The sequence below is a fragment of the Nitratidesulfovibrio sp. 1201_IL3209 genome (assembly GCF_036763125.1).
Classification (GTDB): Bacteria; Desulfobacterota; Desulfovibrionia; order Desulfovibrionales; family Desulfovibrionaceae; genus Cupidesulfovibrio.
In genome coordinates, this window is record NZ_JBAIYT010000008.1 from 55769 (window position 1) to 111691 (window position 55923).

The following is a 55923-nucleotide window of genomic DNA, read 5'->3' on the forward strand; positions in this document are numbered from 1 at the left end:
GGGGGGCGGTGCGCTTTTGCGTGCGTGCGACGGGCAAGCCGTCGGCAAGCCACCGATGGGTGCCGGTACGGTCAGGGGGATGGGGGGCCAGCCGGAATGGCTGTTCGCTGTGTGCGTTTCTGGTGAAACATGTTGAAATAAAATGATATATTATGAACGTAGGTCCGGTGCGACCGTCACCGCCGATGGCATGTGCCTTTCACGCGCGCGGAGGGGGCAGGTCCGGAAGGTGACATCTGGTGTGCGCAAGCGTGTCACAATGCTGAAATAGTTGGACATGATTACGAACACCCGCGCGGGTGAGGGGTGCGCCAACGGAAAAGGGGAGGGAACACCCGGCGGTGTCCCCTCCCCTCTCGGGAGCGGTACGTTGCGGCGCGGCTATTCGAAGCGGCTCACGCCGGTGATGACCACCATGTCCGCCGGGGCGTCGGTGTGGATGCCCTGGGGCTTGGTCTTCAGCTTCTGGATCTTGTCCACGGTGTCCATGCCCTCGATGACCTGGCCGAACACGCAGTAGCCCCAGCCTTCGGCGCTTTCTTCGGTGTGGTCCAGGTCGGGGTTGTCCACGGTGTTGATGAAGAACTGGGCCGCGGCGCTGTGCGGGTCGGCCGTGCGGGCCATGGCGATGGCGCCGCGCAGGTTCTTGAGGCCGTTGTTGGCCTCGTTGCGCACCGGGGTGTTGGTTGGCTTTTCTTCCATGCGCACGGAAAGGCCGCCGCCCTGGATCATGAAGTCCTTGATGACCCGGTGGAAGATGGTGTTCTTGTAGAAGCCCGAATCCACGTAGCCCAGGAAGTTGGCCACGGTGGCCGGGGCCTTTTCGGCGTCGAGTTCGATGAGGATATCGCCGGAAGAGGTCTCCAGCAGAATGACGGGATTGCTCATGGGTGTCTCCTGACGGGAAATGTTCCCCCTCTTTGCCGGGAAGCCGCGCGAAACGCAAGGGCCGGGCGGGCCGGGGGAGCGTGGGGTATGCCGCGGGGTCGCGCGCCCGTGGCTTTGTCCCTTGCCTGTGTTGTTCCGCATGGCTACACCATGCTATGGTTCCGGCAGCATCCGGCGTACCGCGTCCGCGCGCCTTCCGGACAGCCCGCGCCCCACAACGCAGCACCCAAAGGAGTCCCCCATGAAGCCCGACGTATCGAACTCCTCCGTATCGAACTCCTCCGGCAAGGATATCGCCGACCGCGACTGGTTCATCCCCGAGGACGGGCGCACTCAGCTGACCCAGCTGTTCGCCAAGCTGCCGAATCCCGTGGTGCTCGACGTGTTCTCCGACGGCGACGCGAAGAACGCCTTCAACGACTACACCCGCCGCTTCGCCGAAGACCTTTCGCTGATCATCGACAAGATTTCCATGCGCCACCACGCGCTGGATTCCGAAGAGGCCAGGCGGCTGGACGTCACCCTGTCGCCCACCATGTTCGTGGGCACCGGCGAAGCGGACCCGGCGCTGGACTACCGCATCCGCTTCACCGGCGCGCCGCTGGGCGAGGAAGGCCGGGCGCTGGTGGAATCCATCTTTCTGGTTTCGCTGCGCCAGTCGGGCCTGACGGAAACCTCGCTGCGCATCCTGTCCGAACTGAAGGAGCCGCGCAGGCCGCGGGTGTTCACCTCGCCGGGGTGCCCGTACTGCCCCGGCCAGTTCATGCACGCGGCCAAGTGCGCCATCGAGCGGCCCGGCCTGGTGGAGGCGGAGTGCGTCAATTCCGACGAGTTCCCCGACCTGTCCCGGAAGTACGGCGTCGGCTCGGTGCCGCACACCCAGTACGACGACACGCACAAGGCCATCGGGCTGTTGCCCGAGGAACGCTTCGTCCTGGAAATGGTCACCCTGAAGAGCGCGGAAGAACTGATGCGCGAGCACGGCATGGAACCCGGCCACGAGCATGGCGCGCTGGGCATCGACCCCGATGGGCTGGACGTGGTGGAGGCCGACCTGGTGGTGCTGGGCGCCGGTCCGGCGGGCCTTTCCGCCGCCATCTACGCCGAGCGCAGCGGCATGAAGACCGTGGTGCTGGACAAGGCCGTGGTGGGCGGGCAGGTGACCGTCACCCCGGTGGTGGAGAACTACCCCGGCTTCACCGACATCGCCGGGCTGAAGCTGGTGGAGGTGCTTTCCGCCCACGCCCGCCAGTACGCCACCGTGCGCGAGAACGAGGCCGTGCACGAAATCAAGATCGGCAAGCTCATCGAGGTGTACACCAGCCGGGCCGTGTACCTGTGCAAGGCGCTGGTGTTCGCCACCGGGGCGCAGTGGCGCAAGCTGGACGCGCCGGGCGAGGGCCGCTTCTACGGCCGGGGGGTGTCGTACTGCGCCTCGTGCGACGGGTTCATGTACCGGGGCAAGCGGGTGGCCATGATCGGCGGGGGCAATTCCGCCCTCACCGACGCCCTGCACCTGAAGAACCTGGGCGCGGACGTGACCATCATCCACCGCCGCGACGGGTTCCGGGCCGAGAAGGCCCTGCAGGATTCGCTGGAACGCGAGTCCATTCCGGTGATCTGGGATACCGTGGTGGAGGAGATTCTGGGCGACACCGTGGCCCCTGTGGATGAGGGGGACGGGGGAGAGGAAGGAAAGGGCGGGAAGGGTGCGGCCCCCGGCACGGCCCCGGCCCAGGGGGACACCGGCGTGGTGCGGGGCATCCGCGCGCGCAACGTGAAGACCGGCGAGGTGAGCGAGATTCCGTTTGACGGGGTGTTCGTGGCCATCGGGCACATCCCCAATTCCGAACAGGCGGCGGAGCTTGGCGTGGTGCTGGAAAAGGACGGCTCCATCAAGGTGGACCGCCACATGCGCACCAACATCCCGCGCATCTACGCGGCGGGCGACGTGACCGGCGGGGTGCGCCAGATCGTCACCGCCGTGGGCAGCGGGGCCACGGCCGCGCTGGCCGCGTTCGAGGATACCCAGAATCCGTATTGGAGGAAGAAGGGGGAGTAGGAGGGGGATAGGGAGAGGTTGGGTAGTGCCGGGATGGATACGGCTTCTACGGAGACAGTCCCGCGTGATTGATACCCCCCGATTTCGTTATGCCTCCGGCGGGCAAGGGGCCGCTAAGCGGCGGCCCCTTGCATCCCCGCGCTCCGGGGGGCGCTGCCCCCCTGGTCCCCCCAAGTTCGTCCTGCACCGCATTCCTCGCCAGGCAGCTTCCCTCGGCCAAAGCGCCTTCGGGCGATCTGCCCGGCGGAATGCGATGTGCACAAATCTCCCGCAGCCTCCACCCCACTTGGGCGCTCTTACCTCCACCCCCGTTGCGACGCATGTGCCGCCGTCAAAGCCCGGCGGCACACGCTTCTACGCGCATCACGTTTCCTTTGAACTTTACATGGGTGCTCTTACCCGGCCTCGGCGGCGATCTTCGGCTGCGGACGCGTATCGCCGCATACTGGTTGCCCTCGCCTCAATGAAACGAACACCGTTCTCGATGGTGGCAGGTTCCCTGCACCAATTAGTTTCAGTACCAACAGCGCGTCATGCTACGCGCAGCCAGACGGACTGGCTCCTTGGGCGCGCACGCCACACCCACGGCGGCGCTGAAGCCTCATGGTGAAACCGATAGTGGTGCCGAGGCCGTTCAACGGAGATGTGATGTGCGAAGAAGTGTGTGCCGCCGGGCTTTGACGGCGGCACATGCGTCGCAACAGGGGTTGGGGTAAGGGCACCCTAAGTGTGATGGTGTCGGCGGGAGATTGGCGCACATCGCATTCCCGCCGCCAGATCACCCGAAGGCGCTTGCGCCGGAGGGAAGCTGGCGGCGTAGGAATGCGGTGCAGGATACGTCGGGGGTCCAGGGGAGGCGAAGCCCCCCTGGAGCGCGGGGATGCAAGGGGCCATCGCTCAATGGCCCCTTGCCCGCCGGAGGCGTAACGAAACCGGGCGTGATCAACGGGGCGGGACCGTCTTCGCAGAAGCCGCGCCCATCAGGGCACAACGCCTCCCCTCCATTCCTCTCCCCTCCCGCCTAATACGGCAGCACCACCTTCCCGTACTGCTCGTGCAGCACTTCGGCCATGGCCAGATAACACGCGCTGGCGCCGCACACGATCCCTTCCCACCCGGCGATGGTGCCGATCAACTCGCTGCCGGTGAAGTCGCGGATGGCCAGCAGGGCGAAAAGCACGGTCAGCGACAGGAAGATGAACTTCAGCGTGGTCTTGCCCTTCAGCGTGCCCAGGAACATGAAGAAGGTGAACAGCCCCCACATGGCGAGGTAACAGCCCATGTAGGCGTGCGGGGTGGGTTCGGCCCAGCCCAGTTTGGGCATGACGATCAGCCCCACCAGCGTCAGCCAGAAGAATCCGTACGACGTGAACGCCGTGGTGCCGAAGGTGTTGCCCTTGCGGAACTCCATGATGCCCGCGATGACCTGCGCGATGCCGCCGTAGAAGATGCCCATGGCAAGGATCATCGAGCTGATGGGAAAGAAGCCCGCGTTGTGGATGTTGAGCAGGATGGTGGTCATCCCGAAGCCCATGAGCCCGAGCGGGGCCGGGTTGGCCAGTTTGGTCTCCATTGTCTTCCTCGTTGCTGCGGCTGGGGGTGGCTGCATCTGGCGGGACCGGCGGACGCGCCGCGTGCCGGGTTCCGGGGATGCGGAACGGCGTGCGGGCGCGGGCCATGACGGCACGCCGACGCGATGGATGCCCGCCTGCCCCGATGGATACCGGATAGGTACCGGATGGATACGGGATGGGCGCGGCGGTGCGGGCGGCGAACCTGTACCGGTGGAACGGCGATGCGATGTGGCGTGGCGCGGCCGGGGATGGCGGGTTGGCGGTCCGCCCCCTGAGGGGCCGCGTGGTCCGGCTGCCGGGCCGGACCCTGCGAGGGGCTATGGCGCGCTTATGCCCGGATGCGGACAAGCGCGCAAGATGCGCGGGAGTGTGCGCTGTCACGGGTCGGGGTGAGGGTTCTCTTCCCGGCGTTTCGCGGGCGGCGAGTGCTCCGGGCGAGCGGGCAACGGTACGACGCCGGTCTTCCCCGCGTCGGCTACGCGTCCTCCGCACTGTGCGGCCGGGCCATGCGCAGGGGGTCCACGGCCGCGTCGAAGGCCGCGCCGTCCAGCAGGCCCAGTTCCAGGCAGGCTTCGCGCAGGGTGATGCCCCGCACGTGGGCCAGGTGCGCCGCCTGCGCCGCCCGGTCGTAACCCACCACCGGCGTCAGGGCCGTGACCAGCATCAGCGAGCGGCCCACGTGCGCGGCGATGGACTCCCGGTCGGGCTGCATGCCCGCCACGGCGTGGTCCGCGAACGAGCGGCACCCGTCGGCCAGCAGGCGCATGGACGTGAGCACGTCGTGGATGATCAGCGGCTTGAACACGTTCAGTTCGAAGTTGCCCTGCGACCCGGCCATGCCCACGGCCGCGTCCAGCCCCATGACCTGCACGGCCACCATGGTCAGGGCCTCGCACTGGGTGGGGTTGACCTTGCCGGGCATGATGGACGAGCCGGGCTCGTTCTCGGGCAGGCGCAACTCACCGATGCCGCAGCGCGGGCCGGAGGCCAGCCAGCGCACGTCATTGGCGATCTTCAGCAGGGCCGTGGCCAGCGCGCGCAGCGCGCCGCTGGTCAGCACCAGCCCGTCGTGGGCGGCCAGCGCGGCGAAGGGGTTGGGCGCGGGCGTTAGCGGCAGGCCGGTCATGTCGGCCAGCAGGGCGATGGCGCGCGGCGCGAAGGCGGGGTGCGCGTTCAGACCGGTGCCTACGGCGGTGCCGCCAAGGGCCAGGCGGCACAGGTGGGGCATGGCCGCGTCCAGCCCTTCCAGGCAGGCGTCCAGTTGCGCCGCCCAGCCGGACATCTCGTCGCCCAGGGTCAGGGGTACGGCGTCCTGCAAATGGGTGCGGCCGATCTTCACGATGTCCGCGCACGCGGCGGCCTTGGCCCGCAGCGCGTCGCGCAGGTGGCGCACGGCGGGCAGCAGGTCGTCGCGCAGGGCCAGCGCGGCGGCCAGGTGCATGGCCGCCGGAAAGGCGTCGTTGGACGACTGGCAGCGGTTCACATGGTCATTCGGATGAATTCGGAAGGGGGGATGGCCCTCGGGCGCGGGCTGTTCCCTGCCGGTCCCGGTGCCGGTGTCCGCCGCTTCCGCCAGCAGTTGCGTGGCCCGGTTGGCCAACACCTCGTTGACGTTCATGTTGGTCTGGGTGCCGCTGCCGGTCTGCCAGACCGAAAGCGGAAAATGGTCGTCGTGCAGGCCCGCCAACACCTCGTCGGCGGCGCGGGCGATGGCCTCGGCCATATGTGGCAGGCCCGGCTGGTCCGGCTGGTCCGACTGATGGGGCGGGGGCGACGGCAGCAGGCCCAGGTCGCGGTTGACCAGCGCGGCGGCCTTCTTGATGCGCGCCAGCGCGTGGACCACGGCCAGGGGCATGCGGTCCGCCCCGATGCGGAAATTGTCCAGCGAACGCTGGGTCTGCGCGCCCCACAGGCGGTCCTGCTCCACTTCCACAAGGCCCATGCTGTCCCGCTCCAGGCGGTGGCCGGGGCGGGGCGCGGACTGGGGGGCAGGGCTTGGCTGGCCGGTGGCTGGCAGATCGGGCGGGTTCGGCTGGTCTGGCGTGCGGGGCATGGCGGCCTCCTGGGCATGCGGGGGCGGACACGGGACGGCGGCAGGTGCGGCACCCCGTATCCTCCACCCTAGCGCCGCCCGCGCGCCCCTGTCCAGCGGCTGTGGCGATGCAGCGGCTGTGGCGATGCTGCGGGCGTGTCCCGGCTCTCCACGCATCCCGCCGCATGCGCATTGCGGTTCGCCGTCCGGGGCGGGTTCCCGCACCCGTGTGTGCGCCGCACCCGCCGGAGTGCGTATTTTCCCCCATCCGCGCGGTTTCCCCTTGCGGAAACGGCCGCATTTGCTTCAATACATACAGTTGCACCGTACCGCAGCCGGGGCGCGCTGGCGTGCCCGGACGCGCGCCGGAGGCCCGCAGGGCGTCGCGGTACGGCTGCCCGGCCCGGCCCGGCCCCGCGCGGACGCCGGGCCTGCCGTCAGCGGTGCCGGACCTGCCCACAACATGGGCGGCATCGGCAATACCGGCCGCCGGTGGTCCCGCGCCACCCTGGCCACGCGGAGATTCCGGAACGAGGCATCCATGCGCACGGTTTCCGTCACCCTGGTCACCTACACCTACGACGACCACGAACTGGTCCGGGGCCTGCTGTCGTCCGTCACCGGGTGGACGGCCATGCCCTCCGCCATCGTGGTCATCGACGACGGCTCGGCGGAACCGTTCACGCCCGACCTGCCGGAAGAGGTGGCCGAACGCCTGCCCCCCATCGAGGTGGTGCGCGTGCCGGAAAACCGGGGCAACACCCACGCCCGCGCGCTGGGGGCGGCCCGCGCCGCCACCCGGTTCATCCTTTCGGTGGATGCGGACATCCGCTTTCCCGCGCACTGGCTGGCGGTGTGCCTGCCCGCCGCGGCCCGGCCCGGCGTGGGCATGGCGGGCACGGCCATCCGCCCCCGCACCGGCGACGACCTGCTCTCGCGCTACCTGGAGCTGACCTACACCCTCAACCGGGGGGCGTCCGGTTCCGTGCCGTTCCTGCCCGGTGGGGCGTGGCTGGCCCGGCGCGACGCCTTCGAGGCCGTGGGCGGCTTTTCCGGCTACGAGGAACGCTACGGCCAGGACGCCTACCTCTCGCGCCGCCTGCGCGAGAACGGCTACCTGCTGTGGGCCGTGGACGGGGTGGAGGCTTTCGAGGTGCGGCGCATCGGTCGGTTGCAGATGGTGCGCCGGGGCTGGCGCTGGCAGGGCCACCACATGAAGGCCGCCCTGGACGAGGGCCGCCCGCTGGACGAGGTGTTGAACGTGGTGCTGTATTCCATGCGCGAACGCATGCTGCGCTCGCGCGCGGCAGACCCGCGCCTGCTCTATTTCGACCTGCTTTACGCCCTGCACGCCCTGCTGGACACCGTGGCTCACGCGTCCGCGCGAACGGAGGGGCAAGCGGGGCAAAAGGGGCAAGCGGCGGGGCAGACGGGCGGCGACGGCGCGCGCGCGACCCTGCGCCACGCGGCGGCGGCCTTCCTGGCGCCCTGGCCGCAACTGTGCACGGCCCTGTGCGCCGACCTGGCAGAACTGGGGCATGCCCCCCTGCCCACGGACCTTGCCGCCGCACCCTCCTTCGACCTTGCCGCCGCGCTGTCCTTTGCCGTGGGCACCGACGAGTTGACGGCGGTGTGCGGCGGCCTGGGCGAAGTGCTGGGCTGATCTGTTCCGCCCCCGCGCGGGCCGCGACCGCCGGACCCGAACTGTCTGGTCCGGACAGCCCGGGCCGGGCCACGCGACGGTCGACGGTCGGCCCACAGCTCCGCTTCCCGCCGGGTCTCCCGGTCTCGTAATCCCGCAATTCCGCAATGCCGCAACCGGAGACATCCATGGGATTCCCGTTCAAGCTGCCGTTCTTTTCCCGCAAGAAGAAGCCCGCCGGGGGCGATTTGCTCATCGCCCCCCCGGAATCGCTGGACGGCGCGTCCGCGTCCGCGAAATCCCCCACGGCGAAGTCCGCGTCCAAGGCTGACCCGGCTGCCGTGGCGCACGCAGGCCCCTCCGGTGACGGCGGTGGTTCCGCGCCCGGCAGGAAGAAGGGCTTGTCCAAACGTATCCCGCGCCTCGTGCTGTTCGCTATGGTCGGGCTGGCGGCGCTGGTGGCCGTCGGTGTCGGCGGCTGGCGGTGGTACAAGACCAGCCGCCCGGAACATGCCGTGGAACAGCTGGTGGAGGCCTTCCGCAACGGCGATGCGGCGGCCTTCGAGCGCCGCGTGGACGTGGACAGGGTGGTGGATCAGTTGCTGGCGGTGCAGTTGCGGGCTTCCGGCGTGCAGGGGGCGTCCGCCCCGGACGCGCGCGAAACGGCGCAGTTGCGCGACATGCTGCGTCAGTCCCTGCTGGCCCTGCCCGTGGGCGCGGCGGGCGAACACAAGCGCGAAGACCTGCTGCCGCCCGACTTCCGCGAGCAGGTGGGGGCGTTTGTCCCGGCCGTGGCGGAACGCGCGGACGGCAAGGCCATGGTGGTGGTGCCCGTGAAGAACGAGGCGTTGGAAACCACCTTCGAGATGCGGGTGCAACTGACCGACGGCAAGGGCGGCTGGAAGGTGTCCGGCCTGGTGGACCCGGACGGCCAACTGGCCGCGCACGCCGCCGCGCTGGAACGCATCCGCGCCCGCGAGCGCGCCGCCGCCGCCGAGGAAAACGCCCGCATCGCCGAACGGCTGGCCGGGCTGGTGCGTCTGGACCGCACCCTGGTGGGCATCGACACCCTGTCCGGCGGCGGCAACTTCAAGACGCTGGTGGTGCAGGTGGCCGGGGCCAACCAGAGCGACCAGACCGTGGGCCGGGTGGTGATGGACTGCGTGGTGCAGGACGAGGCCGGGCGGGTGCTGCGCACCCTGAAGCTGGTGCGCAACATGCAGTTGCGGCCGGGCGAGGCGTTTGCCGAATCGTGGGTCATCGACCTGGACGAGGCGGAACCGAAGGATGTCCCCCTGCTGAACGCGGAACGGCTGACCGGCCGGTCCACGGTGCGCTCGGTGGTGCTTGCCACGGGCGAGTCCATCGTCGTCAAGGGGGAATAAGGGGGAACAAGGGAACGGCCTGCCGGCCGGTCCTGACCAATGGTGCTCATGGGGCGGAGGCGCACAGCCTGCCGCCCCGTTTCGTCATGCGCGGGTCATTTCCTGCCCTCGTCCACGTGCTCGACGTAGCCGACGCCCTCCATGCCGGGCGCGTCGCGCCAGGGCAGGTCTTCGGCCCGTGCGGGCGGGGTCCAGCCGGGGTAGATGGCGGGCAGCCTGTCCCGTATGATGGTGAACAGGTAGTCCCGCGCGGCGGTACCAAAATAGTTGATGTATTTTGAAGAGTCGTTGGACGGCCAGTAGGTGACCCGCAGAAGCCGGACATCGAGCGGCCCTGTGGGTTGCGGGTTGAGCACCAGCAGGAAGGAGCCCAAGTCCACGTCTTGCCTGTAAAGCAGGATGCGGCACCCGAAGAGCCAATCGCGCGTTCCGTTGCCGTCCCAGTCCAGTGAGGCCATGAGGGGGATGGTCAGGCTAACTTGTGGGTTGTGACCCAATGGCTTGTCCTCCACGAGCAAGACGTCGGGCTCTTCGGCCTCGTAACGAATGCCCAGGGCGGCAAAGGTGGGCTTGCCCGTCGCCACGGGCAAAAATGCGGACGGAAAGGCCGCGAGGTCGGCGCGTTCGTACAGTTCTCGGGCAAAGGACAGTGGCGCGTACTCCCCGGCAGGAATTGCGTCGGCCATGGGGTAACGGCCTTCCGCATCCACGATGCCGAGACGTTGCAGCCATTGCAGGTTGTCCCGCACGAACCCCCTGAAAATATCCGGCTCCGGAGCCACCACGGGCACCCGCTGTATGGCGGCCAACGGTTCGGCATGTGCCGTGGACCAGGCGGCGGGGCAGGCCAGCCACAGGGTGAAAGCCAGCAGCATGGGCAGCAAGTGGTGGGGACGGGGGGGCCGTGCGGCCCCCCGGAAGATGCTGTGCTGGAAGATTGCGGGGTGCGTCATTTCCTGCCCTCGTCCACGTGCTCGACGTAGCCGACGCCCTCCATGCCGGGCGCGTCGCGCCAGGGCAGGTCTTCGGCCCGTGCGGGCGGGGTCCAGCCGGGGTAGATGGCGGGCAGCCTGTCCCGCATGATGGTGAACAGGTAGTCCCGCGCGGCGGTGCCGAAGTAGGTAGTCACCTTGCGGATGTCGTCTGGCTGCCGGTAGGAGACGCGCACCAACCGGACATCGAGCGGCCCGGTGGGTTGGGGGTTGAGCACCAGAAGGAAGGATCCCAGGCTCAGGTATGGCTTGTAGAGCAGGATGCGGCACCCGAAGAGCCAGTCCCGGACGCCGTTGCCGTCCCAGTCCAGCGACGCCATGAGGGGAATGGTCAGGCTAACTTGCGGGTTGTGACCCAACGGCTTGTCCTCCACGAGCAAGACATCGGGCTCTTCGGCCTCATAGGGAATGTCCAGGGCGGCAAAGGTGGGCTTGCCCGTCGCCATGGGCAGAAATGCGGACGGGAAGGCCGTGAGGTCGGCTCGTTCGTACAGTTCGCGGGCAAAGGACAGTGGCGCGTACTCCCCGGCAGGAATTGCGTCGGCCATGGGGTAACGGCCTTGTGCATCGACGATGCCCGGGCGTTGCAGCCATTGCAGATTGTCCTGCACGAACCCTTTGAAAATATGCGGTTCCGGCGCCACCACTGGAATCCGCTGCATGGCGGGCAGCCGTTCGGCATGCGCCGGGCGCCATGCCCCAAGGCAGGCCAGCCACAGGGCGAAAGCCAGCAGCATGGGCGGCACGCGGTGGGAACGGGGGGGCCGTGCGGCCCCCCGGAAGATGTTGTGCTGGAAGATTGCGGGGTGCGTCATTGGCGCAGCCTGTCCAGGCCCTGTTGCATGAGGTCGGCCTCCTTGTTGCGGCGGGGGTGGTACTTGTAGTCCGGTTTGGAACTGAAGTTGCGCAGTTCCTTGATGGCCCCGTCCCAGTCGCCCGTTGTGGAATATCCCCAGAAGTTTTTGAACTTGCCCGTGCTGCCATGCTGATAGAGTACGGAGGTGACGACAGCCTGCATTTCCTTGGGCAGTTCTTCGAACCGGTGAATGGTCTTGCCCTGGGCGTCTACGTTGCCTGGCGCACGGTTGTACTGCTGCCGCGCCTGTCCGTTGAAATGGATGAACATCTTTTCGTTGAGGTGACGGGCCTGCTCGGGGGTGAGCTTAACCGCATCACCTGTTTTTTTGAGATTATCCATTTCCTGTTTCGCTTCCGTGGCGTTCTTTCCAAGCAGCGGGCTCAAGCGATTGATAACTTCCTCATCCACTCCGATTCCGCGTAACCCTTTCGCGTTCCACTGTCCCATGTCGATACCCGCCCCGATGGTGGCGCTGCTCTTGTCCATGGGTTTGCCGTCCTTCTCGGGGATGTAGGCGTGCAGAACGTTGCCCTCCAGCTTGTGCAGGGTGTCCGCCGTGATCCGGTTGATGTCCTCCGGCTTGTCGGGCGCGGCCAGGGCGCCCCGGATTTTACCGGGCGCTGCCGCGCCAGGTGACGCCGTCTTGCCGCCGTCCGTGGGCGCGGGAACCGGTGCGGCAGGCCGGGGTTGTTCCGGCGCCTCGGGCACGGTGAGCGGGCCGGGGCCCGCCCCTTCCAGAAAGGTGCGCGCGGCGCGTTGCAGGGGGCCTTCCTGCGCGCTGCCCGCGCCGGGTCGGGTGGTCCGACCGCCCGGTTGTTCCGCAGCCCCCGCACCACCGGAGGTTCCGCCACCCGCCCCCGCAGGCGCAGTGCCGGACGTATCGCCCGCCGTGCCGTTGGCGGACATCAATTCGACGGGGTTCTCGTCGCGCTTCTGTCCAGGCTTCCAGCGCACGACTGCAAGCTCGCGCCCTTCCTTCTTATCCGGGTCGAGGGGTTCCGTTCCGCCCGTCCGGTCCGGTGCGTCGGGCCAGCCGGGGATGTCAGACCTGCGCCCCGCGATGCCGTCGTACCTGTCGTCGAGCGGTTCCGGGGTCGCGGGGCGGGCGTTGCGGCCTTCCAGCGTCGGCCCCAGCGGCTTGCCGTACACGGACATGCCGAGCCGCCTGGCGTCCAGTTCCAGCCCGCTGTCGCCTTGCTGCCGGGGAAAGCGCCAGAAATCGTCGAAGCGGTCGGGCCGGGCCTCCTCGAACATGTCGCGCAGAAAGCCCTGCCGCAGCGCGTCGGATTCGTTGTCCGGCAGCCTGCTGCCCTTGTGTTCGAAGCCCCGGATAGAACGCAGCCCGCCATCGAACAGGCGATACCACTCCTGCATGGTGGCCGCGCCCATGGCCTGGCGCGACGTGTCCCGAACCTGCCGGTACAGTCCGCGCCGCTTGTCGTCGTAGGATTCGCCGCCGCCCTGCAACCAGTTGTTCCACATATGCATTCCTCTCTAGTGGGTGTCAACGCGGCACGTCCGCTCCGGCCGGGAGACGGCGGGGTACGCCCGGCCAATCCGGGCGGCGGCGCGCGCCTGTGCACCGGCAGGCATAGTGCACGGTTTTTCCGTGGTGCGGCCCGCAAGGGGGCGGGAAGGGGGTGGGAAGGCCGTCCGAAGGGTGCGTGGCCATGACGTGCGCCTGACGTGCGTCCGCCCCAGGTCCGTCCGAATACAGTCCCCACCCTGCTCGGAAACGCGAAAGCCCCCACCACGGAATGCGGCGGGGGCTTGGGCTGACGGCATGCCCCATAAAGGGGTCAAGGGGGCGCGGCCCCCTTGACCCAGCCGTTGGGCGAGCGCGCAGATCGACCCGAAGGGCGCGAAGCGTGGCCGTTGGCGAGCTTGCGAGCCGTACGGCCATCGTACGCAACGCGCGAGTCCTACGGATGGGGACAGCAGAGTTGCGGGGCGCGGGGCAGCGCCCCGCTCCGCCCCGCTCCTTCCCGAAATCGTACCGGCGGCTATTCCTCGCCGCCGCCGTCCTCGTCCAGATCGCGGGTGTACTTGCAGGTCTTTTCCGGACAGGCGATGTGGCGGCCCCGGGCGCGGGTGTTCTTGATCACCAGCAGGGGCGAATTGCAGTCCGGGCAGGGGCCGGGCACGGGCCAGTCCCACAGGGCGTAGTCGCACTTGGGGTAAGTGCTGCACGAATAGAATATCTTGCCGCGCTTGGAGCTTTTTTCCACCAGCACGCCGTCGCAGCCTTCGCGCGGGCAGGGTACGCCGGTGGAGAACGGCGCGGTATAGGTGCAGTCCGGGTACTTGGTGCAGGCGATGAACCGGCTGCCGGTGCGCGCCTTCTTCAGCACCAGGTCGCTGCCGCATTGCGGACAGGTGCCCACCTTTTCCGGTTCCTCACGCAGTTTCTGCTCGACCTGGATGTTGCCCTTCTCGTCGCGGGTGAAGTTCTTGGTGTTGCGGCAGGCCGGGTAGCCGGAGCAGGCCAGGAAGGTGCCCGCCTTGCCGAACTTGATGACCATGGGCTTGCCGCACAGTTCGCAGTCGATGCCGCTGGGCAGGCCGCCCTTGACGGTGTCCATGGCCTGGGCGGCGCGTTCCAGCACCGGGTTGAACCCGCCGGTGAAGTCTTCCAGCAGCTTCACCCAGTCCAGGTCGCCTTCGGCCACCTTGTCCAGCGAACCTTCCATCTGCGCGGTGAAGTCCACGTCCATCAGGGTGGTGAAATGGCCGGTCAGCAGGTCGCAGACCACGGCCCCAAGGTCGGTGGGGGCGAAGTGCTTTTCTTCCAGCCGGGCGTAGTCGCGGTCGAGCAGGGTGGAGATGATGGCCGCGTAGGTGGACGGGCGGCCGATGCCGCGCTCTTCCAGTTCGCGCACCAGCGAGGCTTCGGTGTAGCGCGCCGGGGGCTGGGTGAACTTCTGTTCCTTTTCCACGGACAGGGCTTGCAGTTCCTCGCCCACGGAAAGTTTGGGCAGGTCGCCCTCGGCCGCTTCCTCGCCTTCCGCCGCCGCGTCCTTCTGGGGCGATGCGGCCAGAAAGCCGGGGAACAGCAGCCGTTCGCCCTTGGCGCGCCATTCGACGGGGCCGCAGGCGATGGTCACCGTGGTGTCGTGGAAGCGCGCCGCCGCCATCTGCGAGGCCACGAAGCGCTGCCACACCAGCCGGTACAGCTGGTACTGGTCCGGCGGCAGCAGGTGGCGCACGGAATCGGGCGTCACGCCCACGTCCACGGGCCGGATGGCTTCGTGCGCGTCCTGCGCGCCGCCCTTGGTCTTGAACTGGCGGGCCTTGGCGGGCAGGTGGTCGCCCCCCCAGGTGGCGGCGATGAACTCGCGCGCCGCGTCGCGCGCCTCGTCCGCGATGCGCACGGAGTCGGTACGCATGTAGGTGATCAGGGCCACGGTGCCCGCCTCGCCCAGTTCCACGCCTTCGTACAGGCGCTGGGCGATGTTCATGGTGCGCTTGGCCGAATACCCCAGCCGCTGGCTGGCGGACTGTTGCAGGGTGGAGGTGATGAACGGCGGCTGCGGCTGGCGCTGGCGTTCCTTTTCGTCGATGCCGGTGACCACGAAGGGCTGGCCCTGCATGGCCGCTTCCACGGCGGCGGCGTCTTCCGCGTTGCCGATGGCGGGCTTCTTGCCGTGCAGCTTGTGCAGGTCGGCCCGGAACGGGGGCGGGGTGGCCCCGGCCAGGCGGGCGCGGAACAGCCAGTATTCCTCGGGGTTGAAGGCGCGGCGTTCGTTCTCGCGGTCCACGATCAGGCGCAGGGCCACGGACTGCACGCGCCCGGCGGAGATGCCGCGCTTCACCTTTTTCCACAGCAGGGGGGAGAGCTTGTAGCCCACCAGCCGGTCGAGCACGCGGCGGGCCTGCTGGGCGTCGAACAGGTTGCGGTTCAGTTCGCGCGGGTTTTCCAGCGCTTCCTTCACCGCGCGGGCGGTGATCTCGTTGAACTGGATGCGCCGGATGTTGGTGTTCTTGTCGCGGATCAGTTCCGCCACGTGCCAGGCGATGGCCTCTCCCTCGCGGTCGGGGTCGGGCGCCAGGTACACGTTGTCGGCCTTGGCGGCGGCTTCCTTGAGGGCGGAGACCACCTTCTGCTTGCCGTCGATGACCTGGTAGCGGGGGGCAAAGCCGTTGGCCTCGTCGACGCCCAGTTCGCTGGTGGGCAGGTCGCGCACGTGGCCCACGCTGGCATGCACGGCGTAGTTGCCGCCAAGAAATTTCTTGATGGTCTTCACCTTGGCGGGAGATTCGACGATAATCAGGTCCTTGCCCATGACTGTTCCTTTCCGGGAAAATACGCTATTGGGGGCGCGTTTCCGGCAGGGAGCCGGATGCCCCGCCGGAAGGAGGCCGCGTTCGGCCCCGTCAGGTAGGGGAAAATACGGCAATCGACGATTCCGTCAAGCCGCGCGGGTCCGGCCCGCGGCGGCGGACGGCGGGTCCACGGGGTGGAACCACATGCAATCGTTGGTCAATGGTGATGCAATGAACGGAACCGCAATGAACGGGGTCGCGGGCGCGGCCGCGCCGCGCCGCACGCGCGGGGCGGCCCGGCTGCTGGTCCTCGTGCTGTGCGCGTTGCTGCTGGGCCTGGCCGGATGCGCCAAGGCCCCCTACACCGGGCGCAGCCAGTTGATCATGTATTCCGAGGCGGACGAGGCCAAGATGGGTCTTGCCGCCATGCAGCAGGTGCTGAAGAAGGAAAAGGAGGTCACCGGCACGCCCGAATCCGCCCGCGTGGAGCGGGTGGGCCGACGCATCGCCGCCGTGGCCGAGCGCCCCCAGTACCGCTGGGAATTCCACACCATAGAGAAGGACGTGGTGAACGCCTTCTGCCTGCCCGGCGGCAAGGTGGCCGTGTACACCGGCCTGCTGGAGGTCGCCGACACCGACGCCGAGCTGGCCGCCGTCGTGGGGCACGAGGTGGCCCACGCCCTGGCCCGGCACAGCAACGAGAAGATGAGCCGGGCGCGTATGGTGCAGGTGGGCCAGTTGGCCACCATGGTGGGCGTGGCGGCGGCCAGCGGTTCGTCGCAGGCGGCCCAGGCCGTGGGCGACAGCTACGCCGGGGCCATGAACATGGCCGTCATGCTGCCCAACAGCCGCGAGATGGAATACGAGGCCGACCACATCGGGCTGCTGCTCATGGCCAAGGCCGGGTACGACCCGCACGCGGCCATCACGTTCTGGCAGAAGATGCTCAAGCAGGCGGGCGGCGGCCGCAAGTCGGACTTCACGTCCACCCACCCCACCGAGGCCAAGCGCATCGACGCGCTGAAGGCCATGCTGCCCGAGGCCATGCGCTACTACCGTCCGCGCGACGACGGGGGCGGCGCGAGCCCGGCCGGAAAGTAGCTCTCCGCTGGCGCCCGCCGTCCCGCAGCCCCCAGTCCGCATAGTCCGTCCAGTCTGTCCAGTCTTTCCAGTCCGGCCCGCCCGTCGGCCGCTTGACGCTGCCCCCGCAGCCGCCCGCCGCCGAACCCGTCGCGCGCCCGCAAGCTGCCGTCATGCAACGCAGAGTGCACACGCTGGCATTCCCCTTGCTTTGCCCCTCTCGCCGCCACTCCGTGTTCACGGCGGCGAGGAGGATTGCGCATGGCCTACGGAAAAAGCATGTCCATGGACGCCCTGCAAACGCTGGTCGAGGGGCGGCCCACCGAAGGAGCCCGGCGCGCCGGCGCCGCCCCCAGGGCGGGCCAGCGGTCCGCCGCCGATCCGCGTTTCGCCGCGCTGCTTGCCAAGGGCGGCGCGGGGGCGGGGGCATCGCCCCTTGCGGGCATCCTCACCGGCGGCGCGGGCGGCGGGGCCGGTTCCTCGCCGCAACTGGCCGCGTTGCCCGGCCTGACGGCAGCCGGCGGCAACGCCGAAAGCGCCCTGGCCGCCGACGAGCGCGCCTCGCGCGCGGCCATGGACATCGTCAATTCCCGGGCGCTGGCCACCCTGGCCAAGGTCATGGAAGGGGGCGCGGGCGGGCTCGATTCGCTGCGCGGGGCCATGACTTCGCGCAACCTGATGACCCTTTCCGGCAACCTGGACATGGCGGCTTCGGGCATGGGAGGCGGCACGGGGGGCGGAGCGCCCACGGTGGCCGTCGCCGGCGGACCGGGACGCGGCGGCGGGCAGCCGGGCGCGGGCAAGGCCGCGCGGCGGGAGCGGCCAGACAAATCCGGCCGCCGTGACGCGGCAGGCGCATCCGGTGACGACTTGGGCGGCCTTTCCGCGCAGTTCGAGTCGGGCGAGGAGGGCATCGCCGCCATCGGCTACGACCGGCACGGCGGCACCTCGTACGGCAAGTACCAGATTTCGTCGCGGGCCGGGACCATGGACCGCTTCCTCGACTTCGCGCGGCAGGCCGCGCCGGACATCGCCTCGCGCCTGGAGGCGGCCGGACCCGCCAACACCGGCGGCAAGACCGGCGAAATGCCCCGGGTGTGGCGCGAAATCGCCCAGGAAGACCCGGCCCGGTTCGAGGCGTTGCAGGAACGGTTCATCCATGAAAGCCACTACGCGCCCGCCCTGCAGGCCGTGAGCCGCGCCGCCGGACTGGACAAGGGGGATCTGTCGCCCGCGCTGCGCGAGGTGTTGTGGAGCACCGCCGTGCAGCACGGCCCGGCCGGGGCCACCCGCATCTTCGCCCGCGCGCTGGACAACATCGCCGGGCAGCAGCCCGATGGTCAGAGTGACGGGCAGCCCACTGGTCAAACTGACGGGCAGGCCGGGGCCGTCGTGCAGGCGGGCACCGCCAAGGCGGGCCGCAACTTCGAGAAGCAGCTCATCCGTGAGGTGTACGCGGTGCGCTCCGGCCAGTTCGGCTCCTCGTCCGAGCGGGTGCAGGCCGCCGTGCAGAACCGCCTGGACCGCGAGATGAAGCTGGCCCTGGCCATGACCGACGGCAAGAACCGCGCGTAGGCGCGCCCCCCGCATCTCCCCCGCTGCGCGCCGCGCGCGGCGTTGCGGCCCCGCGCCGCCGACATGCCGGTGTCCGCCAGCGGGCGTCGGTCTTTTGGCGCGCCCGGCAACGGCGTTTCCGCATCCCTGCCCACACCATGTCCCCGGCGCGTCCGCATCAGGAACACACCGGGATTTCTGCATTTTCCACATCTCTACGCCCTGTGGACGGGGTTCCGCCATGTTTTCCGCCGCTCCGGCCTCGCCGGGCGGTTGACACCGGGGAGCGTGCCGCATACTCTGCACATATGAACACGTGTTCATATGTGCAGACTGAACCCACGGCCGGGCGGCGCACGAACGCGCCCCGCCGTTCCCCCACGGAGACCCGCCCATGACCGCCTTCCGCATCGAGGAAATGGACTGCGCCAGCGAGGTGAACATCCTGCGGCGCGCGCTGACCCCGCTAGTGGGCAGCCCCGACCGGCTGGAATTCGACGTGCTCTCCCGGCGCATGCGCGTGGATCTGGCCGGTCTGGACCTGCATGCCGACGACGTGGTGGCCGCCGTGGCCCGTACCGGCATGCGCGCCGCGCCCGAGGCCGCCGGACACGGCGGCGCGATGCTGCGTCCGGCCCCGCCGGCCGGTCAGGCCCACAGTCACGCACATGACCACGCACATGACCATGACCACCCGCACTGCCAGGACGGTTGCCAGGCGGAGGGGCAGGCGGATGCCCATGACCACGCACCCGGCATCGCCCCCCGGCCCGCCCAGATTCCGGCCCTGGCCGGATGCTCGTGCTGCGGCGGCGCGTGCGCCGTGCCCGCGCCCGGCGGCGCATCGGGCGGCTTCGCGTCCCTGCTGCCGCGCGGGCTGGCCGATCTGTGGCGTCGCCAGTCCTCGCTGCTGCTCTGCGCGTTGAGCGGCGTGGCCCTTGTGGCGGGCATCGGCGTGGAATGGGCGCATACCGGGTCGCTGCTGGACGTGTTTTCCGAAGCGGGCGTGCCCCACCCGGCCACCCTGGCCCTGTGGCTGGCGGCGGCGGTGGCGGGCGCCTGGCGGGTGCTGCCCCGCGCGGTGCACGCGGTGCGCACCCTGCGGCCGGACATGAACCTGCTGATGGTCACGGCGGTCATCGGCGCGGCGGCCATCGGCCAGTTTTTCGAGGGGGCCTCGGTGGCCTTCCTGTTCGCGGTGGCCAACCAGCTGGAATCGTGGAGCGTGGACCGGGCGCGGTCGGCCATTGCCGCGCTGCTGGACATTTCGCCCTCGCGGGCCTTGCTGTTGTCGCGTCCGGGTGACATGGGGGGCGACATCGGGGGCGACGGGGGGGGCGGTTTGCCCGGCGCCCCCGTGGAGACCGCCGTGGAAAACGTGCCCGTGGGCTCGCGCATCCTGGTGCGCGCGGGCGACCGCGTGCCCCTGGACGGCACGGTGGCGGCGGGCGCGTCGGACATCGACCAGTCGCCCATCACCGGAGAATCCATGCCCGTGCCCAAGCGGCCCGGCGAGCCGGTGTACGCGGGCACCATCAACGGCGGCGGCGTGCTGGAGGTGCTGACCACCCGCGCCGCGTCGGACACCACCCTCGCGCGCATCCTGCACATGGTCGAGGCGGCCCAGTCGCGCCGCGCCCGCGCCGTGCAGTGGGTGGACCGCTTCGCCGCCGTGTACACCCCGGCCATGCTGGCCGTGGCCGCGCTGGTGGCCGTGGCGCCCCCGCTGTTCTTCGGCGGGGCGTGGTCTGCCTGGGTGTACGAGGCGCTGGTGGTGCTGGTCATCGCCTGCCCGTGCGCGCTGGTCATCTCCACGCCGGTGTCCATCGTGGCCGGGCTGACCAGCGCGGCCCGCAACGGCGTGCTGGTCAAGGGCGGCTCGTTCCTGGAACTGCCCGCCAGCCTCACGGCCATCGCCTTCGACAAGACCGGCACCTTGACCCACGGCCGCCCGCGCGTGGCCCGCGTGCTGCCCGTGGCCGGGCATCCGCAGGTGCGGGACGAGGCGTCCGCATTGCGCATCGCCGCCGCGCTGGAAGGCCCCAGCAGCCACCCCCTTGCCCGGGCCATCGTGCAGCACGCGCACGAAACGCTCGGGGCAGGGCCGGACGCAGCCGCCACGGCCGGTGACCACCGCACCCTGCCCGGCCTGGGAGCCGAAGGCGTGGTGGACGGCGCGCGCTGGCGCATCGGCAACCGCCGTTTCTTCGCGCAGGACGGCCCGTCCGGAGCCGCCGGGGGGGCGGAACTGCCTGCTGGAACGGGCGGCGCAGACGCCGGGTCCTCGGTGCTGCTGTGGAACGACGCGGGCCTTGCCGCGGTCATGGAACTGGAGGACGACCTGCGCCCCGACGCCCGCGCCGTGCTGGACGACCTGCGCGCCGCCGGGCTGCGCCGGGTGGTCATGCTGACCGGCGACAACGCGGCCAGCGCCGCCCGCGTGGCCGCCGCCTGCGGGGTGACCGCCGCCGATGATGTCAAGGCCGACCTGCTGCCCGCCGACAAGACCGCCGCCGTGGCCGCGCTGGTGGAAGCGGGCGAGCGGGTGGCCATGGTGGGCGACGGCGTCAACGACGCGCCCGCGCTGGCCACCGCGCACCTGGGCATCGCCATGGGCGGCATCGGCAGCGACGCGGCCATCGAGACCGCCGACATCACCCTGATGTCCGACGACCTGGGCAAGCTGCCCTGGCTGGTGCGCCATTCGCGCCGCACCCTGGGCGTCATCCGCCAGAACATCGGCTTCGCCCTGGGCCTCAAGGCGCTGTTTCTGGGCCTGGCGGTGTTCCAGGTGGCCAGCCTGTGGATGGCCATCGTGGCCGACATCGGCGGCTCGTTCCTGGTGATCATGAACGGCCTGCGCCTGCTGCGTCCCAAGGCGTAGCAGGGAGCCGTCCGGCGATGCCGGGCGGGAACGCATGAAAGACGCGGGGCGGCCATCCGCCCCGCGTTGCGTTTGCGTTGCGGGGGGATGACGGGGAAGGGCGGCTCAGGCCGCCACGTCGGCAAAGGCGGCATTCCGCCCGGTCAGCGGTTGCTTCCCCTGACGGCCATGCCTATGTGGTGCGGTACGTCCGTATGGTTCTTTTCAGGAGCAGTGCATGAAGCCTTTCCGTCTTGTCCTTCCGGCCGCGCTCATGGTGCTGGCCCTGCTTGCCCCGCTGGTGATATCCACCGCCGCCCACGCCTTTTTCGGCTTTGGCGGCAAGTACGAAACCGTGCAGCCCCAGGGCGAGACGGTCCGCATCAAGGCCGCCGACATCTCCGATACGGCCAGGTTCTACACCTTCAAGGACGGCGGCGCCGAAATCCGCTTCTTCGTGGTGAAGGGCCCCGACGGCGCGGCCCGCGCCGCCCTGGACGCCTGCGACGTGTGCTGGCGCGAGGGCAAGGGCTACCGCCAGCAGGGGCCGAACATGATCTGCGAGAATTGCGGCATGGCCTTCAACACCGCGCGCATCAACGAGGTGCGCGGCGGCTGCAACCCGCATCCGCTGGAACGCACCATGGACGCCAGTGGCGACTTGCTGCTGCGCGTGGCCGAATTGAAGGCCGGGGCCAGGTATTTCGCCACCGCGAAGTAGGCCCAAATGGTCCTTTCGCCCGTTGGCGTCCGACCCGGAGGGCGCGAAGCGTGGCCGTTGGGCGAGCTTGCGAGCCCTACGGACATCGTGCGCAACGAGGTCAAACTTCGCCCGCCACTCGGTCGAATACGGCATGAGTACGCGTTGCGGTCCTCATCCGTAAAAGTTCGCTTCGCTCACTTAACGGCTGAGGCACTTCCTCATGGCGGGACTCGTTTTCCTTGCCAACGAACGAAAATCCTCATTTGGGGATAGTCCGAATGCAGGAGCGAGCAACCCCGCCCGCGAGCACGCCATGAACATCCTGACCATTCCGCTGCGCTGCGCCCGCAAGAAGTGGCTGCGCACCCTCTCGCTGTTCTGCATCTTCACCCTGGGGGTGGCCTCCATCGTGGCCCTGCGCGAGGTGTCCGCCGTGGTGGGCGAAAGCCTGGAGCGCAAGCTGACCAGCTTCGGGGCCAACATCATGGTCTCCCCGGCGCGCGAGACGCTCACCGTCAGCTACGGAGGCCTGCCCCTGGGCGACCTGCTGCTGGACGAGGGGCACCTGGTTCATGCCGAGACGGTCCGGCGTATCCGGTCCATCGAATTCAACGCCAACATCGCCGCCGTGGCCCCCAAGCTGGTGACCATGGCCCGCATCGGCTCGCCCGTGGGTGCGGCCGCGCCCGTGGCCCCGCTGCCGGTGGCCGTGGTGGGCGTGGACTGGCCCGAGGAACTTTCGCTGAAGGGCTACTGGGCCATTGACGGCACCACCCCCAAGACGCCGGAAGGAGCGCTGGCGGGCTACGCGGTGGCGGCGCGGCTGGGCCTTGCGCCCGGCAGCGTGGTGGACGTCAACGGCCACGCGGTGACCGTCACCGGGGTCATCGGGTCCACCGGCAGCGACGACGACAACGTGCTGCTGGCGGACATCGGCTTCGTGCAGCGGGTGTTCAACCTGCCGGACAAGGCCAGCTTCATGGAAGTGGCGGCCCTGTGCGCGGGCTGCCCCATCGACGACATCGTGGCCCAGCTGCGCGGCGCGCTGCCGGGGCAGGACATCAAGGCCCTGCGCCACGTGGTGGAGCAGCGCATGTATTCCGTGCACTTCGCCCAGCACCTGGCCCTGGTGGTCAGCCTGGTCATCCTGCTCACGGCCTGCGCCATGGTGGTCATGTCCATGCTCTCCGCCGTCAACGAGCGGCGGCGCGAGATCGGCATCCTGCGTTCGGTGGGTTTTTCGCGCTTCGGGGTGTTCACCGTGTTCGCGTCCGAGGCGCTGCTGGTGGGCGTGGCCGCCGGGCTGACGGGGCACCTGGCCGGGCACGGCCTGGCCCTGAAGGTGCTGGAACTCCTGCACATGGCCGACGTGGCCGTTCCTGCGTTCAGCCCCGCCGCGCTGGCCCTGACCACCTGCGGCATCGCCGCCGTGTCCGTGCTGGCGGCGGCCTTCCCGGCGTGGAAGGCGTCGCGCGTGGAGCCTGCCGCCGCCCTCGTGTCGCTGTAGCCGTCCCGCGCATATCCCGCATCCCCCAAAGGCACCGCATGACCACAGACCACACCGCCAGCGCCCCGGCCATCATCGAGGCGCGCGACCTTTGCAAGAGCTACCCGGCCACCGACGGCGGCGCGCCCGCGCCCGTGCTGCGCGGCGTTTCGCTGCGCGTGGCCCCCGGCGAATTCGTGGCCGTGGCGGGCCGTTCCGGCTCGGGCAAGTCCACCCTGCTCAACGTGCTGGCCTCGCTGACCCTGCCCGACGCGGGCACGGTGCTGTTCGACGGCGAGGACATCACCCGCGTGTCCGAGGCCCGGCGCAACCGCCTGCGCCACAGCGACTTCGCCGTGATCTTCCAGGCCCACCACCTGATGCCCTACCTGACCGCGCTGGAAAACGTGCTGCTGCCGTTCATGAACGGCCTTGCCCCGGTGCCCGCCGCCATGGCCGAAAAGGGCCGCCGCGTGCTGGAGCGGGTGGGGCTTTCCGGCAAGGCGGGTTCGCTGCCCGGCGCCCTTTCCGGCGGGGAGCAGCAGCGCGTGGCCATTGCCCGCGCCCTGGTGCGGGACGCGCGCGTGCTGTTCGCGGACGAGCCCACCGGCAGCCTGGACACCGCCACCGGCGAGGCCATCATGGAACTGCTGGCGGAACTTGGCCGCGACGGGCTGACCACGGTGATGGTCACCCACAACCCGGACTATGCCCGCCGCGCCCACCGCACTTTGGTCATGCGCGATGGCCTGATGGTGGACGGCTAGGGCCTGTTAGGGCCTATTGCCGCTCTTACCGCTCCCCGTGCGGATTCCGCCGTTCCGCAATGCGCAGGGGGGCGTTGCCGCCCCCCCTTCGTCGTTTCCTTCCCGTAAATTCCCCGATGCCGCGCCCGGTCACTGTTCGGGATGCCCCGCCGCGCCCGCCTGTTCCGCGGGGGCGCCGGATTTCCGTTTTGCGGGGGCGGGGGACCGAAGCCCGCGCCCCTTGGCGCCGCGCGGAGGGGGCAACCCTTCGCACTGCTGTGCGTCGTTTCCGCAGTCCGCGGCCACCGTGGCGTGTCCTTCCGTCAGCTTGGCCCTGTACATGGCTTCGTCCGCCCGCTTCAGCAGGTGTTCCGGCTCATGGTCCAGGGCGGGCTCGAACTGGGCGAGGCCGATGCTCAACGTCACGCCGTAGCGTTCCTCGCTGGCGTCGAACGCCTCGATGAACCTGCACGCCCAGTGTTGCGCGCCATGAATGTCGGTGCCCACCAGGATGGCGCAGAATTCGTCGCCCCCGCACCGGGCCATCACGTCGCCCTCGCGGCCGCTTGCCCGCAGGCATTCCGCCACGGTTTCCAGAAGCATGTCGCCGACCTTGTGCCCCCACGTGTCGTTGGCGAGCTTGAAGTTGTCCAGGTCCATGTAGGCGAGCGTGAAATGCGCCCCCGTGCGCTGGGCGCGCAGGAATTCCCGGCGCAACTCCGTGTGGAAGTGGCGGTGGTTGGCGATGCCGGTGAGCCCGTCGTGGTGGGCCAGGTCTTCCAGTTCACGGGTGCGCTCGGCCACCATCTGTTCCAGTTCCTTGGCGTAGGTGGTCAACTCCTCGCTGCGGAACAGGATTTCATCCATCAGGCTCTGGATGTAGGTGTCGAAGATGAGCGCCAGGTCGAAGAAGACCACCTTTTCCAGGGCGTGCATCACCTCCATCTGCTGCTCCATGCCGGGCACCTCGCTGCGGATGCGCTGGCGCAGCATCCGGGTCAGGTGCAGCACCGCGGTCATGAACAGCTTGGGCGTGACGCCGATGCGCTTGTGCACCAGCCCCACCCGCAGCCGACTCTGCACGTAGTCGAGCCCGTACTCGCCCTCGAACAGGGTGAGCACGTAGTTGCGCAGCGAGCGCTTGAGCCGCATCAGCCCTTCCTTGTCGCCGATGAGCCGGGCCACCTCGTCCACATTGGCCAGCACGCCGTAGAACTCGTCCAGCAGTTCTTCGACGTTGGCGGTGATGGCGGCCTTGAAGCGCTTCAGGGTGGCGCAGTCCTCCCTGGTCACGCCCACCAGGCGCAACCGGCGCTCCACGGCCTGCACGCCGATGTGCATCTGTTCACAGAGGGTCAGTTCCGTGTGTTTCATGGCGGCCTCCGGCAAGAGGAGATGTTGTCTTGCCGCTAGCATCCAGAGTGAGTACGCGACATGATAATATCGTCTTGCCGAAGATAGTGTTGTAACCCTATGCGGTCCAATGCATACGGAAGAGCGGCGGGGTACGCCGGGCATGCCGGTGCGCGGCCTGCCCCGCGCGCCGGGCGGCTATGCCAGGTGCAGCGCCGCGATGCCCGCCACCAGCAGCAGCATGCCCAGCCACGCGCTGGCCGTCAGCCGCTGCCCCAGCAGTGCCCAGCCGCCCAGCGAGGTGCCCAGGATGCCGAAGCCGCCCCACATGGCGTAGGCCACGGCCAGGTCCATGCCCCGCGTGGCGTAGGCCAGGCAGGTGAAGGCAAGGCCCACCAGCGCCAGCGCGCCCAGCGCCGGGCCGCGCCGGGTGAACCCGTGCGAGCGGGCCAGCAGCAGATTGGCCGCCACGTCCAGCGCGGCGGCCAGCACCACGGCCAGCACGAAGCGCAGTTCCGGCATGGTCATGACGCGGCCCTCCCGTCATGCGCGGCGGGCTGGCCGTCCGGCTGCCGGGCGTCGTGGCGCGTATCCTTATGCGTGTCCTGATGCGTGCCATGATGCACCAGCAGGATGCCGCCCAGGATGGCCGCCAGCGCGGCCAGCCGCGCGGGGTCCATGCGCTCGCCTGCCAGGGCTCCGGCAAGGGAGATCAGCGCAAGCCCCACCCCTTCCCACACGGCGTAGGCCACGCCCACCGGCACGCGCACCACGGCGCGGGCCAGGAACCAGTACGAAAGCCCCAGCAGCAGGTACATGGCCGCCATGCCGGACACGGGCCAGGCGGTCTGGGACACCTTCATGATCACGGTGCCCGCAACTTCCAGCAGGATGGAACACAGCAGAAAGAACCAGGGCATGATGCTGGACATGAAAAAGCTCCGGGCGGCCGGTGCTGCCTGCAAGGAGCACGGACCGCTGACGTTGTGGTGAGATGTCGGACTGCGGAAACGGGAAAGGAAGCGCCTGTCAGCCCGATGGGCGGCGGGCGGACGCGGCGGGAGGCGGCGCGGTTACAGCGCGCTGCGCCAGAAGCGCTCGCGGCACGAGACGGCGCACGGTGCGGAAGGGAGGAACAAGAGAGATTGCATGGTCATGATGCTACAGCTTGCCACGTTCCCGAAGGTGTGGCAAGGCGCGGCGGCGGCCGGCGCATGTTGGTGCGCCAAGCCGCCCCGCGCCGGTGAAGGTCCGGGTCGCCCAGCCAGGAATGTCGCGAAGGCCGGGAATGTCGCGAATGCCGGGCAGGGCGACCGCGACGGCTCTGGCCGAAGGCTACTTGAAGCGCGACCGTGCCGATGCGAAGGCCGCTTCCACGGCGTCCCACGCCAGTTCCAGGCCAGCCTTCATGTCCTTCCAGGCATGCTCGCCCGCATGCTGCAATTCGTCCAGCTTGCGCTTGGCCTCTTCGCGCTTGCGGCGCAGGTCGGCGATCTGCTCGTGGTATTCCACCCGGGCTTCCGCCTTGGCCAGCGCGGCCTGCACTTCCAGCTTTTCGAGCTGGACCTTCCACAATTCGAGCTTGTCGCGAAGGGTGCGGATGTACTCTTCCCTGGTGTTGGGCATGGTCTGCACTCCCGTGGCTGGGGTTGTGTCAACGGGCCGGAATGTCCGGCATCCGCGCGGCCCCGTGCCGCGCCTTCACCCGTACAGGTAGGCATCGGCGCGGGCCGCGTCCAGACCGGGACGGGGAGACGTCCGGAATGTTCCTTCCGCATCGCCCCGTCATGGTTGGCTATATGCGGGGTGCTGGCGCACGGAACGAAACCGCCCGCCGCGAAGGTTCGCGGCGGGCGGCCGATGTTTCCGTCATGTTCCCCGTAGCCCTTGCGGGACAGGGGGAACGGCGTGGTTCACGCTCCGCGTTGCCGTTGCGCTCCGGTTGCGGGCGGGGCGGGGCAGCGCGATGCGGTTTGCCGCTACCGGCAGGTGTTCTCCCGCCGTTCCGGCAGGTTACCCCGCGTGGTCGTACCCCGCCTGCAACGCATCCGCGTTTTTGGGAATCAGATGGCTGTAGTGGGCGGAAATGACGCTGGTCAGGCTCTTCTTCACGATGTCCAGGTCCACCACGCCGGTGGCCCGCACGTAGGCGCCCAGGGCCACCATGTTGGCCATCTTGGTGTTGCCCAGCGTGTCCGCGATTTCGTTGGCGGGCACGGCCAGGGTGCGCACGCGCGCCTCGGCCTGCTTCACGTCCACCAGCGAGGAGTTCAGCACCTGCACCCCGCCGTCCTCCAGCCGGGGCTGGAACTTGTCCAGCGAGGGCTGGTTCATGACGATGAGGCTCCTGGGCCGCTGGATGATGGGCGAGCCGATGTCCTCGTCGGAGACCACCACCGTGCAGTTGGCGGTGCCGCCGCGCATTTCCGGCCCGTACACCGGAATGTACGTCACGTTGAGCCCCGCGTTCATGCCCGCGTAGGCCAGCAGGTTGCCGATGAGCATCACGCCCTGGCCGCCGAACCCGGCCATGATCACGTCCTGGTAGAGCGCCATCAGCACACCCCCTCGCCTTCGGTCACGTCCTTGTACACCCCCAGCGGAAAGTAGGGGATCATCTCCTCGCGGATGCGGGTATTGGCCTTCACCGCGTCCATGCGCCAGTTGGTGGGGCAGCCGGACAGCAGTTCCACGAAGCCGAAGCCCAGCCCCTGCTGCTGCACGTCGAAGGCCTTGCGCACGGCCTTCCTGGCGGCGCGGATGTTCTTGACGCTGTCCAGCGAGGCGCGGGCGGAATAGGCCACCCCGCCGAGGCCGGCGATGATCTCGGCCATGCGGATGGGCATGCCCTCGCGGTCGCGGCAGCGGCCGCCGGGACAGGTGGTGGTCTTCTGGCCGATGAGGGTGGTGGGGGCCATCTGGCCGCCGGTCATGCCGTACACCGTGTTGTTCACGAACACGATGGTGATGCGCTCGCCCCGGTTGGCGGCGTGCATCACTTCCGCGAGGCCGATGGAGGCAAGGTCGCCGTCGCCCTGGTAGGTGAACACGATCTTGTCCATGCGGGCGCGCTTGACGCCGGTGGCCACGGCCGGGGCGCGCCCGTGCGGGGCCTCCACCGAGTCCACGGCTAGGTAGTTGTAGATGAACACCGAGCAGCCGATGGAGGCCACGCAGATGGTGTCGTCCACCACGCCCATTTCCTCCAGCACTTCGGCCACCAGGCGGTGGGCGATGCCGTGGTGGCAGCCGGGGCAGTAGTGGGTGGCGCGGTCCGCCAGCACGCCGGGAACCTCGAAGGCCATCTGCTCGTCGTCGGCGAGCGCCAGTCTTTCGTCAGCCTGCATCACTTGCCCCCCATGGCGTCCAGAATGGGCGCGAGGAAATCGTCCGAGCCGGGCATCTCGCCCGGCATGTGCCCGTAGAAGGCCGAATCCACGATGCCGCGAATGGAAAGCCGCACGTCCTCCACCATCTGGCCGCAGTTGTGCTCGATGGTCAGGAAGCGCTTTCCCTGCTCCGCCAGGCCGCGCAGCAGCGGGCCGGGGAAGGGGAACAGGGTCTGCGGCCGCACCAGGCCCACCTTGTGGCCCTGGGCGCGCAGCTTGCGGATGGCGGATTTGGCGATGCGCCCGATGGAGCCGTAGGCCACCACCACGAGTTCGGCGTCGTCTGTCAGGAAGCATTCCGCCCTGGCCTCGGCCTGCATGGAGGCGTACTTGGCCTGGAGGTGCCGGTTCTGGCCCGCCAGCGCGCCGTCCTCGAGGAACAGCGACTTCAGCAGGCGCGGACCGCGCCCCCTGGCCCCTTCCAGCCGCCAATCGGAGGCTTCGGCAGCTTCAACGGCGGCGGGCTTCCACGGGGTGACCGGTTCCTTCATCTGGCCCACGATGGCGTCGCCCAGCACCATGACCGGGTTGCGGTACCTGAAGGCCAGGTCGAAGGCTTCCACCATCATGTCGTAGCATTCCTGGCAGGTGGCCGGGGCCAGCACCAGCAGCTTGTAGTCGCCGTGGCCGCCGCCCTTCACCGACTGGAAGTAGTCGCCCTGCGAGGGGCCGATGTCGCCGAGGCCCGGCCCGCCCCGGTTCATGTTCACGATGACGCCGGGCAGTTCGCTGCCCGCCATGTACGAGATGGCCTCCTGCATCAGCGAGATGCCGGGGCTGGACGACGAGGTCAGCGCGCGGATGCCCGCGGCGGCCGCGCCCAGCAGCATGTTGGCCGAGGCCACCTCGCTCTCCGCCTGCACGAATTCGCCGCCCGCCTCGGGCAGGGCGAAGGACATCATTTCCGGAATGTCGTTCTGGGGGGTGATGGGGTAGCCGAAGTAGCAGCGGCAGCCCGCGGCCAGCGCGCCGTGCGCTATGGCCTCGTTGCCCTTGATGAAGATGCGTTCCGGCGCGCCCGTGTCGGGTGTGTTGTGCGGCATGGGGCTACTCCTTCCCGGCCTTTTTGGCCTTGCGCGACTTGATGACGCGGATGGCGACGTCCGGGCAGATCAGCGCGCACGAGGCGCAGCCCGTACAGTCCTTCATGGCGTCCGCCGGAACCTCGGCGACCTTGTAGCCCTGCCTGTTGAAGCGCGAGGACTGCGCGATGATGCCCTTTGGGCACACCGTGGTGCACAACAGGCACCCCTTGCAGCGCTCGTCCAGGAATACGACCCGTGACATGAAACCGTCCTTTGGGATGGAGGTTCGAAAGGCTGGTGGATGAAATGCGCGCCCGGCGGCAACCGGGTGCCCGCCGCAGCAGGACCCGCATGCCGCGCGGCGGCTTCTACCTATAGGACAAGTTCCGCAGCTTTTCAAAGCATGGCGCGGCGCCCGGCGGGCGGGCATGCCCCACCCCTTCTCCGGGGAGGGCGCGCCCGCAACCGACCGTCACAACAGCAGCATGGCGTCGCCGTACGAGAAGAACCGGTACCCGCGCGCCACCGCCTCTTCATAGGCGGCCAGCACCCGCCTGCGCCCGGCAAAGGCGGAAACCAGCATCAGCAGCGAGGATTCCGGCAGGTGGAAATTGGTGATGATGTGGTCCGCCACCGTGAACCGGTAGCCGGGCCTGATGAAGATGTCCGTCCACCCGGTGAAGGCGCGCACCTCGCCGCAGGCGCGCACCGTGCCTTCCAGGGTGCGGGTGGAGGTGGTGCCCACGGTGACCACCGGCCTGCCTTCCGCCTTGGCCGCGCGGATGGCGGCGGCGGTGGCCTCGCCCACCTCGATGTACTCGCGGTGCATGGCGTGGTGGCGGATGTCAGCGCAGCGCACCGGACTGAAGGTGCCGTAGCCCACGTACAGGGTGACCTCTGCCCATTGGCGGTCCGTGGCGGCCAGGCGGGCGCGCAGGTCGTCGGTGAAGTGCAGCCCGGCCGTGGGCGCGGCCACCGAGCCGAGGCGGCTGTCGTCGGCGTACACGGTCTGGTAGCGCTCGCGGTCCTCCGGCGCGTCCTGCATGTTTGCTCCGCCTTCGCGCCGGATGTACGGCGGCAGGGGCAGGTGTCCCTGTTCCAGGAACAGGCGGCGCAGACCGCCCCGCCAGTGCAGGCGCACCGCGCTGCGGCCGAAGTCGCCGGGTTCGGTCACCTCCACGTTCAGGTCCGGGCCGAAGGACATCACGTCGCCGGGGCGGATCTTCTTGGAGGCGCGCAGCAGCCCTTCGGCGGGCACGGAGCGCCAGCCGTCGCCTTCATCGCGCAGGCCGTCGCGTGTGCCGTCATCCCCGACGTGGGGCCCGACGTGGGGCCCCACGTGGGGCCCGACGTGGAGCCCGCCGAAGGGCCCGCCGAAGGGCTCGGCCATTTCCTCCAGCAGGGGCAGGGGGGTCAGCAGCAGGAATTCCACCTTGCCGCCGGTGGGCCGCACGCCCAGCAGGCGCGCGGGCAGCACCTTGGAATTGTTGGCCACCAGCAGGCAGCCTTCCGGCAGGTGGTCGCACAGGTCCGCGAAGCGGGCGTGGGTCAACGTGCCCGTGTGCGCCGTCCCCCCCGAGCGTCCCGTGCGCCGATCCAGCACCAGCAGGCGCGAACCGCCCCGCTGCGGCGCGGGGTGCTGGGCGATGCGGTCTTCCGGCAGGTGGAAACGGTACGATTCCAGCCGGTCGTCTTCGGGGATGCCGTCCGTCCCGGTTCCGGGTTCCGTGGCGGCGCGCGTCAGGTCGTGGCCGGTGTTGCCCATCGTGTCATCCATACGCATATATTCCTCGCGGGGTACGCCCCGCGTGGCGCGTGCCGTTTGCAGTCCGGCACGACATCCGCTAGTGTCGGCGCAGTTTTCGCGGCGGGCGCACGCCCCCGCAAGGCCCGCGCGCGGGCCGTACCGGAACCCCGGCCCTCACGGGCCGCGGGCCGCGCCCGTCCGCACCATCAGCACAGGAGAATCCCATGCGCAAGCTCGTCATAGCCGCCGCCCTGTCCGCCACCCTGTTCGCCGTGCAGGGCTGCTCCTCCACGTCCATCCCGAACCCGTTCGAGCCCGCCCCGCCCGCCAGCGTGAACGAGGTGTACTACGGCGAGTTCCGCGACGTGCCCATCCCCAGCGACATGAGCGAACAGACCAAGTACACGGCCGTCTCGCAGAACTCCGACGGGTCCAAGACCGGCACCCAGGTGTTCGAGGGGCGCATCGACCGCCAGTCGCTGGTCAACGCCATGATCCACAACATGACCCGCCAGGGCTGGGCGCTGCGCTCGGTGTTCCGTGGCCAGCGCAGCGTGCTGCTGTTCGAGAAGGGCGACCGCAACGCCATTCTCGGCATCACCGACGGCCAGGCCTACTCCACCCTGGAAGTGTGGGTGGCCCAGCGCCTGCCCGAAGGCGCGGGCGTTTCGGCGGGCGCGGGCACGGCGTCGGAAGGCACGTACCCCAGCGGCAACTTCTCGGTGGCGCCCAACGCGCCGGCGCCTTCCGGCTCCGGCGGCGTCAAGGAACAGGGGCTTTCGCAGTAGTCCGTCCGGCGGCCGCTGTCCAGTGGCCCGCCGTGGCCTGCCGTTATGGGCCGTAGCGGGCCGTAATCGTCCGGGCGGGCGTACCGGCCACGGCCCGGATCATGCCCAGGGGGAACATGGACGCGCATCTCGCCTTCACCCGCTTCACCGGCCGCAGGCTCCACCTCGGGGTCTGCGGCTCCATCGCGGCCTACAAGGCCCCCGACTTGGTGCGCATGTGGCGCGACGCAGGCATGGACGTGGGCGTCACCCTGACCGACGCAGCCCGGCGGTTCATCGCGCCGCTGACCTTCGCGGCGCTGGGCGCATCGCCGGTGTTCACCACCATGTTCGCGGGTGGCCCTGCCGGTCAGCCGGGCGGCGACGGTGGCCCGCCCCCCCCTTCACCTGACGACGACGTGTTCGGGCACCTGATGCCCGGCCAGGCCGCGCACGCCTTCATCATCGCCCCGGCCAGCGCGACCACCATGGCCCGGCTGGCCCACGGCCTGGCCGACGACATGCTGTCCGCCCAGGCCCTGGCCTTTCCCGGCCCGCTGGTCATCGCCCCGGCCATGAACCCCAAGATGTGGTCCAACGCGGCCACGCGGGACAACGTGGAAACCCTGCGCCGCCGTGGCCACGTGGTGGTGGAGCCCGCCTGCGGGCGCACCGCGTGCATGGAGGAAGGGCAGGGCAGGCTGGCCGACCCGCGCGAGGTCTTCCTGTACGGACTGCGCGCCGCATCCCCGCAGGACATGCAGGGCCGCCGGGCGCTGGTCACCCTTGGCCCCACGCGTGAACAATGGGACGGCGTGCGCTACTGGACCAACCCCTCCAGCGGAGTCATGGGCGCGGCCGTGGCCGTGGCCCTGTGGCTGCGCGGTGCGGATGTGCACGCCGTGTGCGGCCCCGGCGCGCCGTGGCTGCCCGCAGGCGTCATCCGGCATGACGTCACCAGCGCCCGGCAGATGTTCGACGCCGCCGACGGGCTGTGGGACACCATGGACGCGGGGGTGTTCACCGCCGCCGTGGCCGATTTCAGTCCCGTGCCGCTGGGCGCGGAAAAATTCAAGAAGGCGGACGCGCGGGCCGGGTTCAGCGTGGCCTTCACTCCCAACCCGGACATTCTGGCCACCCTGGGCGGCCGCAAGCGCGCCGGGCAGAAGGTGGTGGGCTTTGCCGCCGAGACGTCCGGCCTTGCGCAAAGCATGGCCCGCAAGCTGTCCGCCAAGAACGCGGACATGATCGTGGGCAACCTGGTGGGCGGCGCGGATGCCGGGTTCGGCACGGCCACCAACCGGGTTACCGTGCTGGCGCGGGGCGGCGAACCCGAGGAATGGCCGGTGCTGCCCAAGCCCGACGTGGCATGGAGGATCGTGGATTGGCTCGTCCGCCTCTAGGTCTGCTGGAAACCCTGCGCCCGTGGCACGGGGCCGGGTTGCTGCACGTGCTGCTGCCCGAAGGGGAGGGTGCGCCCTCCGCCGATGCGGCTGCGGCGGGTGCAGAGGTTGCCGCGCAGCCCGATACCGACGTGCCGGACATGGGCGCGTTTCCGGCGGCCTGCGACGCGCCCGCAAGCATGTGCGGCGACACGTCGGCTCAGCCCGGCGGATATGCAGGGCAGGACGGCAACGGCGGCGACCCCTCCTTCGATCCGGACGCCTACGACATTCCGCTCGACCCCATGTTCGACCAGACCACCGGCGGCAGCCTGGCAGGCGCGGAGTATCAGTTCGCAGGGCGCGGCCAAGTCCGCCCGGTACCGCCCCAAGGTTTGCCGGGGGCGCAACGGTCCGCGCAGCCCGCACCCGGAGCAGGTCTTGCCGAAACGTCGCTTCCCGTTGCGTCCGGTCCCTCGGCCAGCACCCTGCCGCCGGAACGCTGGCCCGGCCAGTGGCGCGACCTGTTCTCCAGGACGCCGCAGCCAGCCCCCGTGCTGTGGACCTACTGGGCGCTGGGGCTGGATCTTTCCGGCTGCGCCGACGCCGCCCGCCGCGACACCCTGCGCCGTATCCTGGGCGCGCTGCGGCAGCCCAAGGGCAGCAATGCGTTCTGGCCGGTGTCCATGCCCGATGCCAGCGGCGATGCGCCCGCTTCCGGCGCGGAAGGTGCTTCCGGGCAGCCCTCCGAGCCCATTGTGGACCCCGCGCTGTTCCTGGCCGGGATGGAGCGCATTGCCCCCCGCCTGGTGGTGGTCATGGGCTCCAAGGCCCTGCGCGCCTTCGCGCCGGACCTGCGGGCGCGTCCGTACCAGCAGATTCCGTGGAGGGGCAGGCTGCTCATCGTGTTGCCCGACATGGACAACCTCATCGCCGCCCCGGCCACGGTGGAAGCGGTCATCGCCTACCTGCGCACGGCCCTGAAGCCCGCCACGCTGTAGCCGCCTCCCGCCGCGCCGTGTGCGCCACGTTGTCGGGGGGCGGGTGCTCCCGCCGCCCTGCGTCGGGCGTCCCCCGGACCTTCCCGCCTTCTTGCCTCCTTCCCCTCGCCCCGACATCTTTTTTGCGCGCCACCGTGTCTTTCCGGCCGTGCCGTGGTATGGTTCCGGCATATGGCCCCCACGGGCTCGGCAGCGCGGATGCCCCGCAACGCATGCAGCCCGTCCCGGCCGCGCGGGAGGTTCCCATGTTCGACTTCGCCTCCATCTTTGCCCCGGTCGCCGCCCTTGGCGTCCTGCTGGTGGTGGCCTCGCTCAAGGTGCTCAACGAGTACGAGCGGGCCGTCATCTTTCGCCTGGGCCGCATCATCCGGCCCAAGGGCCCCGGCCTGATCATCGTCATCCCGGTCATCGACCGCATGGTCCGGGTGGGCATGCGCGTGCTGACCATGGACGTGCCCAACCAGGACGTCATCACCCGCGACAACGTGTCCATCCAGGTCAACGCGGTGGTCTACTTCCGGGTGGTGGATCCGGTGAAGGCCATCAACGAGGTGGAGGACTACCTGTACGCCACCTCGCAACTGGCCCAGACCACCCTGCGCAGCGTGTGCGGCGGCGTGGAACTGGACGACCTGCTGGCCCACCGCGACAAGGTCAACCAGGACATCAAGGCCCTGCTGGACACCCAGACCGAGGAATGGGGCATTGCCGTGCAGTCGGTGGAGCTGAAGCACATCGACCTGCCGCAGGAAATGCAGCGCGCCATGGCCAAGCAGGCCGAGGCGGAACGCGAGCGCCGGGCCAAGGTCATCAGCGCGGAAGGCGAATTCCAGGCGGCGGACAAGCTGGCCCAGGCCGCGGCCATCATCGCGGAGCACCCGGAGGCGCTGCAACTGCGCTACCTCCAGACCATCCGCGAGATGGCGGCGGAAAGCTCGTCCACGGTGCTGCCCATTCCGCTGGACCTGTTGCGCGGCTTGCTGCCCAAGGAGTCGGGCAAGGGGTAGGGGGTAGGGCAGGGCTCGGCAGGTGCCGGACGCCGGATGTCGCGAGCTACGCGACCGCGCATCCGTTCCCGATGCGCGCGTGCGCCGGGGCTCCCGCGCACTGGGTGATCGTTGCCCGGCCTGGCGCGGCAACGGGGTTCGGCCCGGCCGCGCGTTTCCGTCACGTCGGGATCCTTGCCCTGCGTTGGCGCCGGGCCAGCCGCGACTTTCCCTTGCGACCGTCTTCCGCTACTGTCCCCACGTCATGCCGCCGGAGACCTTGCGGTTGCAGCCCCGCCACCCCGTATTTGGGCACCGCATCGCGCGTGCCTTTGCAAGCAACAGCCACCACAGGACGTCATCATGCATATTCTCGTCACCGGCGCGGCCGGGTTCATCGGCTACCACCTTTCGCGCCGCTTTCTGGAGGCCGGGCACACCGTCGTGGGCCTGGACTGCCTGAACGACTACTACGACGTGCAACTGAAGAAGGACCGCCTGAAACAGCTGGAACCGTACCCCGGCTTCGCCTTCGCCCATCTGGACATGGCCGATGACGCGGCAATGGACGCGCTGTTCGCCGAACAGAAGTTCACCCACGTGGTCAACCTGGCCGCCCAGGCCGGGGTGCGCTATTCGCTCAAGAATCCCCGCTCGTACGTGCAGTCCAACCTGGTGGGCTTCGGCAACATTCTGGAAGGCTGCCGCCACAACGGGGTGCAGCACCTGGTCTATGCCTCGTCCAGTTCCGTCTACGGGCTGAACACGGCCATGCCGTTCAGCGTGCACCACAACGTGGACCATCCCATCAGCCTGTACGCCGCATCCAAGAAGGCCAACGAACTGATGGCCCACACCTACAGCCATCTGTACCGGCTGCCCACCACGGGCCTGCGCTTCTTCACCGTGTACGGGCCGTGGGGCAGGCCGGACATGGCCCTGTACCTGTTTACCAAGGCCATTCTGGAAGGCCGGCCCATCAACGTGTTCAACGAAGGGCGCATGCGGCGTGACTTCACCTACATCGACGACATCGTGGAAGGGGTGGTGCGCGTCACCGAACGCACCCCGCAGCCCAATCCGGAGTGGCGGGGCGACGCGCCGGACCCGTCCACCAGCCCGGCCCCTTATCGCATCTATAACATCGGCAACAACAATGCCGTGGAGCTTGGCCGGTTCATCGAAATTCTGGAAGACACCCTTGGCCGCAAGGCGGTGCGCAACCTGATGCCCATGCAGCCCGGCGACGTGGAGGCCACCTACGCCGACGTGGACGACCTGATCCGCGACACCGGGTTCAAGCCGCACACGCCCCTGGAACAGGGCATCAGCGAATTCGTGCGCTGGTTCCGCGACTACTACAAGATGTAGCCGACGCTGGCCGCAGGCCCCGCCCCGCATCGGCCAGAATGGGCAGGCTGGCCGGGTTTTTCCTTTCCTCAGGCCGCATTGCCATGAATGATCAACGGGCGCTTTCCGCAAGGAGAGCACCCGTTGTTTCATGTGAAACGTCATATCTGGTTGAAATGGAAGCGGGTTGCTTCTGGTTGATGGCCGCGGCGGCATTCCTTCCGCAATGCCGTCCTTTCCGCATCTGGTCCGCCCGCTCCGGGCAGGGGCTTGATTCGTGGCAGGCCGGGGGGGGGGGGCGGCGTCCGGTTCTTGCCCCTTGTCATCCGGCGGCTCGCCGGATCGTGCGCCCTGCGGGCCTGGTTTGCGTCGTCTTTCATTGCCGCCGGAAACCCGCGCGCTCAGGATATGGGCGGCCGTGCTTCACGCATGCTTTCATCACGGTGTAATTCCACAACATGGCTGTTTTTTTGCCGCCGTGCGGACACGTTGTTCAATCAGCGCATCAATGTTTTGCGTGTTGACAGGGTGTCGTGCCTCACATAGCTATAGCCCTGTGCTTGGCGAGCCCGGCGGACCTTCTTGCCGCCGTTTTCTCCCCTCCGGCGCGCACACGTTTCATGTGAAACATGAATTTTGCCTCTTACCCCAACAGGATAGGCAGCCGTGGCACGAATCATCGCAGTCGCCAACCAGAAGGGCGGCGTGGGCAAGACCACCTCTTCGCTCAACCTCGCCGCATCCCTCGCCATCATGGAAAAAAAGGTCCTGCTGGTCGACTGCGACCCGCAGGCCAACTCCACCAGCGGGCTCGGCATCGACCAGGAGGAAGTGCGCCACAACCTTTATTCGGTGTTCTTCCAGCCCGAAGAGGTGGTGGAGGCCATCTACCCCACCCAGACGCCGTACCTGTCCATCCTGCCGTCCACCACCGACCTGGTGGCCCTGGAACTGGAACTGGTGGACAAGATGGCCCGGGAATACTTTCTGGCCGACCTCCTGAAGCCGCTGGACGCCAGGTTCGACTACATCATCCTGGACTGCCCGCCGTCGCTGGGGCTGATCACCCTCAACGCCCTGTGCGCCGCGCGCGAGCTGCTCATCCCCCTTCAGTGCGAGTTCTTTGCGCTGGAAGGCATCGTGAAGCTGCTGCAAACCTTCGAGCAGGTGAAGAAGCGCCTGAACCCCGGCCTGGCGTTGCTGGGGGTGGTGCTGACCATGTACGACGTGCGCAACAAGCTGTCGCGGCAGGTGAAGAACGAGGTGCGCAAGTGCTTCCCCGACCACCTGTTCGAAACGGTGATTCCGCGCAACGTGCGTCTGTCCGAGGCGCCAAGCCACGGCAAGTCCATCATCCACTACGACATCAAGTCCAAGGGTGCGGAATCGTACCTGGCGCTGGCCAAGGAAGTGGTGCTGCGCAGGCCGCAGCGGCGCGAAGGGCAGGGCGGATAGATTCGGAAGGCGGTTCGCCGCGCTGGTGCGCGGCGAACCGTGTTCATTTGGGGCTGGCGGGCGTGAATTCGAAGCAGATGTGGTCCTTGAAGTGTTTCTTGCGCACCGAGGCGCCACACTTCACGCAGTCGAAGACCAGCATCCCGCTGAGGGTGGCATTGCGCAGCAGAAAGGGGTGAAAGGGATCGTGCTCCCAGTCGTCGGTGGCGGCACCGCAGCAGTCGCAGTGCACGTCGGCGCAGAAGGGGTACTTGAAATCCCAGTAGTCCTTGAACATCTGCCAGTCGTCCATGGGCTCCGGCCGGGCAGTGGGGTACATTTTTTCCAGGGCCTGTTCCAGCAGCGGCGCCACCTTGTGCTGCACGGCGGCCCACACCTGCGGGCTCAGCAGCACGCCGTAGAGCTGTCCGTGGCGGTCGTGCAGGTGCACCACGTGCGCTTCGCGTTCGTTCATCCGGTTGGCACTCCATGAGGGTGTTTGTTCGTCAGTCCACAGATTTAGGTAAAGATTCAGGTCTACGCGGCCCAAAGTCAAGGAGAACACGATGGCAGGACCTTCGCGCGGATTAGGCAGGGGACTCGACGCCCTGTTCAAGGGCTATCAGGAACAGCCCAAGCCCTCGGACATCCGCACGCTGCCCCTGCGCGCGCTGCGCCCCAATCCCAACCAGCCCCGCAAGATGTTCACCGAAGCGGCGCTGGAGGAACTTGCCGCCTCCATCCGCAGCCAGGGCGTGTTGCAGCCCCTGCTGGTGCGCCCCATTCCGGGCACGGACGGACAGGGGGACGAGGCCCGCCAGGCCTATGAAATCGTTGCGGGCGAGCGCCGCTGGCGCGCCAGCCAGATGGCCGGGCTGTGCGAAGTGCCCGTGCTCATCCGCGAACTTACCGACCAGGAAACGCTGGCCGTCGCGCTCATCGAAAACCTGCAACGCGAAGACCTGAACCCCATGGAAGAGGCCCTCGCCATGCAGGAACTGCGCGAGCAGTTCGGCCTGAGCCAGGAAGACCTGGCCCAGAAGCTGGGCAAGAGCCGCCCGGCCGTGGCCAACACCCTGCGCCTGCTGCACCTGCCCGAGGCCGCCCGCGAAGACCTGCGCGAGGCGCGGCTTTCCGCCGGGCATGCCCGGGCCCTGCTGACCGTCACCGACCCGGAGCCGCAGGACACCCTGCGTCGGCGCATCCTGTCGGACAGGCTTTCGGTGCGCGAGGCGGAAGCCGCCGCCGCCCACTGGCGCGACCGTGGCGCCCTGCCGGAGCCTTTGGCCGCCCCCCCCAAGCGCGAGGAGGCGCGTCCCGCCCGGCCGCCGCACCGTGTGGCGCCGTCCATGCGTTCCTTGCAGGGCCGCCTGCACGAGGCGTTGAGCCTGCGCGTGTCCGTGAGCGGCACGGAGGAAAAGGGCAAGATCACCCTGAATTTCGAGTCGGCCGAACAGCTGGCGCAGTTGCTGTCGCGGCTTGGCATTCAGTCGCGCTAGGGGCTGCCTCTAACTTGTCTTTTCGCCCGCTGGCATCGTCAAACTTCGCCTGCCATATCGGTCGAATACGAGAAGAGCGCGCTGCGGTCCTCATCCGTAAGGCTCGCAAGCTCGCCTGACGGCTGAGGCATACTCCCTCATGGCAGGCTCGTTTTCCTTGCCAACGAACGAAAATCCTAAGTTAGAAACAGCCCCTAACAAATAGTAGTACGAATCGCAGGAAGGTTTGATGGTCAGCTACAGCATCGATGGCGTCGCACTGGGCATGCAGGTGAACCGCCTGGCGGGAGCCCGCGTGTGCGTGGTGGGCGACGTGATGATCGACGAATATCTGGTGGGTGACGCCCAGCGCATTTCGCCCGAAGCGCCCGTGCCCGTCATCTGCGTGACCGAGGACCGCCACTTGGTGGGCGGCGCGGGCAACGTGGCCAAGAACATCCGCACCCTGGGCGGCGTGCCGCGCCTGGTCAGCGTGTGCGGCAACGGCCCGCGCTCCGCGCTGCTGCGCCGCGTGCTGGAAGAGGAGGGGGTGGCCGCCGACTTCGTGGAAATTCCCGGCCGTCCCACCACCCTGAAGACCCGCGTCATCGCCCGGCAGCAGCAGATGCTGCGCATCGACCGCGAGGAGACCAGCCCCGTCGGCGGCGAGTATCTTGCCGCCCTGTTGCGGCTGGTGGACGCGGCCAGCGCGGATTGCGACGTGGTCATCGTGTCCGACTACGGCAAGGGCGTGGTGACCGGCGAGTTCATGGACGGGCTGGAAGCGCTGTGGCAACGGCGCGGCACGCGCCCGGCAGTGCTGGTGGACCCAAAGACGCCCAACTTCCACCTGTACCGCAACGTGTTCATGCCCACCCCCAACGCCAAGGAAACCAGCGAAGGGGCGCACCTGCCCACCAACACCCGCGAGGAAATCCTGGCGGCGGGGCGAGCCATCTTCGAAAAACTGCACTGCCAGCACCTGCTGACCACCCTTGGCCCCAAGGGCATGGCCCTGTTCGAAGCGGCTGACAAGGTCTGGCACATCCCCACCACGGCGCGCAGCGTGTTCGACGTGACCGGCGCCGGGGATACGGTCATCGCCACTGTGGCCCTGGCCCTGGCGGCCGGGGTGAACTTGCTGGAAAGCTGCGTGCTGGCCAACTACGCGGCGGGCATCGTGGTGGGGCAGGTGGGGGCGGCATCCGTACTGCCTGACGAACTGCGCGAGGCCATAGCCACCCTGCCGGTGCCGCACGTGGACCGCTGGGCCTGACCGGTTTTTCTGCGCGTTGACCAGGGCTCTCGCACGGGAGCCCTGATCGTTTTCAGGGACGGAATGCGATTTCACGTGAAACACGAAGTGTAAACGCTGGCCGAAACGTAATACGACTTGTCCTCTTGCGGGAGGTCCCATGGACGCCATAACGCTCATTGCCGAGCGGCGCATCGCCGAAGCGCAGGAAGAGGGCGCGTTCGACAACTTGCCGGGTGCAGGCCGCCCGCTGGAACTGGACGACGACTCCATGGTGCCCGAAGACCTGCGCATGGCCTATAAGGTGCTGCGCAACGCGGGGTACCTGCCGCCGCAACTGGACACGGCCCGCGAGATCCAGACGGTGATGGACCTGCTGGAAAACTGCGCGGACGAGCGCGAGAAGTACCGCCAGATGCAGAAGCTGAACCTGCTGTTGCGCAAGGTGGGCGCCAGTCGGAACCGGCCGCTGAATTTCGAGGAATACGAGGCGTATTACCAGAGCATGGTCGAGCGCATGCGTGTGGCGGGCCGAGGGGAAAACGGCGGAGAAGGCTAGCGGCGGCGGGGCGCGCCGCATGGCGCGCGTCCGTGGCGCTGGCGACAGAGACGCAGCAAAAGGGCCGTCCGGCTTGCCGGTCGGCCCTTTGTCATGTGCGCGCGGTGGAAACGTGCATCAGGTCTTACGCAGCAACACGCCGAAAAAGAATTCACGGGACGGGGAATCGACCGGGGTGACGTGCTGCGCCTCCACGGTGATCCGGGCGGCTCCGGCGGCCCTGGCACTCCCGGCCGGGAGGGACACGGAGGTGGGGTCGGTCGCAGCCAGCAGCCGGTCGATCTGCGCCTCGTTCTCCGCAGGGTTCAGGGTGCAGGTGATGTAGGCGATGCGCCCGCCGAGTGGCAGCATGGCCACGGCGGCGTCGAGAATGCGCGCCTGCAACGCCGCCAGCGTGTCGAGATCGGCCGGGGTGCGGCGCAGCTTGATGTCCGGCCGCCGCGACAGGGTGCCCAGGCCGGAGCAAGGCGCATCGATGAGGATGGTGCGGAACGCGCCCGACGTGCCCAGTATGTCAGTCGCACCCGTCGTGCCCGTCGTGCCCGTCGTGCCGGTCGTGCCCGTCGCGCAGGGCGGCTGCGTGGCCGAGGCGCGCACCAGGGCGGGGAGCGCCAGCCCCAGCCGCGCCGCATCCGCGCGCAGCCCGCGCAGGCGGGCCGCATTGGGGTCGCTGCACAGGCGCACGTCCACCCCGCGTTCCAGCAGGGCCAGCGCCTTGCCGCCCCGCCCGCAGCAGGCGTCCCACACCGGGCCTTTCCAGGTGTCCGGGCGCAACGCGTCCAGCACCGTCTGCGATGCCGCGCCCTGGCGCGACAGCAAGCCCTCGCGTTCCAGCGCGGCCACTTCGGCCGGAAAGCCGCCTGCGGGAAAGACGACTCCCGCATGGCCGCAGCGCGCGCCGCCATGCTCCGCAACCAACCGGTCGCGCAACGCCTCCCACTCCGGCCGCGCGGCGTTGACGCGCACCGCCGGGGCCGGAGCCTGCGCGCTGGCGGCCAACAGGGCGGCGGCGCGGTCCATGCCGTACGCATCGCACCACAGGTCCACCAGCCAGCGCGGCGCGGCATGGAACACCCCGAGGAAATCGCGTTGGTCCGGCAGGTCGGCGCGGTACAGGTCCGCGTTGCGGGCGTCGCCGCCCGACCGGGCCACGTTGCGCAGCACGGCGTTGGCCAGCTTGCCGAGGCCGGGACCGAAGCGCAGGCGGATGTGGGTGACGGCCCAGTCCACCGCCGCGTAGTCGGGGATGCGGTCCAGATGCAGGATTTCGTGCGCGGCCACGCCAAGGGTCAGCAACGCTTCCGGCGGGAGCTTTTCCGGTGCCTTCAGGAAGCGCCGCAGGAGCCACGAAATGCGGATTTCCGTCCGCAGGTACCCGTAGACGAGTTCCGTGGCCAGGGCGGCGTCCTGGCGCGAAATTCGGCCATGCCGCAATGCGGTGCCACTAGGCGCAGCGGGGGGGCGCTTTGGAGCGCGAGCGGCGCTTGCGGATGAAGCTGCACCGCTCTTTGTCGCGGGGGTGCGCGCATCCGCAGGACCGGCGGCATCCGCAAGCACTCCGTCCAGGGCGGCCTGCACCTCCTGCCCCTTGCGCAGCACCTTGTCCAATGCGGCAAGGGCGGCCGCGCGAGCGGGGGGCAGGTGGGCGTCCTTTCGGGCGGGCCGGGCGGGCTGACCGGGCTGACCGGGGCGGCGGGCGCTCATTGCGGTTCCGAAGGGGTGGCGGGCGATGCGGCGGGATGGGAGGCCGCTGCATCGGCATCCTTGCCGTCATGCGGCCCGAAGACCGCCCCCGCCAGCGCACCGGGCGTAGCGGCGGGCCCGTCCGACATATCAGGGGGCATATCAGGGGGCATCTCGGGCGGCAGCACGTTCAGGAAGTGCCGCAGGGCCTTTTCCACGTTGGTCAGGCTGACCAGGGTGTCCAGGCAGGGGCCGTTGGGCCGCTCGTTGAGCACGCCGTACACCGGAATGGGGTGGGTGTCCTGGATGCCGCTGGCAAGGTCGCGCTCGCAGGCCACGGCGATGATCAGCCGGGGCCGCTCCTTGACCACGATGCGCCGGGCGATGGTGCCGCCCGTGGCGATGGCCAGCTTCACGCCGTAGCGGTCGCGCAGGGCCAGCAGCCGTTCGATGGGGCACTGCCCGCAGCGCTTGCAGTGGTCCACGCCATAGGTCAGGCGCACCGCGCAACGGCTGGATTGCAGGCAGTGCGGCAGCAGGATCAGCACGTCGGACGGGGCGAAGCCGCCCGTTTCGCCGCGCACCAACTCGTTGTTGACCTTGATGAACGAGTGGCGCACCTCTTCGCGCGAGATGCCGAACAGCCGCCCCAGCAGTTCCATGAGCGGCAGGAACAGCTTCACCGCCACGCCGCGCACCCGCTGCGAGCCGAACCACGGCCGCCCGGTGTAGATGTGCAGCACGAGGCCCAGGGTGGCCCACACGATGAGCGCGATGCACGCCACCAGCAGCGCGCCGGTGACGTCCGGCACCAAAGGATGGATGTTGCCCAGCCCGATGTACGGGATGACCCACCCCACCAGCAGCACCAGGCACAGGGCGGCGGAGGTCAGGCTGACGAGCCCGATGAACAGCCGCTTGCGGGCGCCGTGGTAGTCCTCTCGCGGGAGGGAATCCGGATTCTTGCGGATGGGCATGGACATGGGCTCGGTGCTTGCGGAATGGCGGAAAGGGTTGGAGAAGGTGTGAGTAGCCGAGCCGATCAAATGGCCTGTGGTCCGGTCTGCCTCCAGCCCGTGCTACCCGCACACGGCCAGGCCGCCGTCGCATTCGCAGGCGTTCAGGTACCCGCACAGAAAGGCGCGGGCGTCCATGGGCTTGCGGTCCGCCGGGCGGATGGAGTCCACCAGGTACAGCCGGTCGACGCAGGCGATGGCCAGTTGTTCGTCCACCAGCCCGACTATGGTACCGGGGGTGCCGGGGACGCCGGGGGTGCCGGGCGCTGCGGCCGCGTGGTCCACGCAATCCGGGGCGGCCCCGTCACCGGACAGCGCCGGGCCGATGCGGCCGGGACCGAGGGAGACGCGCAGATCCTTCTGGCCTTCTCGCCGGATGGTGCAGTACGCGCCGGGCCACGGGGTCACCCCGCGAATGTGCGCGTGCACCTGTGCGGCCGGGCGGTTCCAGTCGATGAGCCCATCGGCCTTGGTCAGCTTGGCCGCGTAGGTGGCCCGCTCGTGGTCCTGCGCAATGGCCACGGCGGTGCCGTCGGCCAGCTTGGACAGGGCCACGGTCAGCAGCCTGCCGCCAAGCTCGGCCAACTGGTCGTGCAGGTCACCGGCGGTGTCGTCGATGCCGATGCCCATGGCCTTCTGCAGCAACATGGGGCCGGTGTCCAGGCTGGCCTCCATGCGCATGATGGTCACCCCGGTCACGGCGTCCCCGGCCATGATGGCCCGCTGGATGGGCGCGGCGCCGCGCAGGCGCGGCAGCAGCGAGGCGTGCACGTTGACGGGGCCAAGGCGGGGAATGTCCAGCACCGACTGCGGCAATATCAGCCCGTAGGCGGCCACCACCAGCACGTCGGGCCGTAGCGACCGCAATTCCGCAACGGCTTCGTCGGTCTTGAAATTCAGGGGTTGATACACCGGCACGCCGTGTTCCAGCGCCAGCAGCTTCACCTCCGGCGGGCGGCACTGCTGGCCGCGCCCGCAGGGGCGGTCCGGCTGGGTGTACGCGGCCACCACCTCGCAGCCGTCCCATTCCAGCAGGTGGCGCAGGGTCACGGCGGCGAAGCCCGGCGTGCCCATGAACACCACGCGCAGGGGCGGGCGCGGGGCGGCGGGCTGTGGAGCCTCGGCCTGTTCCGCGGCTGCGGCATCCGGTGCGTTCACGGGGTTCAGGGCCGTGTCCGTCAGCGGTGCGCCGTCATGCATGACGCCTTCCCCGCTCATCTCAGCGCCCCCCGGCCTGCGACCTGGCCGCCGTGGGCATGGGCCGGGGCGCGTTCTTCTGCATCTTCTTCACCCGCGAATCGTACAGGGTGCGCTTCAGCCTGCTGATGTGGTCGATGAACAGGGTGCCCTTCAGGTGGTCCACCTCGTGTTGCAGGCACACGGCCAGCAGGCCGTCGGCGTCCATGCACACCTCGTTGCCGTCCAGGTCGCGCGCGGTCAGGCGCACCGTGTCGCTGCGGGCGACAGTGGCGCGGTAGCCGCCGGGCACGGACAGGCAGCCTTCCTCCGATTCGATCTTTTCGCCGGTCAGTTCCAGCCGGGGGTTCACGAAGGTCATCAACGCCTCGCGCTTCTCCGGGCCGGACACGTCCACCACGATGAGGCGGCAGTGCTCGCCCACCTGGGGCGCGGCAAGGCCGATGCCGTCCTGCCGGTACATGGTCTCGGCCATGTCCGCGGCAAGCTGGCGGATTTCATCGGTGATCTCGGCGATGTCCTCGCATTCGACGGCAAGGCGCGGATCGGGATATTGCAGCACTTCTCGGATCATGGGCGGTCCTGTGATGTGGGCGGTGGTCTGGGCGTTTGGTGCGGTCACCCTACGGTAAGCACGCCGTGCGGGCAAGGAAAGGGCTGGAAACCGGGGGCGAAGCGACGGGGGAGGAAGGCGCGCGGCCTTCCTCCCCCGTGCGGAGCAGACGATGTGCGGGGCCTAACCCTGAGCCGCATCCTTGCCCGTTTCGCGCAGGCGCAGGCCCAGGTCGCGCAACTGGCGGGCGGACACGGTGTCCGGAGCCTGGGTGAGCAGGCAGGTGGCCTTTTGGGTCTTGGGGAAGGCGATGACGTCGCGGATGGACGAAGAGCCGGTCAGCAGCATGGCCAGACGGTCCATGCCGAAGGCGATGCCGCCGTGCGGCGGCGCGCCCATTTCCAGCGCCTGGGTCAGGAAGCCGAACTGCGCTTCCGCCTCTTCCGGCGAGAAGCCCAGGGCCGCGAACATGCGGCGCTGCTTTTCGGCCGTGTGGTTGCGGATGGACCCGCCGCCCAGCTCGTAGCCGTTCAGCACCATGTCGTAGGCGCGGGCGCGGGCCGCCGCCGGGTTCTCGACCATGACGTCCATGTGGCCGTCCTGGGGCGAGGTGAACGGGTGGTGGCAGGCCACGTAGCGCTTTTCTTCCTCGTCGTATTCGAACAGCGGGAAGTCGGTCACCCACAGGAAGTTGAAGGCGTTCTCGTCGATGAGGCCGAGGTGCTCGCCAAGGCGCACGCGCAGGTTGCCCAACGCCGCGTTGACCATGCCCGGCGCGCCCGCCTGGAAGAACACGATGTCGCCCGTTTCAAGGCCCAGCGCATCCTTCAGCCCGGCGCGTTCCCCGTCGGACAGGAACTTGGCGATGGGCGACTGCCATTCGTCGGGGCGGATCTTGATCCAGGCCAGGCCCTGCGCGCCGTAGATCTTCACGAACTCGGTGAATTCGTCGATCTCCTTGCGGGTCATGGTCTCGCCGCCGGGCACGCGCATGGCCTTGACCAGTTCCGCCGTGGCGAACAGCTTGAAGTTGGAGCCGCGCACGATGTGCGTGACGTCCAGCAGTTCCAGGCCGAAGCGGGTGTCCGGCTTGTCCACGCCGTAGCGGGCCATGGCGTCGTCATAGCTCATGCGCGGGAAGGGGGTGGCGACCTCGCGCCCCAAGGCATCGCGGAACACGCGGGCCATGAGGCCCTCGGCCATGGCCATCACCTGTTCTTCGTCCACGAAGCTCATCTCGATGTCGATCTGGGTGAACTCCAACTGGCGGTCGGCGCGCATGTCCTCGTCGCGGAAGCAGCGCACGATCTGGTAGTAGCGCTCCATGCCCGACATCATCAGCAGTTGTTTGAACAACTGCGGCGACTGCGGCAGGGCGTAGAACTGGCCCTGGTTCAGGCGGCTGGGCACCAGGAAGTCGCGCGCGCCCTCCGGCGTGGACTTGGTGAGGTAGGGCGTCTCGATCTCGAGGAAGCCCAGCTCGTCCAGGTAGCGGCGGGTGGCCTGCGCGGCCTTGTGGCGCACGATGAAGTTGTTGGCCATGCGCGGGCGGCGCAGGTCCAGGTAGCGGTACTGCAGGCGCAGGTTTTCGCTGGCCTCGGTGCGGTCCTCGATGACGAAGGCGGGCGTCCTGGAGGTGTTCAGCAGCTTCCATTCGGAAACGTACACCTCGATCTCGCCGGTCTTCATGCCGGGGTTGGTCATGCCCTCGGGCCGGGGACGCACCGTGCCGCGAATGGCCAGCACGTATTCCGAGCGGATGATGTGCGCGCGCTCGTGCGCCGCGGGATTGACGTCGGGGCTGAACACGATCTGGGTAAGGCCCTGGCGGTCGCGCAGGTCCACGAAAATGAGGCCGCCGTGGTCGCGGCGGTACTGCACCCAGCCCATCAGGCAGACCTCGGCCCCGGTGTCGGCGGCGGTCAGGGTGGCGCAGTCGTGGCTGCGCACCCAGTCGCCCAGGGGTTCGATGTACTGCTGGTGTTCCTGTTGGACGTCAAGTTTCTGGTCGCTCATGAACGGTTCCTTTGGATGTTTCCCGAGGATGGCAAGTCGGAAAGGGGCGGAAAGGGCGGGAAGAGTTCCGGAGAGAGAGCCCTTCGCGCAAGATATCCGAAAAAGGGGGCGCCGCCAGCCGGTGGCTACACGTGGGCCACGGCTTCGCCCTGCGGCACGCTGCGCTGCTCGCCGCTGTCCATGTCCTTGACGACCACGGTGCCCGCGGCCAGTTCGTCGCCGCCCAGCAGCAGGGCCACGCGCGCGCCGGTGCGTCCGGCCTGGCGCATCTGGCCCTTGATGCCGCGCGCGGCAAAGGACACCTCGCCCGCCTTGCCCGCCGCGCGCAGTTCCTGCGCCAGCAGCATGGCCGCGTCCGCAGCCGCCGGGTCCAGCACGGCGATGTAGAAGTCGGGCCGCTTCTTCTCCAGCGCGGGCATCATCAGCGCAAGGCGCTCCATGCCGCAGGCAAAGCCCACGCCGGGCACGTCCGGCCCGCCCAACTGGGCCACCAGGCCGTCATACCGCCCGCCGCCCGCGACCGACGACTGCGCGCCGATGGAGCCGGACACCACCTCGAAGGTGGTGCGGTTGTAGTAGTCCAGCCCGCGCACCAGGCGCGGGGTGAGCACGTAGGGAAGCCGCGCGGCGTCGAACACGCGCAGCACCGTGTCGAAGTGGCTGCGGCATTCCGGGCAGTTGTGGTCGATGATGCGCGGCGCGTCGGCGGTCAGCTCGCGGCAGGTGGGCACCTTGCAGTCCAGCACCCGCAGCGGGTTGGTGTCGATGCGGCGGCGGCAGTCCTCGCACAGGGCGTCGCGGTCGATGGAATCCAGAAAGTCGCGCAGCGCGGCCCGGTACACCGGGCGGCATTCACGGCAGCCCAGCGAGTTCACCTGCAACGAAAGATCGGTCAGCCCCAGCTCGCGCAGAAAGGTCATGAGCATCAGCACCAGTTCGGCGTCGGCCTGCGGCTCCTGCGGGCCAAGGCATTCGCAGTTGATCTGGTGGAACTGGCGCATGCGGCCCTTTTGCGGGCGCTCGTAGCGGAACATGGGGCCGGTGGTGAACAGCTTGGACACCGGTTCCTGCGCGTGGCGGCCCGCTTCGATGAAGGCGCGCATGACGCCCGCCGTGGCCTCGGGGCGCAGGGTCAGCGAACGGCCCTTGCGGTCCGGGAAGGTGTACATTTCCTTCTGCACCACGTCGGTCTCGGTGCCGATGGAGCGGCAGAACAGCTCGGTGCGCTCCAGCAGCGGGGTGCGCAGTTCGGTGTAGCCGTAGCGGCCGAACACCTCGCGCGCGGTGTTCTCCATGAAGGTGAACACGTCGCTGTCGGGGCTGAACATGTCGGCGAACCCCTTGATGGTGCTCACCTTGTCGCCCGTGGCCTTTTGTGCGGCCCTGTCGGGGGTGGTCTTGTCGGAATTGTTGGTGCTCATGGCTCGCTTCCGGATGCAGGCTCGCGCGGCAGGGGGCGTGCGAACTCCACGCCGCGCCCCGCCGGTGCGGAAACAGCCATGGATAGTCCAATGGGCGGGTATTGTCAAAATCGTCGAATATCACGCGTGGAGGGGGAGACGGTACGGCCGCGGGGGGTGTGTCCGGATGGCGATCGCAACGCGCGATGCCCCTTGGAACCCCGCACGTGGACGACAGGCATGGCCCGGCTACCCGGCGTGCTTTCCGCGGCAGGAATACCCGTCCGTGGCGGTCTGGCGGCCGGGGGTGATGCGCGAGACAGCGGCCTTGCCCGTGCGCAGCATCAGCGGGGTGACCGGCATGCGGCGGCCGAAGTCCATGCGCATGGCCACGTAGGCCCCGAACGGCGACAGGCTGATCCAGCCGTTCAACGCTTCGAACAGCCGCGATTCGCGCCAGGTGCAGGCCGGGCCGTGCAGCACCGAGCGCATGGTGATGGAGCAGGCCACCCCGGTGCCGCGCACCAGCCCGTACATGGACGGTACGCTGAACCAGCGCGCCTGCCGCAGCAGGGAGCCGCGCAGGCCCGGCACTGGCAGGCCGTGGGTGGGGTAGTAGGGCGAGAGCCGGTTCAGGAAGCCCACCAGCACCCCGCGCGAGGCCACCCGGAACGCTTCGGCCAGGGCCGCCGCCGGGTCGGGCATGAATTCCAGGCTGGTCAGCAGGGCCACGTAGTCGAAGGCGTCGTCGTCGAAGGGCAGGTGGTCGGCCACGCCCAGGTGGAAGTCCGCCCGGCAGTTCATGCGCTCGCGCGCGGCCTCCAGCATGGCCTCGCTGCTATCCAGTCCGGTGACGTCGAACCCCGCCCCCCAGAACGACTCCAGGAACACCCCAGGGCCGCAGCCCACCTCCAGCAGGGTGTGCCCGCGCCGGGGCCAGCCCGACACCAGATGGTGCAGCAGCCGCTGCTCGTGCCGCACGGCAAACGCCCCCTTGGGCGTCTCCAGCCACTGGATGTAGCTCCGCACCGTGTCCGCGTCCCACCGTTCCGTCATGCTTCGCCCCGCGCCGTCGGCCGTCAGAGTTTGCACGCAGCATACGCCAAGAGCCCGTCCGGGAAAAGGGCGGAGTGTTCCGAGGGCGGCGGTGGGGAGGAAGAAGGAACCGGGGGCGGGGAAACCCACCCCTTCCCACAAAACGTTTCAATTGGGGAAAACGTGGGGTTTCAGAACGATTCCGTATCGTTTTGCGGAGGTGGACCCAATTGAAAAGTTGGGGGGGGGAGGGGTCCGGGGAGGGAGACCCTTTTACGCGCTGCGGTCGCCATCCGTAAGGTTCGCGCAAGCGCTCACCTAACGGCTGCCGCAAAGGGTCCCTTCCCCCGGTTGCTCTTGCTTGCCTTTCTCTTTGCTACACCCTGCCCCGCACCCGCTCGGCGGCGGCCACGAGGTGGGCGAGGCTGGCGCGGGTTTCGGGCCAGTCGCGGGTTTTCAGGCCGCAGTCGGGGTTGGCCCACAGGCGGTCCAGGGGCAGGACGGCGGCGGCTGCGCGGAGCAGGGCTTCCATTTCGTCGACGGAGGGCACGCGCGGGCTGTGGATGTCGTACACGCCGGGGCCGACCTCGTTGGGGTAGGCGCGGGTGGCGAAGACATCCAGCAGTTCCATGCGGCTGCGGCTGGCTTCCAGGCTGATCACGTCGGCGTCCAGGGCGGCCACGTGGTCGATGATGTCGTGGAAGTCGCAGTAGCACATGTGGGTATGGATCTGGGTGGCGTCCTGCACGCCGGACGACGCCAGGCGGAACGCGCCCACGGCGGCGTCCAGGTAGGCGGCGTGGGCGGCGCGGCGCAGGGGCAGCCCTTCGCGCAGGGCGGGCTCGTCGATCTGGATGACGCCGATGCCGGCGGCCTCCAGGTCGGCCACCTCGTCGCGGATGGCCAGGGCCAGCTGGCGGAACACGGTGGCGCGGGGCACGTCGTCGCGCACGAAGCTCCAGCAGGCGATGGTCACCGGGCCGGTAAGCATGCCCTTGACCGGCTTGGGGGTAAGCGACGCCGCGTGGGTGATCCAGCGCACGGTCATGGGGCCGGGGCGCGAGACGTCGCCGTAGAGCAGGGGCGGCTTGACGCAGCGGGTGCCGTAGCTCTGCACCCAGCCGTTGGCGGTGATGCAGAACCCGCGCAACTGCTCGCCGAAGTATTCCACCATGTCGTTGCGCTCCGGCTCGCCGTGCACCAGCACGTCCAGGCCCAGGGCTTCCTGTTCGCGGATGGCGGTGGCGATGGCCTCGCGCATGGCGGCGTCGTACTGGTCTTCGGTGATCTGGCCGGTGCGCAGCTTGCGGCGTTGCGCGCGGATGTCGGCGGTCTGGGGGAACGAGCCGATGGTGGTGGTGGGCAGCACGGGCAGGCGCAGCGCGGCGCGCTGGGCGGCGATGCGGCCGGGGTAGGGTGTGGCGCGCCAGCCCATTTCCGGGGTGACGTCGCCCACGCGCGCGGCCACGGCCGGGTTGTGGATGGCGGGGCTGGCGGCGCGGGCGGCCAGCGCGGCCCGGTTGCGGGCCAGGGCGGCGGCGGTTTCCGGCGCGTCGGCGCGGCCGTTCAGGTCGCACATGTCGGCCACCAGCCGCACCTCGGCGCATTTCTGCGTGGCAAAGGCCAGCCACTGCGCCACTTCCGGGTCCAGCCCGGTTTCCGCGTCAAGATCCACGGGGCTGTGCAGCAGCGAGCAGGAAGGGGCCACCCACACCCGGTCCGGGCCAAGGGCGGCCACGGCGGCGCGCACCGGCGCGGCGGCCTTGTCCGCGTCAACGCGCCACACGTTGCGGCCGTTGACCACCCCCAGGGAAAGCGCAATGCCGGATTGCGGCAGAGAGGAATCGGGGGCTTTCCGGGGGGCGCGGGTCAGGATGTCCAGCGCGGGGTCGAGGTCTTCCGGCCCGCGCACCAGGTCCAGGTGCAGCACGTCCACAGGGAGGGAGAGGGCCACGGGCAGGTTGTCGCCCACCGGCGCGAAGTAGGTGGCCAGCAGCAGGGTGGCCCCGGGCGCGGCCACGCGCAGCCGGGCGTAGGCGGGCACGAAGCGCGAGCGGATGTCCTCCGGCAGATCCAGCGACAGGATGGGCTCGTCCAACTGGATCAGCGGGCAGCGGGCGGCCACGTCGCGCAGCAGCACGCCGTAGGCGTCGAGCAGGGCGGGCAGCAGCGACCAGCGGGTGCCGCCGTCCACGCGCTTGGACAGCCACAGGAAGGTCATGGGGCCGGGCAGCACCGCCTTGGGGGTGAAGCCCGCCGCCAGCGCCTCGTCGATCTGCGCCAGCAGGGGGGCGGCGTCGGGCGCGAAGGTGGTGTCCGCGTCCAGTTCCGGGACCAGGTAGTGGTAGTTGGTGTCGAACCATTTGGTCATTTCCAGCGGGGCCACGGGGTTGTCGCCGCCCTGGCCGCGCGCCATGCGGAACATCAGGTCGATGTCGCGGGGCGCATCCCTGTCGCGGAAGCGCGGGGGCGCCACGCCCAGCAGCAGGGCGGCGTCCAGGATGTGGTCGTACAGGGCGAAGTCGCCCACGGGCACCACGTCGATGCCCGCCTCGCGCTGGATGGTCCAGTTGCGCAGGCGGATGGCGCGCGCGGCGTCTTCCAGTTGCTGCCGCGTGGCGGCGCCTTTCCAGTAGTCCTCGACGGCCTTCTTCAGTTCGCGGTTGCCGCCGATGCGCGGAAAACCAAGGGTGTGGGTACGCATTGCCACCTCCGGAATGCGTGAAGACAGGTGATTCCAGTTCGCGAGCGCCACCGCGATATGGTGGCGCATGCCGGGGTCCGGTTCGCGCGGCCTTGGGCTGTGTGCGGAGGGGACGTCTTCCGACTGACGGGCGGTGGGTGAGAGGCCCCGAGGCCGTATCGATATCCCCTTGTGAGGGACGTCGCACGGTGCGGAACCATGGCCCGCGCCCTTCCCGTTGCGCCGTGGTCCGGTTGCCCCTCCGCCCGTGCGGGTGAGGGGGAGCCGGGATGGCGGTGACGGTGGACGCGGGCGGCATGCCCGAACACGGCAGCGCGCCTGTACCGGATTCGCACCGGTTTCCGTTTCCCTTCCACGTCCGAGCATGCAGCGCACTGCCATGCCCGGGGATGATAACCAGCAATGAATCAGGAAATACGGATATAGTGATGGAGTGTCAAGGGTGGGGATGAAAATTCCGTGCGGGTGGCAGCTTCCCCTGCCACGACGCAAACGGCCCGCCGCACCGGGTGGTGCGACGGGCCGCGAAAGGGCAGGAGAGTGGCGTGTTACTTGCGGAACATGGCCCCCGTGGCCGCGCTGGTCACCTGGCGGGCGTAGCGGCGCAGCAGGGGCGAGGTGACCGGCTTCTCCAGGGGCACGAAGGTTTCACGCCGGGCGGCCAGTTCCGCCTCGTCCACCAGCAGGTCCAGCTTGCGGGCCGGAATGTCGATGCGAATGTGGTCGCCTTCCTTCACCAGCCCGATGTTGCCGCCGTCGGCCGCTTCGGGCGAGACGTGGCCGATGGCCGCGCCGCGCGTGCCGCCGCTGAAGCGGCCGTCGGTGATCAGGGCCACGTCCGCCCCCAGGCCCATGCCCGCGATGGCCGCCGTGGGCGAAAGCATCTCGCGCATGCCGGGGCCGCCGCGCGGGCCTTCGTAGCGGATGACGATGGCGTCGCCCTTGTTGATCCTGCCGCCCAGAATGGCGGCGTGGGCCTCGCCCTCGGAATCGAACACGCGGGCCACGGCCTCGCGCACCATCATTTCCGGCGCCACGGCCGACTGCTTGACCACCGCGCCCTGCGGGGCCAGCGAGCCCTTGAGGATGGCGATGCCGCCCTGTGCCGAATACGGAGCGTCAACGGAACGTATTACGTCATGGTTGAGCACGCGGGCGTTCAGGTCGGCCAGGTTTTCGGCCAGGGTCTTGCCGGTGACGGTCATGACCGAGGTGTCCACCAGCCCCTTCCTGCCCAGTTCCGCCATCACCGCCGGGATGCCGCCCGCCGCGTGCAGGTCCTGGATGTGGTGGTGTCCGGCGGGTGAGAGCTTGCACAGGTTGGGGGTCTTGCGGCTGACCTCGTCGAAGATGTCCAGGGTCAGGTCCAGCCCGGCCTCGCCGAACACGGCGGGCAGGTGCAGCACCGTGTTGGTGGAGCCGCCAAGGGCCATGTCCACGGCCACGGCGTTGGCCACCGCGCGCGGGGTGACGATGGAGCGCGGGGTGATGTTCCGCTCCAGCAGTTCCATCACCTTCATGCCCGCGTGCTTGGCAAGGCGCACCCGCGCCGCCGTCACCGCCGGGATGGTGCCGTTGCCCGGCAGCGCAAGGCCCATGGTCTCGGCCATGCAGTTCATGGTGTTGGCCGTGAACATGCCCGCGCACGAACCGCAGCCGGGGCAGGCCGTTTCGGTCATCTCGTCCAGTTCGGCCATGGTCATGTCGCCGCGCTGCACGCGGCCCACGGCCTCGAACACGCTGATCAGGTCGGTGCGGCCCGCCAGGGTGCCGCCCGCCAGCATGGGGCCGCCGCTGACCATGATGGACGGAATGTCCATCCGCAGCATTGCCATGAGCATGCCGGGCACCGACTTGTCACAGTTGGGGATGAACACCAGCGCGTCGAACGGGTGCGCCGTGGCCATGATCTCGATGGAATCGGCGATGATCTCGCGCGACGGCAGCGAAAAGTGCATGCCCTCGTGGTTCATGGCCAGGCCGTCACAGACCGCGATGGCCGGAAACTCCATGGGCGTGCCGCCCGCCGCGCGTACCCCGGCCTTCACCGCCTCGGCAATGGTGTGCAGGTGCACGTGGCCCGGCACCACCTCGTTGGCCGCGTTCACCACGCCCACCAGGGGGCGCTCGATCTCCTCGCGCGTCAGCCCCAGGGCATGCAGCAGCGAACGGTGCGGGGCCTTCTCCAATCCATGGGTCATCTTCTTGCTGCGCATTGTCTGCGTCCTCATTGTATGCGTCGTTGGCTCGTAGGGTTTGGTTCGCGGGGGAGCGGGGGCATCGGCTTGCGGCGGCAGGCAGCAGGGCCAGGGACCCGGCCACCCGTGGAAATTTCTACCCCTAGGTGTAGTGTTTCGATAGGTTGTTCACCCGGAATCTGGCCGGTAAGCTGGAGTTACCAAGCAACAGCAACCGCCAAGAAACCGGGTGAACATGCACAGCAATGCCAAATTGACGCCTCGCG

44 protein-coding genes are annotated in these 55923 nt (G+C 69.0%); 18 read left to right on the forward strand and 26 right to left on the reverse strand.

Annotation, left to right across the window (positions count from 1 at the left end; translation table 11 throughout):
* Nucleotides 1–381 precede the first annotated feature (381 nt).
* Nucleotides 382–888, reverse strand: a complete 507-nt coding sequence (locus V6B97_RS06065) for a peptidylprolyl isomerase (RefSeq protein ID WP_333505597.1) — start codon at nucleotides 886–888, stop codon at nucleotides 382–384.
* Nucleotides 889–1129: 241 nt separating this feature from the next.
* Here V6B97_RS06065 and V6B97_RS06070 point away from each other — a divergent pair, with 241 nt between their 5' ends.
* Nucleotides 1130–2950, forward strand: a complete 1821-nt coding sequence (locus V6B97_RS06070) for an FAD-dependent oxidoreductase (protein ID WP_333505598.1) — start codon at nucleotides 1130–1132, stop codon at nucleotides 2948–2950.
* A 1021-nt stretch (nucleotides 2951–3971) separates the two neighbouring features.
* Here V6B97_RS06070 and V6B97_RS06075 read toward each other — a convergent pair.
* Nucleotides 3972–4523, reverse strand: coding sequence for an acetate uptake transporter (locus V6B97_RS06075; protein ID WP_333505599.1), 552 nt, complete (start codon nucleotides 4521–4523; stop codon nucleotides 3972–3974).
* 476 nt (nucleotides 4524–4999) lie between these two features.
* A complete protein-coding gene (fumC, locus tag V6B97_RS06080) occupies nucleotides 5000–6577 on the reverse strand; it encodes a class II fumarate hydratase (RefSeq protein ID WP_333505600.1) in 1578 nt (525 codons plus the stop codon).
* A 520-nt stretch (nucleotides 6578–7097) separates the two neighbouring features.
* On the opposite strand from fumC, the gene V6B97_RS06085 reads away from it, so the two are divergent.
* Complete coding sequence (locus V6B97_RS06085) at nucleotides 7098–8219, forward strand: glycosyltransferase (RefSeq protein ID WP_333505601.1); 1122 nt, start codon at nucleotides 7098–7100, stop codon at nucleotides 8217–8219.
* Nucleotides 8220–8386: 167 nt separating this feature from the next.
* On the forward strand, nucleotides 8387–9583 hold the full coding sequence (locus V6B97_RS06090; RefSeq protein ID WP_333505602.1) for a hypothetical protein: 1197 nt from the start codon (nucleotides 8387–8389) through the stop codon (nucleotides 9581–9583).
* Nucleotides 9584–9678: 95 nt separating this feature from the next.
* On the opposite strand, the gene V6B97_RS06095 is transcribed toward V6B97_RS06090, so the two are convergent.
* The 4 genes from V6B97_RS06095 to topA form a co-directional block, all read right to left on the reverse strand.
* Nucleotides 9679–10536, reverse strand: coding sequence for a hypothetical protein (locus tag V6B97_RS06095; RefSeq protein WP_333505603.1), 858 nt, complete (start codon nucleotides 10534–10536; stop codon nucleotides 9679–9681).
* Nucleotides 10533–11390 carry a hypothetical protein gene (locus V6B97_RS06100; protein WP_333505604.1) on the reverse strand — a complete coding sequence of 286 codons (858 nt, stop codon included), beginning with the start codon at nucleotides 11388–11390 and terminating at the stop codon, nucleotides 10533–10535. Before V6B97_RS06100 ends, V6B97_RS06095 begins: the two co-directional genes overlap by 4 nt.
* Complete coding sequence (locus tag V6B97_RS06105; protein WP_333505605.1) at nucleotides 11387–12916, reverse strand: pesticin C-terminus-like muramidase; 1530 nt, start codon at nucleotides 12914–12916, stop codon at nucleotides 11387–11389. Before V6B97_RS06105 ends, V6B97_RS06100 begins: the two co-directional genes overlap by 4 nt.
* Nucleotides 12917–13437: 521 nt before the next feature.
* The gene (gene topA, locus V6B97_RS06110; protein WP_333505606.1) at nucleotides 13438–15717 is read right to left on the reverse strand and encodes a type I DNA topoisomerase; all 2280 of its coding nucleotides are present in this window, start codon (nucleotides 15715–15717) and stop codon (nucleotides 13438–13440) included.
* A gap of 226 nt (nucleotides 15718–15943) precedes the next feature.
* Here topA and V6B97_RS06115 point away from each other — a divergent pair, with 226 nt between their 5' ends.
* The 6 genes from V6B97_RS06115 (at nucleotide 15944) to V6B97_RS06140 (ending at nucleotide 24150) form a co-directional block, all read left to right on the forward strand.
* Nucleotides 15944–16798, forward strand: coding sequence for a M48 family metallopeptidase (locus V6B97_RS06115; protein ID WP_333505607.1), 855 nt, complete (start codon nucleotides 15944–15946; stop codon nucleotides 16796–16798).
* Nucleotides 16799–17038: 240 nt separating this feature from the next.
* On the forward strand, nucleotides 17039–18352 hold the full coding sequence (locus V6B97_RS06120; RefSeq protein ID WP_333505608.1) for a hypothetical protein: 1314 nt from the start codon (nucleotides 17039–17041) through the stop codon (nucleotides 18350–18352).
* A 373-nt stretch (nucleotides 18353–18725) separates the two neighbouring features.
* Complete coding sequence (locus V6B97_RS06125) at nucleotides 18726–21215, forward strand: heavy metal translocating P-type ATPase (RefSeq protein ID WP_333505609.1); 2490 nt, start codon at nucleotides 18726–18728, stop codon at nucleotides 21213–21215.
* Between the two features lie 217 nt (nucleotides 21216–21432).
* Nucleotides 21433–21915: a DUF2318 domain-containing protein gene (locus V6B97_RS06130; protein ID WP_333505610.1), complete on the forward strand. Its 483-nt coding sequence runs from the start codon at nucleotides 21433–21435 to the stop codon at nucleotides 21913–21915.
* 295 nt (nucleotides 21916–22210) lie between these two features.
* Nucleotides 22211–23404, forward strand: coding sequence for an ABC transporter permease (locus V6B97_RS06135; protein ID WP_333505611.1), 1194 nt, complete (start codon nucleotides 22211–22213; stop codon nucleotides 23402–23404).
* Between the two features lie 38 nt (nucleotides 23405–23442).
* On the forward strand, nucleotides 23443–24150 hold the full coding sequence (locus V6B97_RS06140; protein WP_333505612.1) for an ABC transporter ATP-binding protein: 708 nt from the start codon (nucleotides 23443–23445) through the stop codon (nucleotides 24148–24150).
* A gap of 129 nt (nucleotides 24151–24279) precedes the next feature.
* Here V6B97_RS06140 and V6B97_RS06145 read toward each other — a convergent pair whose 3' ends face one another.
* The 9 genes from V6B97_RS06145 to queA form a co-directional block, all read right to left on the reverse strand.
* Entirely contained in the window at nucleotides 24280–25503 is a 1224-nt protein-coding gene (locus V6B97_RS06145; RefSeq protein WP_333505613.1) for a GGDEF domain-containing protein, read from the reverse strand.
* A gap of 177 nt (nucleotides 25504–25680) precedes the next feature.
* Nucleotides 25681–26010, reverse strand: a complete 330-nt coding sequence (locus V6B97_RS06150) for an SMR family transporter (RefSeq protein WP_333505614.1) — start codon at nucleotides 26008–26010, stop codon at nucleotides 25681–25683.
* Entirely contained in the window at nucleotides 26007–26414 is a 408-nt protein-coding gene (locus V6B97_RS06155; RefSeq protein WP_333505615.1) for a DMT family transporter, read from the reverse strand. The genes V6B97_RS06150 and V6B97_RS06155 overlap by 4 nt, the downstream gene beginning before the upstream one ends.
* Before the next feature lie 403 nt (nucleotides 26415–26817).
* Nucleotides 26818–27108: a hypothetical protein gene (locus V6B97_RS06160; RefSeq protein WP_333505616.1), complete on the reverse strand. Its 291-nt coding sequence runs from the start codon at nucleotides 27106–27108 to the stop codon at nucleotides 26818–26820.
* 387 nt (nucleotides 27109–27495) lie between these two features.
* A complete protein-coding gene (locus V6B97_RS06165) occupies nucleotides 27496–28038 on the reverse strand; it encodes a 2-oxoacid:acceptor oxidoreductase family protein (RefSeq protein ID WP_333505617.1) in 543 nt (180 codons plus the stop codon).
* Nucleotides 28038–28829, reverse strand: a complete 792-nt coding sequence (locus V6B97_RS06170) for a thiamine pyrophosphate-dependent enzyme (RefSeq protein WP_333505618.1) — start codon at nucleotides 28827–28829, stop codon at nucleotides 28038–28040. The genes V6B97_RS06165 and V6B97_RS06170 overlap by 1 nt, the downstream gene beginning before the upstream one ends.
* Nucleotides 28829–29914: a 3-methyl-2-oxobutanoate dehydrogenase subunit VorB gene (locus tag V6B97_RS06175; RefSeq protein ID WP_333505619.1), complete on the reverse strand. Its 1086-nt coding sequence runs from the start codon at nucleotides 29912–29914 to the stop codon at nucleotides 28829–28831. Before V6B97_RS06175 ends, V6B97_RS06170 begins: the two co-directional genes overlap by 1 nt.
* A 4-nt stretch (nucleotides 29915–29918) precedes the next feature.
* Complete coding sequence (locus V6B97_RS06180) at nucleotides 29919–30158, reverse strand: 4Fe-4S binding protein (RefSeq protein ID WP_333505620.1); 240 nt, start codon at nucleotides 30156–30158, stop codon at nucleotides 29919–29921.
* Between the two features lie 210 nt (nucleotides 30159–30368).
* Nucleotides 30369–31661 (reverse strand): tRNA preQ1(34) S-adenosylmethionine ribosyltransferase-isomerase QueA, encoded by a 1293-nt coding sequence (gene queA / locus V6B97_RS06185; RefSeq protein WP_442935468.1) that lies wholly within the window; start codon nucleotides 31659–31661, stop codon nucleotides 30369–30371.
* 206 nt (nucleotides 31662–31867) lie between these two features.
* On the opposite strand from queA, the gene V6B97_RS06190 reads away from it, so the two are divergent.
* The 6 genes from V6B97_RS06190 (at nucleotide 31868) to V6B97_RS06215 (ending at nucleotide 38584) form a co-directional block, all read left to right on the forward strand.
* Entirely contained in the window at nucleotides 31868–32431 is a 564-nt protein-coding gene (locus V6B97_RS06190) for a hypothetical protein (RefSeq protein ID WP_333505622.1), read from the forward strand.
* Nucleotides 32432–32547: 116 nt separating this feature from the next.
* Nucleotides 32548–33813 carry a bifunctional phosphopantothenoylcysteine decarboxylase/phosphopantothenate--cysteine ligase CoaBC gene (gene coaBC, locus V6B97_RS06195; protein WP_333505623.1) on the forward strand — a complete coding sequence of 422 codons (1266 nt, stop codon included), beginning with the start codon at nucleotides 32548–32550 and terminating at the stop codon, nucleotides 33811–33813.
* Entirely contained in the window at nucleotides 33795–34793 is a 999-nt protein-coding gene (locus V6B97_RS06200) for a hypothetical protein (protein WP_333505624.1), read from the forward strand. The genes coaBC and V6B97_RS06200 overlap by 19 nt, the downstream gene beginning before the upstream one ends.
* A 245-nt stretch (nucleotides 34794–35038) precedes the next feature.
* Nucleotides 35039–35800: a slipin family protein gene (locus tag V6B97_RS06205; RefSeq protein ID WP_333505625.1), complete on the forward strand. Its 762-nt coding sequence runs from the start codon at nucleotides 35039–35041 to the stop codon at nucleotides 35798–35800.
* A 342-nt stretch (nucleotides 35801–36142) separates the two neighbouring features.
* The gene (locus V6B97_RS06210; protein ID WP_333505626.1) at nucleotides 36143–37150 is read left to right on the forward strand and encodes an NAD-dependent epimerase; all 1008 of its coding nucleotides are present in this window, start codon (nucleotides 36143–36145) and stop codon (nucleotides 37148–37150) included.
* 645 nt (nucleotides 37151–37795) lie between these two features.
* Complete coding sequence (locus V6B97_RS06215) at nucleotides 37796–38584, forward strand: ParA family protein (protein WP_333505627.1); 789 nt, start codon at nucleotides 37796–37798, stop codon at nucleotides 38582–38584.
* A gap of 43 nt (nucleotides 38585–38627) precedes the next feature.
* Here V6B97_RS06215 and V6B97_RS06220 read toward each other — a convergent pair whose 3' ends face one another.
* Nucleotides 38628–39038 (reverse strand): hypothetical protein, encoded by a 411-nt coding sequence (locus V6B97_RS06220; protein WP_333505628.1) that lies wholly within the window; start codon nucleotides 39036–39038, stop codon nucleotides 38628–38630.
* 91 nt (nucleotides 39039–39129) lie between these two features.
* Between V6B97_RS06220 and V6B97_RS06225 the strand changes: the two genes are divergently transcribed.
* The 3 genes from V6B97_RS06225 to V6B97_RS06235 all read left to right on the forward strand — a co-directional run bounded on the left by V6B97_RS06225 (nucleotide 39130) and on the right by V6B97_RS06235 (nucleotide 41855).
* Nucleotides 39130–40062, forward strand: coding sequence for a ParB/RepB/Spo0J family partition protein (locus tag V6B97_RS06225; RefSeq protein ID WP_333505629.1), 933 nt, complete (start codon nucleotides 39130–39132; stop codon nucleotides 40060–40062).
* Nucleotides 40063–40291: 229 nt separating this feature from the next.
* Entirely contained in the window at nucleotides 40292–41317 is a 1026-nt protein-coding gene (locus V6B97_RS06230; RefSeq protein ID WP_333505630.1) for a bifunctional heptose 7-phosphate kinase/heptose 1-phosphate adenyltransferase, read from the forward strand.
* A 139-nt stretch (nucleotides 41318–41456) separates the two neighbouring features.
* Entirely contained in the window at nucleotides 41457–41855 is a 399-nt protein-coding gene (locus V6B97_RS06235) for a DnaJ family domain-containing protein (protein WP_333505631.1), read from the forward strand.
* A gap of 117 nt (nucleotides 41856–41972) precedes the next feature.
* On the opposite strand, the gene V6B97_RS06240 is transcribed toward V6B97_RS06235, so the two are convergent.
* The 9 genes from V6B97_RS06240 to ilvD form a co-directional block, all read right to left on the reverse strand.
* Entirely contained in the window at nucleotides 41973–43559 is a 1587-nt protein-coding gene (locus V6B97_RS06240) for a transcription antitermination factor NusB (RefSeq protein WP_333505632.1), read from the reverse strand.
* Complete coding sequence (locus tag V6B97_RS06245) at nucleotides 43556–44521, reverse strand: DUF116 domain-containing protein (RefSeq protein WP_333505633.1); 966 nt, start codon at nucleotides 44519–44521, stop codon at nucleotides 43556–43558. Before V6B97_RS06245 ends, V6B97_RS06240 begins: the two co-directional genes overlap by 4 nt.
* Before the next feature lie 96 nt (nucleotides 44522–44617).
* Complete coding sequence (gene fmt / locus V6B97_RS06250) at nucleotides 44618–45754, reverse strand: methionyl-tRNA formyltransferase (protein ID WP_333505634.1); 1137 nt, start codon at nucleotides 45752–45754, stop codon at nucleotides 44618–44620.
* Between the two features lie 19 nt (nucleotides 45755–45773).
* Complete coding sequence (gene def, locus V6B97_RS06255; RefSeq protein ID WP_333505635.1) at nucleotides 45774–46325, reverse strand: peptide deformylase; 552 nt, start codon at nucleotides 46323–46325, stop codon at nucleotides 45774–45776.
* A gap of 162 nt (nucleotides 46326–46487) precedes the next feature.
* The gene (aspS, locus tag V6B97_RS06260) at nucleotides 46488–48320 is read right to left on the reverse strand and encodes an aspartate--tRNA ligase (RefSeq protein ID WP_333505636.1); all 1833 of its coding nucleotides are present in this window, start codon (nucleotides 48318–48320) and stop codon (nucleotides 46488–46490) included.
* Between the two features lie 125 nt (nucleotides 48321–48445).
* Nucleotides 48446–49741, reverse strand: a complete 1296-nt coding sequence (gene hisS, locus V6B97_RS06265; RefSeq protein ID WP_333505637.1) for a histidine--tRNA ligase — start codon at nucleotides 49739–49741, stop codon at nucleotides 48446–48448.
* A gap of 228 nt (nucleotides 49742–49969) precedes the next feature.
* Nucleotides 49970–50776: a class I SAM-dependent methyltransferase gene (locus V6B97_RS06270; RefSeq protein ID WP_333505638.1), complete on the reverse strand. Its 807-nt coding sequence runs from the start codon at nucleotides 50774–50776 to the stop codon at nucleotides 49970–49972.
* A gap of 355 nt (nucleotides 50777–51131) precedes the next feature.
* Nucleotides 51132–53459, reverse strand: a complete 2328-nt coding sequence (gene metE / locus V6B97_RS06275) for a 5-methyltetrahydropteroyltriglutamate--homocysteine S-methyltransferase (RefSeq protein ID WP_333505639.1) — start codon at nucleotides 53457–53459, stop codon at nucleotides 51132–51134.
* Between the two features lie 548 nt (nucleotides 53460–54007).
* Nucleotides 54008–55675, reverse strand: a complete 1668-nt coding sequence (ilvD, locus tag V6B97_RS06280; protein WP_333505640.1) for a dihydroxy-acid dehydratase — start codon at nucleotides 55673–55675, stop codon at nucleotides 54008–54010.
* Nucleotides 55676–55923 lie beyond the last annotated feature (248 nt).

Coding starts and splice junctions, on each gene's coding strand:
- def (WP_333505635.1), bottom strand. CDS start 46,325: ATGATCCGAGAAGTGCTGCAATATCCCGATCCGCGCCTTGCCGTCGAA.
- V6B97_RS06145 (WP_333505613.1), bottom strand. CDS start 25,503: ATGAAACACACGGAACTGACCCTCTGTGAACAGATGCACATCGGCGTG.
- hisS (WP_333505637.1), bottom strand. CDS start 49,741: ATGAGCACCAACAATTCCGACAAGACCACCCCCGACAGGGCCGCACAA.
- V6B97_RS06205 (WP_333505625.1), top strand. CDS start 35,039: ATGTTCGACTTCGCCTCCATCTTTGCCCCGGTCGCCGCCCTTGGCGTC.
- V6B97_RS06150 (WP_333505614.1), bottom strand. CDS start 26,010: ATGACCATGCCGGAACTGCGCTTCGTGCTGGCCGTGGTGCTGGCCGCC.
- V6B97_RS06225 (WP_333505629.1), top strand. CDS start 39,130: ATGGCAGGACCTTCGCGCGGATTAGGCAGGGGACTCGACGCCCTGTTC.
- V6B97_RS06130 (WP_333505610.1), top strand. CDS start 21,433: ATGAAGCCTTTCCGTCTTGTCCTTCCGGCCGCGCTCATGGTGCTGGCC.
- V6B97_RS06100 (WP_333505604.1), bottom strand. CDS start 11,390: ATGACGCACCCCGCAATCTTCCAGCACAACATCTTCCGGGGGGCCGCA.
- V6B97_RS06095 (WP_333505603.1), bottom strand. CDS start 10,536: ATGACGCACCCCGCAATCTTCCAGCACAGCATCTTCCGGGGGGCCGCA.
- V6B97_RS06180 (WP_333505620.1), bottom strand. CDS start 30,158: ATGTCACGGGTCGTATTCCTGGACGAGCGCTGCAAGGGGTGCCTGTTG.
- V6B97_RS06125 (WP_333505609.1), top strand. CDS start 18,726: ATGACCGCCTTCCGCATCGAGGAAATGGACTGCGCCAGCGAGGTGAAC.
- topA (WP_333505606.1), bottom strand. CDS start 15,717: ATGGGCAAGGACCTGATTATCGTCGAATCTCCCGCCAAGGTGAAGACC.
- ilvD (WP_333505640.1), bottom strand. CDS start 55,675: ATGCGCAGCAAGAAGATGACCCATGGATTGGAGAAGGCCCCGCACCGT.
- V6B97_RS06120 (WP_333505608.1), top strand. CDS start 17,039: ATGGCCTACGGAAAAAGCATGTCCATGGACGCCCTGCAAACGCTGGTC.
- V6B97_RS06135 (WP_333505611.1), top strand. CDS start 22,211: ATGAACATCCTGACCATTCCGCTGCGCTGCGCCCGCAAGAAGTGGCTG.
- V6B97_RS06245 (WP_333505633.1), bottom strand. CDS start 44,521: ATGTCCATGCCCATCCGCAAGAATCCGGATTCCCTCCCGCGAGAGGAC.
- V6B97_RS06190 (WP_333505622.1), top strand. CDS start 31,868: ATGCGCAAGCTCGTCATAGCCGCCGCCCTGTCCGCCACCCTGTTCGCC.
- V6B97_RS06240 (WP_333505632.1), bottom strand. CDS start 43,559: ATGAGCGCCCGCCGCCCCGGTCAGCCCGGTCAGCCCGCCCGGCCCGCC.
- fumC (WP_333505600.1), bottom strand. CDS start 6,577: ATGCCCCGCACGCCAGACCAGCCGAACCCGCCCGATCTGCCAGCCACC.
- V6B97_RS06065 (WP_333505597.1), bottom strand. CDS start 888: ATGAGCAATCCCGTCATTCTGCTGGAGACCTCTTCCGGCGATATCCTC.
- coaBC (WP_333505623.1), top strand. CDS start 32,548: ATGGACGCGCATCTCGCCTTCACCCGCTTCACCGGCCGCAGGCTCCAC.
- V6B97_RS06220 (WP_333505628.1), bottom strand. CDS start 39,038: ATGAACGAACGCGAAGCGCACGTGGTGCACCTGCACGACCGCCACGGA.
- V6B97_RS06235 (WP_333505631.1), top strand. CDS start 41,457: ATGGACGCCATAACGCTCATTGCCGAGCGGCGCATCGCCGAAGCGCAG.
- queA (WP_442935468.1), bottom strand. CDS start 31,661: ATGGGCAACACCGGCCACGACCTGACGCGCGCCGCCACGGAACCCGGA.
- V6B97_RS06170 (WP_333505618.1), bottom strand. CDS start 28,829: ATGCAGGCTGACGAAAGACTGGCGCTCGCCGACGACGAGCAGATGGCC.
- V6B97_RS06210 (WP_333505626.1), top strand. CDS start 36,143: ATGCATATTCTCGTCACCGGCGCGGCCGGGTTCATCGGCTACCACCTT.
- V6B97_RS06270 (WP_333505638.1), bottom strand. CDS start 50,776: ATGACGGAACGGTGGGACGCGGACACGGTGCGGAGCTACATCCAGTGG.
- V6B97_RS06070 (WP_333505598.1), top strand. CDS start 1,130: ATGAAGCCCGACGTATCGAACTCCTCCGTATCGAACTCCTCCGGCAAG.
- V6B97_RS06165 (WP_333505617.1), bottom strand. CDS start 28,038: ATGGCGCTCTACCAGGACGTGATCATGGCCGGGTTCGGCGGCCAGGGC.
- V6B97_RS06175 (WP_333505619.1), bottom strand. CDS start 29,914: ATGCCGCACAACACACCCGACACGGGCGCGCCGGAACGCATCTTCATC.
- fmt (WP_333505634.1), bottom strand. CDS start 45,754: ATGCATGACGGCGCACCGCTGACGGACACGGCCCTGAACCCCGTGAAC.
- V6B97_RS06090 (WP_333505602.1), top strand. CDS start 8,387: ATGGGATTCCCGTTCAAGCTGCCGTTCTTTTCCCGCAAGAAGAAGCCC.
- aspS (WP_333505636.1), bottom strand. CDS start 48,320: ATGAGCGACCAGAAACTTGACGTCCAACAGGAACACCAGCAGTACATC.
- V6B97_RS06105 (WP_333505605.1), bottom strand. CDS start 12,916: ATGTGGAACAACTGGTTGCAGGGCGGCGGCGAATCCTACGACGACAAG.
- V6B97_RS06085 (WP_333505601.1), top strand. CDS start 7,098: ATGCGCACGGTTTCCGTCACCCTGGTCACCTACACCTACGACGACCAC.
- V6B97_RS06160 (WP_333505616.1), bottom strand. CDS start 27,108: ATGCCCAACACCAGGGAAGAGTACATCCGCACCCTTCGCGACAAGCTC.
- V6B97_RS06155 (WP_333505615.1), bottom strand. CDS start 26,414: ATGTCCAGCATCATGCCCTGGTTCTTTCTGCTGTGTTCCATCCTGCTG.
- metE (WP_333505639.1), bottom strand. CDS start 53,459: ATGCGTACCCACACCCTTGGTTTTCCGCGCATCGGCGGCAACCGCGAA.
- V6B97_RS06140 (WP_333505612.1), top strand. CDS start 23,443: ATGACCACAGACCACACCGCCAGCGCCCCGGCCATCATCGAGGCGCGC.
- V6B97_RS06115 (WP_333505607.1), top strand. CDS start 15,944: ATGAACGGGGTCGCGGGCGCGGCCGCGCCGCGCCGCACGCGCGGGGCG.
- V6B97_RS06075 (WP_333505599.1), bottom strand. CDS start 4,523: ATGGAGACCAAACTGGCCAACCCGGCCCCGCTCGGGCTCATGGGCTTC.
- V6B97_RS06230 (WP_333505630.1), top strand. CDS start 40,292: ATGGTCAGCTACAGCATCGATGGCGTCGCACTGGGCATGCAGGTGAAC.